This window comes from Aminobacter niigataensis, assembly GCF_014200015.1.
Taxonomy (GTDB): domain Bacteria; phylum Pseudomonadota; class Alphaproteobacteria; order Rhizobiales; family Rhizobiaceae; genus Aminobacter; species Aminobacter niigataensis.
In genome coordinates this window covers 51,911-103,058 of sequence record NZ_JACHOT010000009.1, presented here as the reverse complement: position 1 = coordinate 103,058, position 51,148 = coordinate 51,911, and the positions used below count along the sequence as shown (strand labels likewise).

At 62.7% G+C, this 51,148-nt stretch carries 76 protein-coding genes and 1 pseudogene (2 of these 77 cut by a window edge); 32 read left to right on the top strand and 45 right to left on the bottom strand.

Annotated features, from left to right (window positions below):
* The 4 genes in view from GGQ99_RS23655 to GGQ99_RS23640 are tightly spaced (at most 4 nt apart) and all read right to left on the bottom strand, a layout consistent with a single transcriptional unit that may run on beyond the window.
* Window positions 1-164, bottom strand: partial view of a C40 family peptidase gene (locus GGQ99_RS23655; protein ID WP_183264419.1) — the beginning only. The gene continues 244 nt to the left of window position 1, outside the view; only the first 164 of its 408 coding nucleotides appear in the window; its start codon is at window positions 162-164; its stop codon lies beyond the left edge, outside the window.
* A gap of 4 nt (window positions 165-168) precedes the next feature.
* A complete protein-coding gene (locus tag GGQ99_RS23650) occupies window positions 169-672 on the bottom strand; it encodes a DUF1833 family protein (protein WP_183264418.1) in 504 nt (167 codons plus the stop codon).
* The gene (locus tag GGQ99_RS23645; protein WP_183264417.1) at window positions 669-1,025 is read right to left on the bottom strand and encodes a hypothetical protein; all 357 of its coding nucleotides are present in this window, start codon (window positions 1,023-1,025) and stop codon (window positions 669-671) included. The genes GGQ99_RS23650 and GGQ99_RS23645 overlap by 4 nt, the downstream gene beginning before the upstream one ends.
* Window positions 1,025-4,315, bottom strand: coding sequence for a phage tail length tape measure family protein (locus GGQ99_RS23640; RefSeq protein ID WP_183264416.1), 3,291 nt, complete (start codon window positions 4,313-4,315; stop codon window positions 1,025-1,027). The genes GGQ99_RS23645 and GGQ99_RS23640 overlap by 1 nt, the downstream gene beginning before the upstream one ends.
* Before the next feature lie 55 nt (window positions 4,316-4,370).
* Here GGQ99_RS23640 and GGQ99_RS23635 point away from each other — a divergent pair, with 55 nt between their 5' ends.
* The gene (locus GGQ99_RS23635; RefSeq protein WP_183264415.1) at window positions 4,371-4,694 is read left to right on the top strand and encodes a hypothetical protein; all 324 of its coding nucleotides are present in this window, start codon (window positions 4,371-4,373) and stop codon (window positions 4,692-4,694) included.
* Here the strand turns inward: GGQ99_RS23635 and GGQ99_RS26455 are convergent.
* The 20 genes from GGQ99_RS26455 to GGQ99_RS23535 form a co-directional block, all read right to left on the bottom strand.
* The gene (locus GGQ99_RS26455; RefSeq protein WP_425486856.1) at window positions 4,691-4,909 is read right to left on the bottom strand and encodes a phage tail assembly chaperone; all 219 of its coding nucleotides are present in this window, start codon (window positions 4,907-4,909) and stop codon (window positions 4,691-4,693) included. The genes GGQ99_RS23635 and GGQ99_RS26455 overlap by 4 nt on opposite strands.
* A gap of 143 nt (window positions 4,910-5,052) precedes the next feature.
* Window positions 5,053-5,523 (bottom strand): hypothetical protein, encoded by a 471-nt coding sequence (locus tag GGQ99_RS23625; RefSeq protein ID WP_183264413.1) that lies wholly within the window; start codon window positions 5,521-5,523, stop codon window positions 5,053-5,055.
* 96 nt (window positions 5,524-5,619) lie between these two features.
* Window positions 5,620-5,814 carry a hypothetical protein gene (locus tag GGQ99_RS23620; RefSeq protein WP_183264412.1) on the bottom strand — a complete coding sequence of 65 codons (195 nt, stop codon included), beginning with the start codon at window positions 5,812-5,814 and terminating at the stop codon, window positions 5,620-5,622.
* A gap of 28 nt (window positions 5,815-5,842) precedes the next feature.
* Window positions 5,843-7,078 (bottom strand): phage tail tube protein, encoded by a 1,236-nt coding sequence (locus GGQ99_RS23615; RefSeq protein WP_183264411.1) that lies wholly within the window; start codon window positions 7,076-7,078, stop codon window positions 5,843-5,845.
* 24 nt (window positions 7,079-7,102) lie between these two features.
* Window positions 7,103-7,555 (bottom strand): phage tail terminator-like protein, encoded by a 453-nt coding sequence (locus GGQ99_RS23610; RefSeq protein WP_183264410.1) that lies wholly within the window; start codon window positions 7,553-7,555, stop codon window positions 7,103-7,105.
* A gap of 1 nt (window position 7,556) precedes the next feature.
* Window positions 7,557-8,150: a hypothetical protein gene (locus tag GGQ99_RS23605; protein WP_183264409.1), complete on the bottom strand. Its 594-nt coding sequence runs from the start codon at window positions 8,148-8,150 to the stop codon at window positions 7,557-7,559.
* Window positions 8,150-8,458, bottom strand: coding sequence for a hypothetical protein (locus GGQ99_RS23600; RefSeq protein WP_183264408.1), 309 nt, complete (start codon window positions 8,456-8,458; stop codon window positions 8,150-8,152). The genes GGQ99_RS23605 and GGQ99_RS23600 overlap by 1 nt, the downstream gene beginning before the upstream one ends.
* 11 nt (window positions 8,459-8,469) lie before the next feature.
* Window positions 8,470-8,751 (bottom strand): phage fiber-tail adaptor protein, encoded by a 282-nt coding sequence (locus GGQ99_RS23595; RefSeq protein WP_183264407.1) that lies wholly within the window; start codon window positions 8,749-8,751, stop codon window positions 8,470-8,472.
* Between the two features lie 12 nt (window positions 8,752-8,763).
* Complete coding sequence (locus GGQ99_RS23590; protein WP_183264483.1) at window positions 8,764-11,766, bottom strand: hypothetical protein; 3,003 nt, start codon at window positions 11,764-11,766, stop codon at window positions 8,764-8,766.
* A gap of 5 nt (window positions 11,767-11,771) precedes the next feature.
* A complete protein-coding gene (locus GGQ99_RS23585; RefSeq protein ID WP_183264406.1) occupies window positions 11,772-12,233 on the bottom strand; it encodes a hypothetical protein in 462 nt (153 codons plus the stop codon).
* 3 nt (window positions 12,234-12,236) lie between these two features.
* Window positions 12,237-12,665 (bottom strand): phage tail fiber protein, encoded by a 429-nt coding sequence (locus GGQ99_RS23580; protein WP_183264405.1) that lies wholly within the window; start codon window positions 12,663-12,665, stop codon window positions 12,237-12,239.
* Between the two features lie 16 nt (window positions 12,666-12,681).
* Window positions 12,682-13,332: a hypothetical protein gene (locus GGQ99_RS23575; RefSeq protein WP_183264404.1), complete on the bottom strand. Its 651-nt coding sequence runs from the start codon at window positions 13,330-13,332 to the stop codon at window positions 12,682-12,684.
* 55 nt (window positions 13,333-13,387) lie between these two features.
* Entirely contained in the window at window positions 13,388-14,059 is a 672-nt protein-coding gene (locus GGQ99_RS23570) for a hypothetical protein (protein WP_183264403.1), read from the bottom strand.
* A 70-nt stretch (window positions 14,060-14,129) separates the two neighbouring features.
* Entirely contained in the window at window positions 14,130-14,555 is a 426-nt protein-coding gene (locus tag GGQ99_RS23565) for a hypothetical protein (RefSeq protein ID WP_183264402.1), read from the bottom strand.
* A gap of 94 nt (window positions 14,556-14,649) precedes the next feature.
* A complete protein-coding gene (locus GGQ99_RS23560) occupies window positions 14,650-16,029 on the bottom strand; it encodes a phage major capsid protein (protein ID WP_183264401.1) in 1,380 nt (459 codons plus the stop codon).
* Window positions 16,030-16,056: 27 nt separating this feature from the next.
* The gene (locus tag GGQ99_RS23555; RefSeq protein ID WP_183264400.1) at window positions 16,057-16,755 is read right to left on the bottom strand and encodes an HK97 family phage prohead protease; all 699 of its coding nucleotides are present in this window, start codon (window positions 16,753-16,755) and stop codon (window positions 16,057-16,059) included.
* 5 nt (window positions 16,756-16,760) lie between these two features.
* Entirely contained in the window at window positions 16,761-17,966 is a 1,206-nt protein-coding gene (locus tag GGQ99_RS23550; protein ID WP_246389722.1) for a phage portal protein, read from the bottom strand.
* 77 nt (window positions 17,967-18,043) lie between these two features.
* A complete protein-coding gene (locus GGQ99_RS23545) occupies window positions 18,044-18,256 on the bottom strand; it encodes a hypothetical protein (protein ID WP_183264398.1) in 213 nt (70 codons plus the stop codon).
* Between the two features lie 19 nt (window positions 18,257-18,275).
* Complete coding sequence (locus GGQ99_RS23540; RefSeq protein ID WP_183264397.1) at window positions 18,276-20,012, bottom strand: terminase large subunit; 1,737 nt, start codon at window positions 20,010-20,012, stop codon at window positions 18,276-18,278.
* Window positions 20,012-20,377 carry a hypothetical protein gene (locus tag GGQ99_RS23535; RefSeq protein ID WP_183264396.1) on the bottom strand — a complete coding sequence of 122 codons (366 nt, stop codon included), beginning with the start codon at window positions 20,375-20,377 and terminating at the stop codon, window positions 20,012-20,014. The genes GGQ99_RS23540 and GGQ99_RS23535 overlap by 1 nt, the downstream gene beginning before the upstream one ends.
* Window positions 20,378-20,538: 161 nt before the next feature.
* Between GGQ99_RS23535 and GGQ99_RS23530 the strand changes: the two genes are divergently transcribed.
* Together GGQ99_RS23530 and GGQ99_RS23525 are read left to right on the top strand one after the other, a co-directional pair.
* Window positions 20,539-21,072, top strand: a complete 534-nt coding sequence (locus tag GGQ99_RS23530; RefSeq protein WP_183264395.1) for a hypothetical protein — start codon at window positions 20,539-20,541, stop codon at window positions 21,070-21,072.
* Window positions 21,069-21,296: a hypothetical protein gene (locus GGQ99_RS23525; RefSeq protein ID WP_183264394.1), complete on the top strand. Its 228-nt coding sequence runs from the start codon at window positions 21,069-21,071 to the stop codon at window positions 21,294-21,296. Before GGQ99_RS23530 ends, GGQ99_RS23525 begins: the two co-directional genes overlap by 4 nt.
* A gap of 11 nt (window positions 21,297-21,307) precedes the next feature.
* Here the strand turns inward: GGQ99_RS23525 and GGQ99_RS23520 are convergent, their stop codons facing one another.
* Window positions 21,308-22,183, bottom strand: coding sequence for a class I SAM-dependent methyltransferase (locus GGQ99_RS23520; protein ID WP_183264393.1), 876 nt, complete (start codon window positions 22,181-22,183; stop codon window positions 21,308-21,310).
* Window positions 22,180-22,824, bottom strand: coding sequence for a ParB N-terminal domain-containing protein (locus GGQ99_RS23515; protein WP_183264392.1), 645 nt, complete (start codon window positions 22,822-22,824; stop codon window positions 22,180-22,182). The genes GGQ99_RS23520 and GGQ99_RS23515 overlap by 4 nt, the downstream gene beginning before the upstream one ends.
* A gap of 619 nt (window positions 22,825-23,443) precedes the next feature.
* Between GGQ99_RS23515 and GGQ99_RS26335 the strand changes: the two genes are divergently transcribed.
* On the top strand, window positions 23,444-23,566 hold the full coding sequence (locus tag GGQ99_RS26335) for a hypothetical protein (RefSeq protein WP_281380086.1): 123 nt from the start codon (window positions 23,444-23,446) through the stop codon (window positions 23,564-23,566).
* A gap of 410 nt (window positions 23,567-23,976) precedes the next feature.
* A complete protein-coding gene (locus GGQ99_RS23510; protein WP_183264391.1) occupies window positions 23,977-24,399 on the top strand; it encodes a hypothetical protein in 423 nt (140 codons plus the stop codon).
* Here GGQ99_RS23510 and GGQ99_RS23505 read toward each other — a convergent pair.
* The 6 genes from GGQ99_RS23505 to GGQ99_RS23480 form a co-directional block, all read right to left on the bottom strand.
* Window positions 24,389-25,138 (bottom strand): hypothetical protein, encoded by a 750-nt coding sequence (locus GGQ99_RS23505; RefSeq protein WP_183264390.1) that lies wholly within the window; start codon window positions 25,136-25,138, stop codon window positions 24,389-24,391. The genes GGQ99_RS23510 and GGQ99_RS23505 overlap by 11 nt on opposite strands.
* Complete coding sequence (locus GGQ99_RS23500; protein ID WP_246389717.1) at window positions 25,135-25,566, bottom strand: hypothetical protein; 432 nt, start codon at window positions 25,564-25,566, stop codon at window positions 25,135-25,137. The genes GGQ99_RS23505 and GGQ99_RS23500 overlap by 4 nt, the downstream gene beginning before the upstream one ends.
* Before the next feature lie 175 nt (window positions 25,567-25,741).
* Entirely contained in the window at window positions 25,742-27,058 is a 1,317-nt protein-coding gene (locus GGQ99_RS23495) for an AAA family ATPase (protein WP_183264389.1), read from the bottom strand.
* A complete protein-coding gene (locus GGQ99_RS23490) occupies window positions 27,055-28,179 on the bottom strand; it encodes a DUF7146 domain-containing protein (RefSeq protein WP_183264388.1) in 1,125 nt (374 codons plus the stop codon). Before GGQ99_RS23490 ends, GGQ99_RS23495 begins: the two co-directional genes overlap by 4 nt.
* The gene (locus GGQ99_RS23485; protein ID WP_183264387.1) at window positions 28,179-28,979 is read right to left on the bottom strand and encodes a hypothetical protein; all 801 of its coding nucleotides are present in this window, start codon (window positions 28,977-28,979) and stop codon (window positions 28,179-28,181) included. Before GGQ99_RS23485 ends, GGQ99_RS23490 begins: the two co-directional genes overlap by 1 nt.
* On the bottom strand, window positions 28,976-29,260 hold the full coding sequence (locus GGQ99_RS23480) for a hypothetical protein (RefSeq protein ID WP_183264386.1): 285 nt from the start codon (window positions 29,258-29,260) through the stop codon (window positions 28,976-28,978). The genes GGQ99_RS23485 and GGQ99_RS23480 overlap by 4 nt, the downstream gene beginning before the upstream one ends.
* A 74-nt stretch (window positions 29,261-29,334) precedes the next feature.
* Between GGQ99_RS23480 and GGQ99_RS23475 the strand changes: the two genes are divergently transcribed.
* Window positions 29,335-30,054: a hypothetical protein gene (locus tag GGQ99_RS23475; protein ID WP_183264385.1), complete on the top strand. Its 720-nt coding sequence runs from the start codon at window positions 29,335-29,337 to the stop codon at window positions 30,052-30,054.
* Between the two features lie 12 nt (window positions 30,055-30,066).
* Here the strand turns inward: GGQ99_RS23475 and GGQ99_RS23470 are convergent, their stop codons facing one another.
* The 12 genes and pseudogenes from GGQ99_RS23470 to GGQ99_RS23420 form a co-directional block, all read right to left on the bottom strand.
* Complete coding sequence (locus tag GGQ99_RS23470; RefSeq protein WP_183264384.1) at window positions 30,067-31,890, bottom strand: ParB/RepB/Spo0J family partition protein; 1,824 nt, start codon at window positions 31,888-31,890, stop codon at window positions 30,067-30,069.
* A complete protein-coding gene (locus GGQ99_RS23465) occupies window positions 31,887-33,182 on the bottom strand; it encodes an ATP-binding protein (RefSeq protein ID WP_246389716.1) in 1,296 nt (431 codons plus the stop codon). Before GGQ99_RS23465 ends, GGQ99_RS23470 begins: the two co-directional genes overlap by 4 nt.
* A gap of 141 nt (window positions 33,183-33,323) precedes the next feature.
* Window positions 33,324-33,842, bottom strand: a pseudogene (locus GGQ99_RS26450) (helicase HerA domain-containing protein); the annotation flags it as partial.
* A 4-nt stretch (window positions 33,843-33,846) separates the two neighbouring features.
* Entirely contained in the window at window positions 33,847-34,029 is a 183-nt protein-coding gene (locus tag GGQ99_RS23460) for a hypothetical protein (protein WP_183264382.1), read from the bottom strand.
* The gene (locus tag GGQ99_RS23455; protein ID WP_183264381.1) at window positions 34,026-34,823 is read right to left on the bottom strand and encodes an N-6 DNA methylase; all 798 of its coding nucleotides are present in this window, start codon (window positions 34,821-34,823) and stop codon (window positions 34,026-34,028) included. The genes GGQ99_RS23460 and GGQ99_RS23455 overlap by 4 nt, the downstream gene beginning before the upstream one ends.
* Before the next feature lie 2 nt (window positions 34,824-34,825).
* Entirely contained in the window at window positions 34,826-35,287 is a 462-nt protein-coding gene (locus GGQ99_RS23450) for a hypothetical protein (protein ID WP_183264380.1), read from the bottom strand.
* A complete protein-coding gene (locus GGQ99_RS23445; RefSeq protein WP_183264379.1) occupies window positions 35,284-36,027 on the bottom strand; it encodes a winged helix-turn-helix domain-containing protein in 744 nt (247 codons plus the stop codon). Before GGQ99_RS23445 ends, GGQ99_RS23450 begins: the two co-directional genes overlap by 4 nt.
* 119 nt (window positions 36,028-36,146) lie before the next feature.
* Window positions 36,147-36,803 carry a hypothetical protein gene (locus GGQ99_RS23440; protein WP_183264378.1) on the bottom strand — a complete coding sequence of 219 codons (657 nt, stop codon included), beginning with the start codon at window positions 36,801-36,803 and terminating at the stop codon, window positions 36,147-36,149.
* Between the two features lie 177 nt (window positions 36,804-36,980).
* Complete coding sequence (locus GGQ99_RS23435) at window positions 36,981-37,508, bottom strand: hypothetical protein (RefSeq protein ID WP_183264377.1); 528 nt, start codon at window positions 37,506-37,508, stop codon at window positions 36,981-36,983.
* On the bottom strand, window positions 37,505-38,371 hold the full coding sequence (locus GGQ99_RS23430) for a GcrA family cell cycle regulator (RefSeq protein WP_183264376.1): 867 nt from the start codon (window positions 38,369-38,371) through the stop codon (window positions 37,505-37,507). Before GGQ99_RS23430 ends, GGQ99_RS23435 begins: the two co-directional genes overlap by 4 nt.
* Window positions 38,368-38,871, bottom strand: a complete 504-nt coding sequence (locus GGQ99_RS23425) for a hypothetical protein (RefSeq protein WP_183264375.1) — start codon at window positions 38,869-38,871, stop codon at window positions 38,368-38,370. The genes GGQ99_RS23430 and GGQ99_RS23425 overlap by 4 nt, the downstream gene beginning before the upstream one ends.
* A gap of 159 nt (window positions 38,872-39,030) precedes the next feature.
* Window positions 39,031-39,273 (bottom strand): hypothetical protein, encoded by a 243-nt coding sequence (locus GGQ99_RS23420; RefSeq protein ID WP_183264374.1) that lies wholly within the window; start codon window positions 39,271-39,273, stop codon window positions 39,031-39,033.
* 94 nt (window positions 39,274-39,367) lie between these two features.
* Here GGQ99_RS23420 and GGQ99_RS23415 point away from each other — a divergent pair, with 94 nt between their 5' ends.
* The 25 genes from GGQ99_RS23415 (at window position 39,368) to GGQ99_RS23295 (ending at window position 50,408) form a co-directional block, all read left to right on the top strand.
* Complete coding sequence (locus GGQ99_RS23415) at window positions 39,368-40,093, top strand: helix-turn-helix domain-containing protein (protein WP_183264373.1); 726 nt, start codon at window positions 39,368-39,370, stop codon at window positions 40,091-40,093.
* A gap of 350 nt (window positions 40,094-40,443) precedes the next feature.
* Window positions 40,444-40,599 carry a hypothetical protein gene (locus tag GGQ99_RS23410; RefSeq protein ID WP_183264372.1) on the top strand — a complete coding sequence of 52 codons (156 nt, stop codon included), beginning with the start codon at window positions 40,444-40,446 and terminating at the stop codon, window positions 40,597-40,599.
* Entirely contained in the window at window positions 40,599-40,949 is a 351-nt protein-coding gene (locus GGQ99_RS23405) for a hypothetical protein (RefSeq protein ID WP_183264371.1), read from the top strand. Before GGQ99_RS23410 ends, GGQ99_RS23405 begins: the two co-directional genes overlap by 1 nt.
* Before the next feature lies 1 nt (window position 40,950).
* Window positions 40,951-41,136, top strand: coding sequence for a hypothetical protein (locus tag GGQ99_RS23400; RefSeq protein ID WP_183264370.1), 186 nt, complete (start codon window positions 40,951-40,953; stop codon window positions 41,134-41,136).
* Entirely contained in the window at window positions 41,136-41,456 is a 321-nt protein-coding gene (locus GGQ99_RS23395; RefSeq protein ID WP_183264369.1) for a hypothetical protein, read from the top strand. Before GGQ99_RS23400 ends, GGQ99_RS23395 begins: the two co-directional genes overlap by 1 nt.
* Window positions 41,453-41,641, top strand: coding sequence for a hypothetical protein (locus tag GGQ99_RS23390; RefSeq protein WP_183264368.1), 189 nt, complete (start codon window positions 41,453-41,455; stop codon window positions 41,639-41,641). Before GGQ99_RS23395 ends, GGQ99_RS23390 begins: the two co-directional genes overlap by 4 nt.
* Window positions 41,638-41,784: a hypothetical protein gene (locus GGQ99_RS23385; RefSeq protein WP_183264367.1), complete on the top strand. Its 147-nt coding sequence runs from the start codon at window positions 41,638-41,640 to the stop codon at window positions 41,782-41,784. The genes GGQ99_RS23390 and GGQ99_RS23385 overlap by 4 nt, the downstream gene beginning before the upstream one ends.
* 187 nt (window positions 41,785-41,971) lie before the next feature.
* Window positions 41,972-42,244, top strand: a complete 273-nt coding sequence (locus tag GGQ99_RS23380; RefSeq protein WP_183264366.1) for a hypothetical protein — start codon at window positions 41,972-41,974, stop codon at window positions 42,242-42,244.
* The gene (locus tag GGQ99_RS23375; RefSeq protein WP_183264365.1) at window positions 42,244-42,540 is read left to right on the top strand and encodes a hypothetical protein; all 297 of its coding nucleotides are present in this window, start codon (window positions 42,244-42,246) and stop codon (window positions 42,538-42,540) included. Before GGQ99_RS23380 ends, GGQ99_RS23375 begins: the two co-directional genes overlap by 1 nt.
* Window positions 42,537-43,490, top strand: coding sequence for a YqaJ viral recombinase family nuclease (locus tag GGQ99_RS23370; RefSeq protein ID WP_183264364.1), 954 nt, complete (start codon window positions 42,537-42,539; stop codon window positions 43,488-43,490). Before GGQ99_RS23375 ends, GGQ99_RS23370 begins: the two co-directional genes overlap by 4 nt.
* On the top strand, window positions 43,423-44,274 hold the full coding sequence (locus tag GGQ99_RS23365; RefSeq protein WP_183264363.1) for a hypothetical protein: 852 nt from the start codon (window positions 43,423-43,425) through the stop codon (window positions 44,272-44,274). Before GGQ99_RS23370 ends, GGQ99_RS23365 begins: the two co-directional genes overlap by 68 nt.
* A 28-nt stretch (window positions 44,275-44,302) precedes the next feature.
* A complete protein-coding gene (locus GGQ99_RS23360; protein ID WP_183264362.1) occupies window positions 44,303-45,475 on the top strand; it encodes a hypothetical protein in 1,173 nt (390 codons plus the stop codon).
* 25 nt (window positions 45,476-45,500) lie between these two features.
* The gene (locus GGQ99_RS23355; protein WP_183264361.1) at window positions 45,501-45,875 is read left to right on the top strand and encodes a hypothetical protein; all 375 of its coding nucleotides are present in this window, start codon (window positions 45,501-45,503) and stop codon (window positions 45,873-45,875) included.
* Complete coding sequence (locus GGQ99_RS23350; RefSeq protein WP_183264360.1) at window positions 45,872-46,015, top strand: hypothetical protein; 144 nt, start codon at window positions 45,872-45,874, stop codon at window positions 46,013-46,015. The genes GGQ99_RS23355 and GGQ99_RS23350 overlap by 4 nt, the downstream gene beginning before the upstream one ends.
* On the top strand, window positions 46,012-46,374 hold the full coding sequence (locus tag GGQ99_RS23345) for a hypothetical protein (protein WP_183264359.1): 363 nt from the start codon (window positions 46,012-46,014) through the stop codon (window positions 46,372-46,374). The genes GGQ99_RS23350 and GGQ99_RS23345 overlap by 4 nt, the downstream gene beginning before the upstream one ends.
* Window positions 46,375-46,380: 6 nt before the next feature.
* Complete coding sequence (locus GGQ99_RS23340) at window positions 46,381-46,530, top strand: hypothetical protein (RefSeq protein WP_183264358.1); 150 nt, start codon at window positions 46,381-46,383, stop codon at window positions 46,528-46,530.
* A gap of 7 nt (window positions 46,531-46,537) precedes the next feature.
* Window positions 46,538-46,981, top strand: coding sequence for a hypothetical protein (locus GGQ99_RS23335; protein WP_183264357.1), 444 nt, complete (start codon window positions 46,538-46,540; stop codon window positions 46,979-46,981).
* Window positions 46,982-47,024: 43 nt separating this feature from the next.
* Window positions 47,025-47,783 carry a hypothetical protein gene (locus tag GGQ99_RS23330; RefSeq protein ID WP_183264356.1) on the top strand — a complete coding sequence of 253 codons (759 nt, stop codon included), beginning with the start codon at window positions 47,025-47,027 and terminating at the stop codon, window positions 47,781-47,783.
* On the top strand, window positions 47,783-48,028 hold the full coding sequence (locus GGQ99_RS23325) for a hypothetical protein (protein WP_183264355.1): 246 nt from the start codon (window positions 47,783-47,785) through the stop codon (window positions 48,026-48,028). Before GGQ99_RS23330 ends, GGQ99_RS23325 begins: the two co-directional genes overlap by 1 nt.
* Entirely contained in the window at window positions 48,025-48,441 is a 417-nt protein-coding gene (locus GGQ99_RS23320) for a hypothetical protein (protein ID WP_183264354.1), read from the top strand. Before GGQ99_RS23325 ends, GGQ99_RS23320 begins: the two co-directional genes overlap by 4 nt.
* Entirely contained in the window at window positions 48,434-48,838 is a 405-nt protein-coding gene (locus GGQ99_RS23315; RefSeq protein ID WP_183264353.1) for a DUF7736 domain-containing protein, read from the top strand. Before GGQ99_RS23320 ends, GGQ99_RS23315 begins: the two co-directional genes overlap by 8 nt.
* Before the next feature lie 40 nt (window positions 48,839-48,878).
* Window positions 48,879-49,136 carry a hypothetical protein gene (locus GGQ99_RS23310; RefSeq protein WP_183264352.1) on the top strand — a complete coding sequence of 86 codons (258 nt, stop codon included), beginning with the start codon at window positions 48,879-48,881 and terminating at the stop codon, window positions 49,134-49,136.
* On the top strand, window positions 49,133-49,762 hold the full coding sequence (locus GGQ99_RS23305; protein ID WP_183264351.1) for a J domain-containing protein: 630 nt from the start codon (window positions 49,133-49,135) through the stop codon (window positions 49,760-49,762). Before GGQ99_RS23310 ends, GGQ99_RS23305 begins: the two co-directional genes overlap by 4 nt.
* Entirely contained in the window at window positions 49,762-50,172 is a 411-nt protein-coding gene (locus GGQ99_RS23300) for a hypothetical protein (protein ID WP_183264350.1), read from the top strand. The genes GGQ99_RS23305 and GGQ99_RS23300 overlap by 1 nt, the downstream gene beginning before the upstream one ends.
* A complete protein-coding gene (locus tag GGQ99_RS23295; protein ID WP_183264349.1) occupies window positions 50,160-50,408 on the top strand; it encodes a hypothetical protein in 249 nt (82 codons plus the stop codon). Before GGQ99_RS23300 ends, GGQ99_RS23295 begins: the two co-directional genes overlap by 13 nt.
* A gap of 1 nt (window position 50,409) precedes the next feature.
* On the opposite strand, the gene GGQ99_RS23290 is transcribed toward GGQ99_RS23295, so the two are convergent.
* Window positions 50,410-51,048, bottom strand: coding sequence for a hypothetical protein (locus GGQ99_RS23290; RefSeq protein ID WP_183264348.1), 639 nt, complete (start codon window positions 51,046-51,048; stop codon window positions 50,410-50,412).
* A gap of 34 nt (window positions 51,049-51,082) precedes the next feature.
* On the opposite strand from GGQ99_RS23290, the gene GGQ99_RS23285 reads away from it, so the two are divergent.
* Window positions 51,083-51,148, top strand: the beginning of a protein-coding gene (locus GGQ99_RS23285; protein WP_246389714.1) for a hypothetical protein. 717 nt of this gene lie beyond the right edge of the window; the window shows 66 of its 783 coding nt (coding positions 1-66); the start codon lies at window positions 51,083-51,085; the stop codon falls past the right edge of the window.

The following is a 51,148-nucleotide window of genomic DNA, read 5'->3' as shown; positions in this document are numbered from 1 at the left end:
ACCGCATCTCCATCGGCTGCGGTCTGGTAATCGTCGCGAAAGCTCGGCAATTCGATGCCGAACCGCTCGGCGTAGACCAGGGCGAGAAGCCCCCAGCAGTCACAGCCATTGCGGTCGCGACCCCGGTCCAACCAGGGCAGCCCTACAAAATCATCAAGGTTCATGAGATCAGAACAGTCCTGGGAAACCACTGGGGTTGAAGGTCTCGGCCGGGTATGGCTCGTCGGTGAGGGCGTCGATCGAGACCTCGAGGGTGATCACGTTCGCGTTGTATTGGGCGCGGCTGACCTGGAAGTCCGGGTAGCCGATCTCGACGTTATCCGGCGAACTCCCCAGCACCAGCTCGAGCTTGGCGATGCCGGGACTGGAGATTCCGCGGATCTGCTCGACGATTTTCCGACTGACGTTCTCGACCATGAAGCGGGCCGCCGGCGCCCGTTCCCCGAGATCGTCGGGAAGCGAGACCACCATTGGACAAAACGTATAAGTGTCGCCCCGGCTGATGGTCCCATAGGTCAATGGCTCGTCGGAAAGACGCTCCGTGGGATCGCTGCTGAGAAGAAGCGGCGTCGGAAACGAGGGATGTGTCAGGGTCAGCAATCCAACCATGACCTCGCCGGTTTCCTGCGAGTTCATTGCCTGCCGAAGGGTAATCGAGACCGTTCGGCTCAAGGCAACACCTCGAGATCAAGCGCGGCAATAAAGGTGTCGCCGCCTGGGCTCGACCAGGCCGGCAGATTGGCGCTAAATCGCACAAGGATCGGGGCCCGGGTCAGCGGATCCGGGAACGTGAAAGGCAGCGTGCCGCCGGCCAGCGTCGTCTCTACGAAATCGTCGAGAATGGTACGTTGAGCCCCCGACATGGTCATGCGGCCCTGGAGGGGCCCCGGCATCGACGATGACCGGCGCCGCACCTTGGCGGGGCCAAGATCGGGCTGGGTCCGGAGGCGCCCGTCGCCCTGTGCCTCGGAATAGCCCTCGGTCAGAAGATACTGCGGCAGCGTCGCCGGCCAAGCAGCGACCATTACCGCCTCTTCAGAGCTTCGCGTGCCCCGAACTGGGTCCGCAGCGTGTTGTTGGCCGCGGTGCCGCGTCGCGACAGCTTTTCGGCGACGACACGGTCGACAATGATGTCGATCGCCGTGGTTCCATCTGCCTGTTCCCTGGATTCCGCTTGCACCGAGGCGCCCCCGAGGTTGTTGATGTTGATGCTCACCTTGTTGCCACCGACGACCTGGCGGGCGTGCTCAAACGACTTGAACACCGGCTCCCCACGCCGAAGGATGGCGGGCACTTCGTCATGGCCGAGCCCAGCACCCGGGGTTCCGTTATGGTAGCGAGGAGCCCCGATGAAGACTCGAGGATCGACGCCGGCACGAGACCTGGTCGCATAGCCAGCGACGCCCCCATCATGAAACAGCCCCCAGGACCCTGACAGGATGTCCATGGTGGCCAGTGGCGAGATCGAATTCATGAAGCTGAAGGCGCCGCCGACGCCCCCGAACATTCCGGACAGGCCCTTGAACCACGACGAACCGCCGCCCTGTGCCGATCCCATGAATGATTGGAGCTGCTGAGCGAACCCTGACAGGCCGCCTGTGGTCTGCTGGAGGCCCTGGGCGGCCTGATTGCCGGCGGTGCCGGTCCGCAGCATCGCCGACGCCGTTTTTTCAGCGGAGCCACCCAGCTTGTCGAGCTGGGCGTTGAACTTGTCGACATAGACGGAACCTGAGGTGCCGAGGACATCCTTGGCACCGGCCCCACCGCTTAGCGGCCGCCCCGTGAACCACACCGACGCGGCATCCTGAGGGTTCCCGTATTTCGCCAGCGATTTCCCGAAGAAATGATCGAACACAGAATCCTGGGCGCGCGGGTTCGCGAGGAACTGGCCCGGCGTCATCGAAGTGCCGAGAGCCTGTTTCGTCCATGAAGGAATGTTGGCGCCCATGACCTGATAGGCCCCATAGGCTCGGTCACCTTTCGTCCAAGGACCCAGCGCCGAATATCCACCGCTGCCAAGGCTCTCGATTGCCGAGATCGCCTGTCGGAAGATCGACATGTCAGTGTTCGAGTTCGCCGGCGCAAACATGCGGGTGACAGCCGATCCCGATGTGACGTCGCGCAGCGCGCTCCAGGGATCCGCACCACCACCGCCGGACTTCCCGCCAAGCCCTATGGCGCCGAGGATGGCACCGACGACGCCACCGCCGGCGCTGCCTCCAGTGGCGCCGCCGACGAGCGAGTCCACGATCGAGTTCAGTAGCTTGTCGAGAACGTTGTCCAAGGCCCTGTTGAGGGCGTTCAAGATCGCGTTGCCAAGGGCCTTCCCGAAGGAGTCACCCTGCATCAATCCTGCCTGGAAGTCGTCGAAGAAGCCGCGGATGCCCGCGCGAAGCTGCTCGATCCGTTGGTTCTCCCGGATCGCTCTGGCGATATCGGAATTGAGATCGATTGGAAGACCGGCACCGCGGAGGCGGGACGCGATCTCCTGATCGCCTGCACTCCGGAACATCTGTTCCCGCTCGAACTGAACCTCGCGGAGGAGATTGGTGCGGGCGATCTCTTCGGCGTAGCGACCATATTCGGCCGCCTTCTGCTTGATGAGGTCGATTTCCTTCTGGTCGGCCTCGATCCCGTTCCTTGCGGCCTCCTCACGCAGTTTCGCAGTGAGGTCGTATTCCATGCGGAGCCGGGCAACCTCGCCGACGGTCTGTCCGATGAGACCAAGTTCGAGCTGCTGCGACGCCAAAGTCTCTTCGAGGGAGCGAGCCCGGTCTCGACGTGCTTCGGCGAGTGCCTTTTCGGCCTCCGCCAGCGCCAGCTTACCAGCGATGTCGATGCGATCCGCACGCGCCGCCGCACTTTCGCTGTCATTGTACTGTGCCGCCGCCGCTGCACGAGCCGCAGCTGCCTTATCGGCCGGAGATCTCGCCAACAAAGCATCGAGCTGCGCCTGTGCAGCGGCACGTCGCCGCGCCGCAGCGACTGCCTCCTGAGCCTCGAACAGGGCGAAATTGCCCATGTCGTCACGATTGGTCTGGCCGCGCGACAACAGCATCCCGTTGGGGCCGCGGTCGTTGAAGAGACGTTTCAGCTCCCGGTCGGCGGCCTGGATCGCCTCGGCGAGATCCTTGAATGGGGCCAGCGCCGCGATGGCATCGGCTGCGATTGCCTTGATACCTGCGTTCGCAGATGTCTGACCGATCTCTTCGAGGTTCTTGATGAGCCCGAGCACATCGGGCCGGCCCTGAATGGTTGCGTTCTGCAGCGCCTCGAAATCGATCTGCAGCGTCTTGAACAGCGTGGTGCCACGGAATTCGCGGGCGCCGAAACCGGTGATATCCAGGTTCTTGTTGATCGCAGAGGTGACGGCCTCGCCGATAGCGCCGGCGCCGAACATGGTCGGCTTGTTGGCATCGCGGAGCCGTTTCACCAATTCGGTGAGGTTGCTCTCGAGCCCGAAGGTGACCGCTCCGGTGCTTTCGCGGCCGTACTTGCTCCGCTGGTCTGCGGCTTCGCCCCAGAGATCGCGAACCCGGCCAATTGCCTTCTCGTGCTCCTTGAGCACGTCATCCAGCGATTTCGTTTCGGCCTTTGACTTCGAAAAATACTGAATCGCTGCGGCCGCGGCGCCGACCAATCCGATGGTGATCAGTGACACCGGGCTGATGATCGAAAAAAGCGCGGAAGCGAGCGTTCGGGCAGCGCCAGCGGCGCCCTGCTGTCCGAGGACAGCGGATAGCTGGGTGCCCTGCTGCAAGGCGATCTGTAGCGGCGACATCCCCATCGCCGAGGTGACAGCTATGTCTTGGAACTGGGCCGCGACGTTCGCGGTATTGTATCGGTTGTCGTTTGCGAAGCCCCTGTTCTGGTTGGCGGCGATGACGGGGGTATCCGCCATCGTCGAGTTCAATCGCTGCTGAGCCTCCCGCACCGCGTTGAGTTCGACGATCTGCTTCTGGCGCAGTGCAGAGATCACGCGAGCAGCATCCTGCTGCGAGGTGACACCACGTTTCACCGCGGAATCGGCCGTCAACATGGCTCTGTCGAGCTCACGAGCCGCCGCTACCTCTGCCCGGGTGACGGGGTCGATAGATGCCCGCAGCCGATCCCACGATGCGGCGACACGCCCAATCGAGGCCGATTGGACCATGAGCATGTCGGTGGCCTTGCCAGCACCAGCAGCCAGCTTGTCCTCACGATCCCTCAACCGATCGACGGCAGCCTGGGCAACCGCCATGGCCCGAACGTATTCGGCGGAACCCTGCGTCGCGCCGCGCGCATCGATGGTGAGTTCGGTTACGACGGCATTCATTGTCTGCCTTCTGACTGTTGGGTATGCTGGCCTGGAGTTTGTGGGGCCAAGCAAAATGCGCACATTGGGCGTACTGGTGATCCTCGGGGCGATGGGCCTGCCTGCTCAGGCGCAGGTCGTCGTCGACGATTCCACAGCATCCGTGGGTGACGTGATGCTCAAGGAGGTCGTAGCAGCGATGTCGGATCGACTGTCTGACCCCGGATCAGGACAGCTGCGCCGGCTCCGAATGTTCACGCCGGTCGGAGCTGACTACGAAGCGGTCTGCGGCGAGTTCAACGCCAAGAACGGTTACGGCGGATATGTCGGATTCGCGCCGTTCCAGTATCTGCCGCCGTACAAGCGGCTGATCATGAGCGGTGCGGGATGCCCAGGCTAGCCACCTGAATCTTTCGCCTCGGCTCGCGCCGCGATATAGGCATGATCGAGCATCTCGATCATTTCGATCTCCCAGGGCGTGAACCTGAAGCCGGTCAGCCGCTGGAATGCATCGATCTCGGGATAGGTGAGGAGGGAGGGACCGAAGCCGTTGGTGCCTCGGCGATTGGACAGGCGGTTGAAGCGGCTCCAGAGGTAGACGAGGCACCAAGGCAGCGGAGGAAGGTCGAGCTCGGTCTCGAGCTGCTCTCGGCGCTCCGGGGTCCGGGCTCTATCGAGGAGACCCTCGATGTGATCCCGCGCCGAGATCCCGTCGGTGTCCGGCGCGGTAAGTGCGAAATATGCCTTGGCGTGAGCCTCTAGGGCTTCGGCAAGGCCTTCGTAAAAGCCTTTTCGTCACCGATGACATCGACGAGCTGCCCCAAAGCCCACCCCATCTTAGGGTGCATGAACACCTTGTAGGCGGCGTCTTCCGAATAGGTGATCGGATCCGGCGAGATAAATGCGAGCTTCACCGGCGTCCAACCGACGATGCGGCTGACAACCCAGCCGATGTTTTCCCGCTTTTGCTCCTCAGGATCCCGTTCCTCGGCCTTGATCTTCCTGCCATTGAGCTGCTGGGCTTCAAGGTTGGCCCGGCGCTTCAGGTTCTTGCGAGCGAGTTCGTTCGACCAAGCCATCGCGTTCGGATGGCTCTCGTCCGCGATTTCGATAAACCAGCCGGTACCTACAGTCGTACCGGGCTTCAAGACCTCGTAGCGGATCGTATCAACGGGCGCGAAGCCGGTGATGTCGACGAACCCGGCGTCGGTTTCAGGTGCTTTCGTCATGGGGGATTGTCCTTTGTGGGAAAGGTGGCGAGGCGGCGCCCACACACCGCCCCGCCTTTCGCATGCGACTCGTCCAGCTGTGGGGCCGGATCTGGCCTATTTCTTCGGCGGCGCTTTGGCGCTTTCGGCGGGTTCATCGGCTGCCTTGCCGGTGTCGCTGATCTCCAGCGCGGAGAGATCGGCGACGCGGCGCGGCGGCCAAGTCACGGCGATGCCTGTTGCCTGGCCGTCGACGATCGCGACGCGCAGCGCCTCGGCGGCGTCGCGGATAGCCTTTTCCTTCGCTTTCATGGGTGGTTACCTTTCCGTTTTAGGAGCTTCAGGTTGCGTTGCTGACCTGGATCTTGAGGGCGGTGGCGTCGTATGCGCCGCCCCTGCTGTCGATGCCGACGAGCGCCGGCGGGACCGAAATCGTCTGGGTGCGGGGGCCACCTGCCTTGGCAAGCGCCGACTTGTCGACGGAACCCAGAGTAAAGTTGGGTACGAAGATCGAGACAAAGCTCGCCGGGGCAGCCTCGTTCTCTTGTGCCAGAATATGCAGTGACAGTGGGTTTTCGTTGATGAAGTCGGCTACGGTGAGCAGATCCTTGCGCAGCATCGACAGGTTCATCGACACCAACTCGGTACCGGTGAAGACATCCGGGGCATATGGCGTCGCGCTGATGACATCGGGGGACACGCCCTGGATATCCACGGACAGATCGAACGAGGTGAGGTCGATCATGTCGACACCACCCATGCGAACCACGGCCTCGACGACCGCAAGCGGCTCCCCGGTTGACGTCGTCGGTGACGTGAAGTGGGGCGACGATCCCGAAGCCAAGGCGTCGAACTGACCGGTGCCGACCCAGGAAGTATCGAGCATAAGCAACCCGTTGGGTTGCATCGACAGCCGGAAGGAACTCCAGACCGCGTCAGTGAACAATTCGGACTGGTCTAGATCGTATTCGTGCTCCTCGATTGTGAAATATCGCTTCACCAGCGCGCCGGCGCCCGGGTTGACGAGGACACGCCCTGTACGGGTGATCGTGAACGCGGTATCGGCGACCGCATTGACGATGAGCGTTTCCGCGACTGTCATTGTGGTGGCGGTCAGCGCGGTGATCCTGAGGTTGCGGCCGTTGTTACCGGCCGTCGAATGGCCGGTAAGCACGACGACGTCGCCGACACGGAGACCAGCCGTGATCCATGATCCAGCGGCGGCCACGATGGTGTTGGCACCCGTGGTGATGCTGGTCAGACCGGCCGTGGCTTCGGTGATCGCCAGGTTGGCGGAACCCCAGGTGCCGCGCATCACGGCTTCGAAAATGTCGTCGAAGCCGGCGATGGAAAGCTCGCTGGAATATTGGCCGTTGGTCTTCTGGAGCCCATGGCGTCCACGGGTCGAGAGGCCGTCGCGCCTGACTTCCTGGCTTTCGATGGGGGCCTTCGAAAGCCTGCCACCCTGGCCGCCGGTCTGGCGGATGACCTTTGCAGATCCGCCGCTGGCCTGGCTGCCTTGCCCGGCCTGAACCTTGGCAGCGGCGTAGCCGTTCCAATTCTGAGAATATGCCATGATTGGGCTCCTTGGAGATGCGGATCAGCCGCGATGCCAGTACGTGAAATCGACGGACATCGTGACGCGGAACCAGTTCCCGTCATCGGACCCGCTGTCGCCGTCGTCGACCTGCGGTGAAAGAGAGCGGACGTAGGATCCCTGTCCGTCCTCATAGAATTTCGCGGCTCGGAAGATTTCGCCGATGGCAACCGCATACTGATTGGCGGTGGCCTCGCCGCTACCAACCGGGGCGAAGACATGGACGTAGATCGTGCCGGGATACCGCCAGCCACGATTGCCAGGGGTCCCGAAAGTCCAGATGCTGCTTCCGAGACCGACGACCTCAAGTTGGATCCACGGCTGCAGGACACCGTCGACATCGACTGGTGGCCACGGGGCAGCGGGCTGTTCGTTCTGGACGGTGATCCGTGTCGTCGTCCAACCGGCCTCGAGCCGCGCGCGGATCGCGGCTTTGGCGCCTGCATAGTCGGCCATATCAGCGTTCCGTGATGACGAGGACGGGATACCGGAGATCGCGCGCCTTGGAGCCGCGAATGGCGCCACCGACGACGGCCCGGAATGTGAAAACGACGCTGGCCAGATTGCCGAAGCGCCCCTGTACGATCTTCGCGGTTTCCTGATAGACGCGAGATGTACCGGGCACCCGCATCGTCATCGAGCCGACTTCGATCTTCCTGCTGTAGGGCAAGGGATTGCTGATCGAGACCTCATCGCCGGTACTCCAACCCTTGAGATTCGACACCGCGGCTCCATTCAGGAAGAGCTGGTGCGCCATCCGATATTCGCCGGAGAGGAGCGGGGACCGGTCGAACAGCGTCTCCATCGCGAATTGGGCGACGATGTCGAGGCGTGGATAGACGTAGTGGATGATCCCGTCCGCTTTCACAGCCTCTTCGACGGCACCAACACGGCCATCGACAAACCGCTGAAACGATGTCGGCCGCGGATCGGTCCCCATCACGCGGGCGTGCTCGCGCTTCGCGACCTTGACGAGCTGCTTCCGGGTTTCCTCGAGGGTGGCTTGCGTCGCGATGCGGAACTGCTGGCCGATCCCGGCGGTGCGCGCCATTAGCCTCTGACCTGCAACTCGATGCGGACAAGCGTGTCCACGATCTCGATCGGGTTGGCCGATACGATCCGGCGTGGCGCCCCATCGACGACGACGAACCCGTTCTGCGGCGGCACCCCGAATGCACCGAGCCCGGTCGGCGACAGCACGACCTTGCTGTCGCCTTGCTGGATGATCCCGACTATCTCGTCCGGTTTGTAGAAGCGGACGCGCGCCCGGACCGAAATCTGTCCAACCGCGGTGTTGGTCTTCCGGAGCTGGATCGTTGATCCCGCTTCGAGCAGGGCGGCGTCGAGATCGGCGATCATCTCCGCCGGCGTCATCGCGCCCTGACCTTCAGCTTCATGGTCTGGTCGTAGATTCGGCCGCCTGTGGTCTCGACACGATTGAGCAGCTCGTAGTTTACGCCGGCGGTCCCTGCGGACAGCCAGACCTTCGTCACGGTGTTCGTGTGCGAGGAGCTGTCGATGACCAGGCCGGTGCCGACCGCGATTGACCACGTCGACCCCGAGATCGTGTCGCCGGGAAGCCGTGCGGTCCAGTCGAGCTCGTAATCCTTGACGTCATCGGGATCCTTGGGGGCCTCCCAGACCTCAGCCATCGGTGAAACCTTTCATATCGCCCTGCGCCTGGCTTCCGCCGGCAGCTCGGTGCTTCGATCTTCGTTGCCCAACACGAGCCGTCGATCTTCGGCCCCCAGCACGCTTCGGCGGTTTTCGGCGTCGAGGACGCGCAACCTGGTCTCACCGGCAATCACCGCACGTCTATTCTCAGCGGCGAGCTCGACGATCCGTTCCGGTGGCGTCGGTGACCCCTGGAGCGCATGACCAGCCCCGGAAGCCGACGACTGGCCGGACGAGGTGCCGTCGGCTTCCGCAACCGCGGAACCGATCGACAGTGCGACGCCGAATCCGCTCGATATCGCGACGCCGGCGCCGATAGCCGACGACAAGCCATCGGCATCGCCAAAAGCAGTCGTGGCCCCGATAGCTGCGGATACCGAGCCACCGTTTGCGGCCACTACAGCGGTGCAAGTCGCCGATCCGGCTCGCGCCACGATCGCTGATCCTGCTGCAGAGGCCTGCGCGGCGCCCGACGATGTCGCGATGGCCGACGCGATTCCGGCGCCCTGGCTGACTGCGGAGCTGCTCCCGCTGGCAGATGCCGCCGAAGCAGCGGTCGCGCGACCGACGCCAGCTCCGATGCCAGAGGAAGTCGAAAGTCCGCCGGCACCTGCGACGGCGGCACCAACGGCTGAAACGCTGCTGTTTCCCGACGCCAGGCCGGTGCTGGCCGAGGACGACAGCCCTGATACGCTCGACGAGCCAGAGGCAGAACCGGCGCCAGCCGAGATCGTGACCGCGGCAGCTGCGGCAACACCGGCGCCCGAAACCGAGCCGGCAGATCCCGCGGTGGCCCGGCCAGTGGCCTGGACCGATGCGGTTGCGCTGCTCGACCCCGAACCCGTTCCTGTTGCGGCTCCACTAGCGCTAGCCTGGCCCGAGCTGCTTGCCGCACCTATGGCGGCAGCAATCGGTCGGCCTGTGGCCGCCGCCGACGCGAGCCCAGCTGCTGCGCCGGTGCCTGTTCCGGTCGATTGCCCGGTTGCCGAAACAACAGAGCCCCCGCCGGCTGTTCCGCCACCACTGGATATCGTGACAGAGGTTGCAGCGGCAGTTGCTGTCGCGGCCCCCGTAGATGCCCCTGCGGCCGATCCGATGCCGGAACCTAAGCCAGTGGCGACTCCCGCCGAGGATGCGGCCCCGACGCCCGCCGTTGTGGCGGCGCCTGAGCCCGCTGCGGCGCCGAGACCTGATGCCGCCGATGAACCGGCGGCCGTCGAGGCACCTTGCGCTGTGACGCCACCTGTAGCCGAAGCTGCGGCCGTTCCGGCGCCAGTGGACCGACCGGTGCCCGTTGCCGCCCCGGATCCCCCTCCAGCACCAACTGCGGCATCGATCTTGATCCCAACCGCCGTCGCATTTCCGGTACCGGAGGAAGCGCCGACGCCTTCACAAGTTGCCCGGCCAGTTGCTGTCGCTGTGCCAGTTCCGGTTGCCGAGGCGCTAGCGGTTCCAATTGCGGTACCAGCGCCCGACGCTGTTCCGGTGCCACCTGCTGCGCCAGCCGAGCCGGCCGAGACAGCATAGGTGATAACAATGAGGCCCTGGCCACCGATACCACCGTTGCCGGTATCGCCGCCGCCTCCACCCCCACCACCGTAGAGCGCACCAGCACCACCAGCGCCACCAGAGAAACCACCGCCGCCGCCGCCGCCGCCGGAACCATGGGTATTATCCCACTCGGCGCCGACGCCGCCGGCAGCACCTGTGGTGACACCGCCGCCGCCGCCACCGCCTACAGCACCGCCAGTGCCCGCACCTGACCCGCCAGCACCGCCACCATTTCCATATGGTCCAGCACCGCCAGGACTGCCGTTGGCCCCACCATTGGTGCCTGCGGTGGACATGTTGCCGCCGGCACCGCCGCCACCACCGCCACCATCGTTGGAGCCCGTCGCGCCGTTACCACCGTTCTTGCCGGCGCCCCCTATGCCGCCGGCGCCGCCGCCACCGGCACCCTGGCCGCCGGAATCACCGTTGCCGCCATTGCCGCCGGCAAATTTGACATCTCCGACGCCGGAGGTATCTCCGCCTAAACCGCCAGCTGTTCCGGTGGAACCTGCGCCAGCCTTGGCTGACACTATGGATCCTGCCAGCGTCGTGCCCCCGAAGCAGGTATCGGCGCCATTGGCAGAGCTTGTTGCACCACCTGTGCCGACCACAACCGTTTCGGTCGCGTTAAGCCCGGTGACATCGAACGAGGCGGAATAGGCTCCACCGCCGCCACCACCGCCCGTGACATCTTCACCGGCACCACCGCCGCCGATGACCTCGATGCAATTGACATCGGACCAGTCGCTCGGCTTCGTCCAGGTACCGCTGCCTGTTGCGGTAATGAACGAGGTAACGACATTAGGATCTGGCTTGATCGCAAGAACGATCGATGTCGTGACGTCGTTGGCCTGAGCCCAAGTAACGGCACCAGTCGCGGCCGCTGTCGTCTGGTTCGAAATGGCCAGACATGTGCCGCAGTTGTTGCCGCCGGTATTGATGTTGTCGAAGCGCTCAACCAGCGAAGTCGGGCTGGTTGCGGCCTGCGTCGTGATCGTGCGCGCGCCGACTGTATTGTAGACCACGAGACCCACGGCGCACCCGTTTACGCTAGGGGTTATCGAGGCGTGGGTCTCGTTACCGGAAGTATTGTCTTCGAGCGAATAGGTGTCGAAAGGATCGCCCGTCGGATAGGCAAACCGCAGGACGACAATGCCGCCAGAGCTCGCGGTCGTCATCCCGCTTACTGTGATCGTCTTGCCGGCTGTCGCAGATGTGGCGCGCTTCCACCACAAGGAAGCCTTGGACGTTTCCGAGTTCTTTCGCGTCCAGGTGTTGCCACCGGTGTCATTGTCAGTGACCGTCGGAGCGGCGGTTGCTCCACGATTGGTCGCCGCCAACACCATGATATCGCCGGTTCGAACCGTCGACGGGATCGTTATCGTAAAAGATGTCGTCGGATTGGTCGAACCAACCGCGGAGCCGACAACGACTATGGCCATCGTGGCTACTTCGCGATGCCGAGCAGCTTCTTCCGCGTCGCCGCGCGCGCCTCGAGCATCCGGGCCCGAACGAATTCGGGATACTTCCTGCCCTCCGCATAGGCATCGGCGATGGCATCTGACATCGCCCTTTCGACCTCCTTCGCCAAGGGTATCATGTCAGATGAGCTCGGACGTACGCAGACTCCGACAGCATCGACGACACGGGGATAGAGCCGCTCGGCGCGCGGTCGCAGTGTATCCGGCAGTCCGGACGGATACCCGTTGTCGACCAGCCAACGATGCGAATATGCGCGCAGCTTGAGGTCGATCGACGCGGCCTCGGTGCGAGCCCGATGCAGCATGAACAAGGTCTCAACATCGTTGGCGGGCTGACGAAGGTGCGGGGAGACCTCGCGCCAGAGCGCGCGGGCACCGGCGACGTCGAGCTCGACGAGGCATCGCCGGAACGCATCGCCGAGCTGCATCGCTCAGTCCAGCGTGATCGCCGTCGCGGTGGTGAGGCGCGGGGTCACACCATTGCCGGAGACGATGTTCGGAGTCACCGTTCCTGAAAACAGGATCGCAGTGGCGCCGCCTCCCGTCTTGCCCGTCGAGAAGTGGGAGATCGTGCCGGAGCCACCGGTACCGGCCGGGAAATCGATGTTGGCGAAAGGGCTCACGCTATTCGCGGTGACCGTCCAGCCACCCGAGGTCCTGGCCACGTTGACACGGGCATACGAGGTATAGGCGGATTCGCTGGTCGTCATATCGCCGGCCTCGCCGGGATCCGCGGTATGGGCGGCGACATGGATATTGGTCTGCGGTGACGACGCCGCGTTGTCGGCATAGTTTGCCCAGGCTGTGGCATTGAAGATCAGCAGCAGAAGGGCATTTTCAAGCGCATTGCTCATCGACATGGCTTCGGTTCCTTACTCAGCCGATTGCGATATTGCGGAAACGGCGAAGCTTGCCGGCGATTGATGCCGGGACGGCTCCATCGGAGGACTGACCGGGTACCGAGCCGATCCACCAGTTCTTTTCGGTGCGCAGGACGTCGGGCACATCGACGACTTCGCTCCGCAGCGCGAGATCGCGCTTTTGATTCTGCCATGCGAGCTTGAAGAACTCGGATGCAGCCATCTTGAGGTCGCCGGGGATGGCTTCGAAGCCGGCCTTATAGGTCACCACGATCCGGGTTGCCCGCCACTCCATCGGGCGGTCACCGCAAAGCCTGTGCATGATGCCGGATTCGGGATCAGCCTGATATTCGGTGTCGGCCAGGATGACACCGCCGGCGACGACGGACAACAATTCGATATCGTGCCGGCGTGACAGCAGCAGCTCGTCGCTCAGCACCCAATAGAAGGTTTCGACCAGCGTTTCCTGCCAAAGCGTGTGCTCCGCACCCTTGCCGACCGCGATGTTGCACTCCGACATGATGGCCTGAGCCACCTCGAGCCCCATTGCCTTCAATTGGGAGTCGCTGGCCGACCCCGAAATTTCAGCAGCGGCACGCATCTCCTCGATGCTCAGGAGCTGTAGGCTATCGGCGGCGACGTCGACGACGAGCTGAGACCGTATCATGTCGAGCATCCTCCGTTGGGCCGCTGCCGGCGCATTCGCGCGCCGGCCCGCGATTTCAAGCCTGGGCTGCCTTCAGCGCGGCGAGGATTTCCGGTTTGGTCTTCGCGGCCGATATGTCGACGCCACGTTCAGCGGCGAGCTTCTCGAGCTCATCCTTCTTCAACCCGTCGAGATCAACGGTCGGACGCGGCGCGGCTCCCGGCAACGGATCGCCGAACTGGTTGGTTGCCTTGTTCTCGCCGGTAGTCTTTCCGGCATCCTGCTGATCCAACTGCTCCTGTACCGCAGCGGCTGCCGAAGGCGGTGTTGCCTCGCCTGGCTTCGAGAGTGGTTGTTCGGTGACGCCTGAGGTGGGGTCGATGCCGAATACAGGTTCTACGCCCTGCATTTCGGCCAGCATCTGGCGTTTGGCCGCGAGAACCAGGTGGGCGTGCACCAGGTTGCCGCTGTAGGGCTGGCCCGAGCGCGCAATGATGTCCTTGAGATCCTGGTCGGATGCTGCCGACAATTGGCGGTCAAATGCGGCGATGATTTCGCGGTTGAGTGCCTCTTCGGCCGGCAGTTCGTCGGCGGCGCCGCGCTCGACAAACCCGGCGTCCACCATACCGTCGAATGTACGCTGGCTGACAGCATAACCGACCGGCGGAAAATCCGTGTTCACGGGGAGGTGCTGAATGCTGATCCCGTCAAATGCGAACGGGAATGCCTTGATGACCTTGCCTTTCATGGCGACCGATCCTTCTACTTGTGAGAGGGAGGACCGGCGCGCCGAGGCGCCGACCCATCAATTGCCGGCGTTATGCCGGCGGGTTCGCGGCGGGGCCGAGATTGAGCCTGCTGTTCAGCCAAGCCCCGGCGACGAAAATGTTGCCGGTGTTCGCGACGGGCGTCAGGGTGACGCGCTGGTATTGCTTGCCGCCGGTGTAGCCGATCTTGAAGACCTTATCGTCGCTGGAAAACAGCGGCGTTGCCAGAAGCTCGGTGCCGTTCAGCATGTCGTCCGGCACCGCGGTGGCGTCGGACATGTTTGCGGCGTCGCCGTGTTCCATCAGGAACGTGAAGGTGACGTCGGCATCCGCGATGGAGCCCATCAGCAGCAGGAAAGCCACGGCTTCGACGCCGAGGCGATTGTTGATCTGAGAAACGAAGGCGGTGTTGTCGGTCACCGCGGCGGCCGGCGAAATCCCGCGCTTTGGATCGATATGAGAGATGATGTCCCGCATCGGGACCTCCATTTGAAAGGTGCCGGCGGTCGCGCCGGACAGGATTGAGAGGGAGAGGCGCGGGGTCGCCGCGCCTCTAATGGCTCAAGGGAGATCAGGTCCCGACGACCTGCAGGGCATAGGCCTCGAAGTCGACGACATCGCCGCCGACACGCTGGCGCGTGTAGAACTCGACGAACGGCTTCGACGAGTATGGGTCGCGGAGGGTCCGGATGCCGAGACGGTCCACGACGGTGTAGCCGGCGCGGAAATCGCCAAAGGCCACCGGCAACGCGCCGGCGCCAACCGATGGCATGTCGTCGGCGCGGCGGACGTTGTAGCCGAGCAGGATCGACGGCTTGCCGGCCTCAAGGCCAGGCCGCCAGATATACTGGCCCTGCGAGTCCTTGAAGAGCATGACGGCGCCAACGGTGCCCCGCTTCATCATCCAGTTCGCGTTGGCGAGGTACCGGTCCTTGATGGAGAACGTCATGGTGACGAGACCATCGGCCGTCAACAGGGTGGCGTGGCCCGACGGGACCTGCATGATGGTGCCGCGAACGCCAGCGGAACCCGCCGGGTAGGTCAGGATGCCGCGAGGCTTCTTGATGCCGTTGCCCGAAATGAACGCAAGGGCGCGCATCCGGGCGAACTTGTCGGCGACCTTGCCGGCAAGCCAGGCCTCCACGTCGATGCCGGCATCCTCGAGCAGCTGCTGCGTTGCTTTCGGCTTCGCATAGATTTCGTGGACCGGAATACGCTGGACGCCGACCTGCGGCGTGCTGGTTTCGGGACGGGCCTCGGTTTCACCAACCCAGCCGGCGCCGGCCTCGTCGGTGTCGACCGCGATCTCGAGCGCATCGGTCGAGACGGACTCATGATAGGCGAGCTCGTCGAGCGGCGAGGTCTCGTAGACCTTGGTGATGATGCGGGCCGACACCGACGTCGGCACCAAATAGCCGCCGTCAGGATCGGAGCCGACCATCATGGCCTTCTGTTCGTCCTGCGAGAGGGTGTTGATCTCGCGGCGGATCGACATCTTGAAGGCGTCGACATAGGCCTTGTACTCGTCGACGTTGGTGTCTTCGGGCTTCAGGTTGGTTGTCGACTTGAGCTCGCCACGACGGGACATCGCGACGCGCTTGAAGTCGGTGGCGTGCTTCAGCACGGTGTCGACATCGCCGCTGCCGCCGAAACCGGGGCGCCCCATCTTCTTCTGGATTTCGAGAACCGCCTCGGCTTCCTTGGCGGCCTTATCCAGGATCTCCTGGACCTTCTTCTCGATCGCGGCGTGCTTCTCCTCGACGCCACGGGTCAAGGCTTCGAGATCGTTCTTGAGCTGGGTGCCTTCGCCGGCGGCCTTGCCGGCCTTTTCGGCGAGCTCGCGAACCTCCTTGAGGTCCTTTTCCATCGAGGTCTTCAGCGAGCCGACATCGTCGCCAAACTTCTTCACCTCGCGCTGGACATCGTCCAGCACGTCCTTGAGTTCGGGCATTTCGCCCTCCTAATTGTCAGGTTGAGGTCAGGCTGCCCGGAACTTTTTCAGTGAATCGAGCAGTTCCATCGCCATCGCTTCCTCACGAGCGTTGGGAGATGGGTGGCCCTCAGCCTCACGCTGAAGGTGCTTCTTCACGATGGCGACGGCCCTCACGGCGTCGGTCGCGGAGAGAATGGATTTGAGCTCGCGTTCGAGCTCACGGGGATTGAGAAGATCGGCGGCCTTGACCTGGCCGATCAGCGCCTTGTCGTTGGAGCCCCACGTCACGATGCTAACCTCACGGAGGTCGATCTCTTCGAGCCACCGTGTCGGGTCCTGGGGCTTCGATCCCATCCGGTACTTGATCGGCCGGTAGCCTATGGAGAGACCATCGAGTTCGCCGCTCTTCATGCCTTCATGGATCAGGGCACCGCGGTCGGTGTTGATGGCAAACAGCTCGCCTTCGACCTTGAGCCCCTTGGAGTTCTCTTCCATCGACGTCCATTTGCCGATCGGAAGCATGTCGTCGACGGGACCAAAGAAGCCGCCGTGCTGAAGCATCATCTTGGGCAGTTTGCCCTTGTCGCCCCAGTCGCGAAGGCTCTTCGCGAAGGCGCCCTTTTCGACGATATCGCCGTGGGAATCCACGTTGCCAAAAATCGACGCATAGCCAGAGAACGTGCCTTCCTTGACACCATTCGAGGCGAATTTGAGCTCGTCGAAATTGACGTTGAAGTGTTCCATTTGGCTCACTCTCCAGCCACAGGCGCTTTGGGCGCGGTGAGAAAGATGGGTTTTCCGTCGGCGCCGATCGCCACCATGTTGGCGGGGACGTAGAGGTAATCGCCGCCGGGAATCGGGGGCTCCTCATCATCGGCGCGGATCTGGTTCGGAGTCCGCCAGCCGGGGCTTGAGCCGCCCAGCGCGGATTTGTTGTACTCGGCTCGATCCTTGGCGTTGGCGCGCAAGAATTCCTGGTCGACAAACCCGGTGTAGAAGCCTTTGGCGCGCTCTTCCTTGGTGAGCAGGAAGAGATCAGCGGACGCCTCGAAACGGCGGTGAATCGGTCGAACCGTATGGACGAGATGGGCCAAAAACATCTCGGACGCCGACGCAAAGGTCGCGTTCTTGTCTCCGGAGAAGCCGATCATGATCGGCATCGTCCGCATGACCTCGCAGATCCGCTCGACCTGGAATTTCCGGGTTTCAAGATGCTGGCTGTCGACGCCATTCATCCGGACCGGCAGGAATTTAGCATTCCTGTCGACGGCCATCAGCTTGCCGACGTTGTCGGCGCCGCCGAAATGCCGACGCACCCATGCGGCGAGGCGGATCAGGCCGGCTTCATTAACGTTGCCCTCAACGGACAAAATTCCGCTCGGCATCACACCGTTGCGATGGAACGAGGCATGACTTTCCTCGGCGGCAAGCGCCAGGCCGATGGCCTCGGATGCGAAGCGGACGATATCGAGTCCCTCCACGGTGTCCCACGACGGGCCTTTGACGTGCCAGATCTTGTCGCCAGAAACCGTTTGGGTGGTACCGTCGAGCCCTTGCAGCGTGTAGGTCCGCGAGTAATCGGGATGCTGCTTGAAGGCGACCCGGGCAGGATCGAGCAGGATCATTTCGAGGATCCGGCCATTCGGAAGCTTGTTCAGGAAGGCGTATGATCTGCCAGCGAGATCGACGTGGAAACTTTGGGTTTCCCTGAATTCCAGGCTCGTCATCCATTCGTTCGGCGCCGTCGCCATCAGGTCGTAGAGCGGATGTGTCCTGGCTTCGGTCGGAACGTTGCTGCCTTCCGGCTTGTGGTAGAGCTTCCAAGGCACAGTGGCGTGGCCGTCGGCGCGGACTCGCGCGCAGGCCAGAACGGTTGTCACCGACAAGGCGGAGCGCCAGTTCACGGCGACCCCGGATTTCGACGTCCGGTAACCGCCGAAGAAGTTGGCCCACATCTCGTCGACGAGGCCATATCGCGACGAGCCGTCAGCCTTGACCTCGGGCTGTGCGAGCGTTCCGAACAGGCCGCGCATCAGTTCGCCCGCCCGGCCAGGGCGAATGCCGCCCACATCAACATCAAGCCGCCGACGATGTATGCGGCGGGGACATGGATTTGAGCGATCCCGTATACGATCGATGCGGCGCCGACGAGCCCGATGCAATCGCGAGCCAGGACCGGTACGGCCCGCGCAACTGACGTCGCACCACGGCGGATACCGCGCGCAGCGGCAGTGACATAGCGCATACAGTTGCTCCAGATGTGGTCAGGCGACGTGGCGGGCCTCGGCCTCAAGGACCGCAGCCGCGATTTTTTCCTCGAGCGCATCGAGGTCGTCGGTGTCCCAACCCGAGACGCCGGCAGGTACCGGGTTCAGGCCCATGAGGACCTGGGCATGCAGAGCAGCCATGAGGGGATCGATCTTCGCCGAACCCGAGACCTGCTTGTCGATGGCTACGGCATTGCCGCGAGGTACCACCTTCGCGTTGCCGACCGCGAAATCCATGAGTTCGAGCCCGGCATGGACGAGCTGGCCGCCGGCGAGGTCGCGTTCGGCATCCTTGATGGCGCCGTTCAGCTTCCAGCCTTGCGGGATACCGACGATGCGTTCCTTGGCGATTCCGCCATCTTCCTTCGTAAGCGCCTTGCGGATCGCAGCGACGCCGAATGAGTCAACGCCGATCGAATTCTCGGCGGCGAGCAAGCCGCTCGCCTCGATATCAAATACGATGCCGGCGAGCTCGTAGACGTCTTCGCCGGGCAACTTCACAAACGTCAGCTGCTTCAGCTTACTAAGATCGTCGAGCTTCGATGCGATTTCGGGCCGGCGCTTCTTCACGATCTCATGCGCCCAGGCATGACTCCAAAGCAGGTTCTTGCCGGTGAACTTGCATCGGCCCATGACGGCGATACCCAGCAAGTCGTCCAGGCCGCCGCCATCGATGCCGATGACGATCACTGAGGATCGGCGTTTCACCTCCTGGAGCGTCAGACGCTTGTTGGCGGCGAGCGGCCAGAATTCGGCACCGGCCCAATTGTCGTCCTGCAGGGCGAGGCCGATCTCGATATTGAGATGCTGTGACGCCCAGATCTTGAGGGCAGCATCGCCCTCAAGCAGTGCCTCGGTATGCCCCTCGATCAGGCGTTCGATGGTGATCGATCGATCCCGGTTCGGGGTGACCATCCACCAGTTAGCAGGATCCTTCCAGGATCCATCTTTCATCATCGAGACCGGGAACTCGTAGAGAACCGGAAGCATGACGCTCTGCGCCTTGCCGTCACGGATCATCCTGGCCTTGATAAGCTCGGAGCGGAACACACCGACCGGCGGCTCGTCGGACTGCGTCGTGATGAAGACGACGAACCCTTCGGGGAAGGGCAGGATGCCACCGCGGATCTGACGGAGGACGCGCGCAGCGCTGGCGATCTTGCCGAGCTCGTGGATCTCGTCGATGAGGACGCCGACGGGCTTCGATCCGACCAGAACCTTGGTGTCAAAGGTCTTGATCTTGAGCTTGGCGCCGTTGGTGCGGTCCCGGATCTCCTTGACGTGTTCCTTGATGTGGAACCGTTTCGTCAGATACGGGTCGGCCTGGATCATGCCGACTGCCTGGCTGAAGGCGGTATCCGACACCGCCTGGGTCGGGCCGATCAGCAGGAATTCGGCACGCGGCCGCTCATTCATGATGAGCGCGGTCATCATGATGCCGGCGCCGCCGGTCGTCTTGCTGTTCTTCTTCGGGACGAGAGTGAAAATCTCTCGGATGAACCGATCGTCGCTGTCCGGCATGAAGCCGCCGAAAAGGGCGGCGACGATCTCGCGGAACCAATCGCCGGCGGCCTCAGCCATTGAGGGCTGGCCGCCGACATCGGGAAGCCTGAGCTTATTGAAGATCGCGACGGCCCTGTCGGCGCGACTGCGATCAAGCGGCAGGTCAGGAATAAGGGACCTGCCCGACTTGAGCCTATCGACCCAGTCCGGGCAGGCGAGGGTGGCGTACATCAGTTCGGACGCCGGCCTGTCCCAACGAGGTCACCCCATTCGGGGTCTCCAGGCCGCTCGTTGGCTTCGCGCTCCGCGAGTTCCTTCTTGCCTGGAGCGGGTTCCTTGGGCGGCGCCGGCGGCTTCGGAGGCGGGCTGTATTCGGACCAGCCCGCTCGAGTCTTCATCCAGAATATGGCGGCGGTGACGGCCTCACGACCCTTTCCGGTCGCGATCTTGAACAGGTTGAGCCCGACTTTCGAATTCGCGATGACGAGGGCTCGATCGAGCTCGACCCGGTAGTGGCGACGGAGCGTCTTGGTGTCGATCTCCATCACGATAGCGATCTCTTCCTGCGTCACAACCGCCGCCATTGCCTCGACCATTTTGCGATCCTTCGCGGTCGGGACATGCTGCTTTCCTTTCATGCGAACTTTCTTCCAAGTGGTTGAAAAATCTCGATGATCTTGAGTTGAAGCGTCCCACAGTACTGCTAACTCCAGAGCACGGCAGGCAATCAAGCCGCCGCGAACCGGAGAAAACCACCATGACGACGACCAATCTTTCCAGCATTGAGATCGCGAAGCTTTCCGCGGTGATCACCGGCGGCGGATATCGCCGGTCCAACACCAAGGACGCGGCTGTCGGTCGCTTCCTCAACATCGCCAACGGCGCCAAGATCGGCATCGACGACGCTACCGCGGTTCTGGCCGCCGCCGATTTCGAGGCCGCATCAGAGGCGCTGAAGGCGCTGGTTGCACCAGCCACGAAGCCGGCGAAGGGCAAGAAGGCAGCTGAGCCCAAGGCCGCCAAGGCGCCGAAGGCACCGAAGGAACGCGGCAAGCGGGCACAGGCCGACGCCGATGCCAAGGCCGGGAAAATCCCTACAGCGCCGGATTTCAGCGCTGAAACCCACAAGGCGCACCGCAAGCGGCTCGCCGAGGTCGTCGCCCTGGTCGAAGCCAGGAATCTGAAGGCGCTGCGCGCGCTCAAGCTCGAGCGGCACACCAGCAGCCGGAAGGCCATCGCTCGCTATCACGAGCTCGCGGTCTGGGCCCTCTCGGCGCCGGCAGCGAAATGAAGAAGCTGCTCACCGAGATGACGATCGACGAATACAACGCCGACATCATCGCAAATGCCGCCTACTTCACCGCATGCCGCAAGACCGGTGTCGGCCGATACGACAAGCGAGAGGCCCCGACACAAGATGCGATCAGGACCATCGCCGCCGAAATGGGGCGCGGAACCATCATCTACGCGATTGGACCAACCGGCAGACAGGCCTTCGTCGACACCATCAGATAGCCGAAGGGGCGCTATTCCGGCGCCCCTTCCTCGATTTCCCCGAATTCGACATCCCCGCAGGCCTCCGTTGCCTTGCGGGGATCGCCTTTGACGAAAACCAGACAGTTCTGATGCGTTTTCCCAAGCTTGCGGCTCGTCACGAACTGTTTCCCGGCGCGGATCGGTAACGATCCAGCCTGGGTCACCAGAATGGCCTCGTTGTAGAGCGGCAGCCCGGCGTCCTCGAAGGCCTCGACGGTGTGGCCGATAAAATTCCGGTACAAACCCTGTCGATCCCGGACATCGCCGACGACGAAGCAGGCGAAGCGATCCGGTTCGAGCAAATCGCAGCTCGCCGCGACGATTTTCCGGTATGTGGCCCGGAAGTCCTCGTATTCCATGGTCGACAGATCACGCGGATCGTCGCTGTAGCGCTCCAAGTCGGCATAGGGCGGGCACGAAAACAGGAAATCTCCGCGCCGGCCCCCGATCAGATCCCGAACATTGGTGCTGTCGCCCTCGACCCACTCCGGAAAAGGATCCGAACAGATTCTTTCGGCCTGTTTTCGATTGGCCTCGATCTGTTCGGGACGTAGGTCGACGCCGAAATATGCCCGACCGAGCCGCGAGGCCACGATTCCGCGAACCGAGCCGCCAGCGAATGGGTCAATAACTAGCCCGCCGACGGGACAGAACCAGCGATAGGCGAGCTCGCATAGCACTGGATCGAAAATCGAAGTCCCGTTCAGCGTCCGCGCCGATCCGTCATCGAACTTCATCTCGCCGAACACGAGCCCGGCCGCAACCTTCGACTTCCGCCTCCGCTCTGCCGCCTTGGCATTGAATTCTGCCCAGGCGCCACCACCGCCGCCGGAAATCTGCGCATCGGCCTTCTTTGAGCGGCTCATCGGCGTGCTCCACGCTTCGGAGCAGTCGCCGCGATCACAGTCGCACTGAAATTCAGCGCGTTTTCGCCTCGGCCGAGCTCGGATTCGATGCCGATCGCCAGCCAGGCGCGCTTTCTGTCCTGCCACCACCCATCGCGGGCGTTGAGAACCGAGAATGGGGCGACCCCGAAACGCTCCATCAGCGAGGCTTTGGCCTCGACGGCGTCGGCGCCGGCAGTCAATTCGCCGTCGAAATCGGTGAAAGACCCGAGGTCGAGCCCTATCGATGACAGATCGATGTCGAGATCAGAGGCCCCAAGCGCCTCGATCTCGAGGCCGAGGGTCTCGAAATCCCAAGATGTCTCTTCGCCGACGCGATTATCGGCGAGGCGATAAGCCCGCGCCTGTGCCGGCGTCAAGCCGACAGCGACGTGGACCGGTACCTCTGCCAAGCCGAGATGGATGGCGGCGAGTCGCCGCGTATGGCCGACGAGTATGATGCCGGCCTCGTCGACAACGATGGGCTGGCGCCATCCGAATTCGCGGATCGAAGCCGCAACTTTGAGTACTGCGCTCTCCGGGATCACTCTCGGATTGCGTTCATAGGGGATAACGTCGGCAATCGGCCGCATCTCGGCCGAGTATGAATTGTGCGATTGCATGAACACATGGCCCAATGAACCCGCCGCAGCTGCGGTGGCGGGGTGGCCAGGAAAACCGGCCGGGTCTGGTCATGCGAGTCTCAAGCTCGCGGCTCGGGCGTTGGCGCGCCCTTGCCCCCGTCGATGACGGTGGCGATCCCCATCCTTTGATAGACGGGAAAGTGCGTTTCAGCGGTTAGGCCGAAAAAAAATCTGCGAATGAGCCCCAGGCGGTCGGGGGCCCCGGAGGCCCTAGAGATTCGATGGCCCCCCGGTCGGCCTGCATTGCGGCAGGATGGGGGTTGGGGGCCCCCGGACCGCCCAGAGATCGACACCCCCCTCCCCATGAGGTAGAAGGGGGGCACTGACAGCAGCCCGGAGATCCGAAGACGGGTAAGGCGTTGATCCAGCCCGCCGAGCTGGGGAGTTGGCAAGGCGGTCAGCAGGAGTTGGACGACCTGCCTGTCAGTTTTTCTTCCCTCGTTCAGTACCGTTCCTTCATCCGATCGGCTCGGGCTGCCACCGTCTTCAAGGTGTGGTGGTGGCCACATAGACACTGCCCGTTGGCGACGTCGTACAGGGCACCGCCGTCCTTTCGCTCCTTGATGTGGTCGGCGAAGAGACGGGCAGGGGCACGGACATGACAGCGATGCCCATGAGTGGTGCCCTCGCACTGGTATCCGGCACGCTCCAGGACGGCACGACGCCATGCCTGATGTTCAGCGGTACGCAGTTCGGGGTCGACCTTCTTGGCTGGAGGTAGCGCGATGCGGACGTCGATCGTTCGGATCGACGGCCCTATGAGCTTTGCCATGGTGCCAGCGTATACCTTTGATCGTAGAGCACTTCAGCCGGGGTCGGCCTGATGGCCGCCCGCCGGAGGGCGTCGGGTCATCACAACTTGGCGTCTACGCGAGGGAAGGGAGCCGCGATAAGGTGCTGAATTCTAACGGTTTCTGGAAATCACGAATTGTGACAATTCGGGATTGTCCCTTTTGTCCCCCCATGTACCCACGGCGTGTACCCCCTTGGCTCCAACGACTCCAAGGGGATCGCCGGAAAGGGGACATCCGGCGGTATAGGTGATGTACCCCGGCACGGCAGTGTTTTTTGCTTGACGCGCCGGGATGATTTGGGCCGATTTAGTCCCAAGGGCAAAGGGGACATCACGAAATGCCGGAATGGCTCACGTTGGCACTTGTTGGTCAGGTGCTCACACATCTCGCCAATATCGCAGCGATCCTGACCGCGGTGTTCGCAGGCTGGATTTGGCTGTTGGTCGTCTGGAAATCGACGCAGCGACGGCGCGAAGTCGAGGCTTACCTGAAGCTGGAAAGAGACTTCGGAGCCATAGGCACCAAGGGCAGTCGTACCATTCACCACCTCGTGGCCAACCTGGCGATGTCGGAGGAACAGATCACTTCGGCCGCTTTCGAAAGCAAGGTCATCAGGGTCTGGTCCGTCGTCGATGATAAGAAGCGCACTACTGACCTGCTATACCAGTACGAGCCCGATGCGGTGAATATCCGGGCGAAAGAGCGTTCCCAGAAGCAAGCGTGGGTAGATCGGGAACGCGCCTCGAACTCTACGACTTAGCCTTGGCCTTTTTCGCCGCCTTCTTGGCGCGCTGCCTCCGCCGGCGTTCGTTGCGCCTCGCCGCCCAGGAGAACTCAGATTGCGGGATCTCGATGCCGCGGTTTCCGGTGCGGTCGCTCTTGTAGGAGAACTCGATCTGGTCGGGGAGCGCATCGGCGGCAGCCCAGTTGTTGAGCCCCTCGGTGGCGTCACCCGCACCTTCTGCGATCGTAGCCGAAACATCGCTGATTTCGGGCTCCAGATGCAACACCCCGAAATCGAGCAATCGGTAATCTTGGACAGGCCTGCGAGCCAATTCGGCAAGAATTTTGTCAAGGGCTCGGTTTTTGCGCTTTGTCCCCGTCGTCGTCGAGATCCCTTCCGAGGCGCACCACCGCTTGAACGCTCTGCCTCCAACCTTCGATTTCAGCCATCCCAGAAGGGCGCGCCGCTCCGCATCAACATCGATGTATGAGACCCACCCATGAACGGTGTCGGCGCGCGAGATCTCGGCCGGGGATGGATCGCGGTCGTACTGGTCCCAGAAATCATGCCGTATCGTGGCCAGGGGATCGCCGTCTTCGGTGCGCAGCTGGCATCTGAAGTCATTGGGCACCTTGCCCCAACCCGCCATGTCCGAGAAGCCATGGGCGTAAGGCAGCTGCTGGCCCCGCAACGGGGCCGGGCCGATATGATCATGGGTTTCTCGATCGAGCCTGACCGCATCGATGAGCAGATCCCGGACCAGCCTGATGTTCATGCGGGCTCCTTGCCGTCGAAGAGCTCGATCTGTGCGGGACCGAACCGGCGATAGAGGCGCTCGAAGACCATGCCGCCCAACGCGTTGCGCTGTGGGACCACACCGCGGAGGTCTTGGCAGATGAACTGCAGCTCGCCGACGGGCATCTCGTCCCAGGCATGTAGCCAGTCCGCGGCGCGGGCCTCGACGATGCCGGCACAGGCCCGGATCATATCTGAAGCCATCCACAAGCCGACCTCATCGAGCAGCACCTTGTTGTTCGCTGTTTCGGCCAGTGTCGTCAGGACGAGGCGCAGGTGACCTTCACCATGTCGCCGCATGATGCGTTCCAGGGTGGCGACGGCCCGTGTCTGCCCGATCTCGGGATAGCGGTGGCCGTCAACTATGGTGATCCCGAACTCGCTGCAGATCGCCTGAACTGTCGTCATCGCGACCTCCCTGGAAGGGGGGACAAAAAGGGGGACATCGCGGGGACAAAAGGGGACAAAACGACGAAATGGCGTGTACCCCTCGATGCCGCCGGCCACAGCGCAACCCCATGTGATACAAGGGTTCCCACTGTTTCGGAGCGGCGGTACAAAGGGGACATCACCGGGGACATTTTCACAGCAGATCGCTCCCGCCGTTTTCCATCGCCTCGGCGAGCCCAGGCGAGTCCTGATCACGCTGATCGTAATCGGCGGGTCCGCTGTCCCTGGCCTTGATGATGCCGCGCACCGGCCGGCCCGTGATCCAGATATGCGGGCTCGAGACCCCGATGATGCGATGGTCGATGAGGCGTTCTCGGGCGCGGCGAAGCCCCGTTTTCAGACGCTCCCGCCATTTCACGGCGTCGTTGCCGTCGTCGGGGTTCAGCGCTTTGTAGGCCTCCTTGACATGGGCGTAATCGACGACGCGCACGATCGATGGTGGTAGCGCGAGCAGCGGCGACGGCGCCTCCCCGCGTTCGCCGAGCGCCTTGATCAGCGCCTTCAGGAAGATGGAGTCGTTGGCTGAAGCCTTGAAGCCCGAAGAGATGAGGTCATCGCCTTCCTTGTCCGCTGGTGGGGTCACCACACATGATGTCACCGACTCCCCGTACTCGTTGCGGGCGACCTCGATGGCCGGAAGCACGAACTTCCAGGTCTGCCCGGCTTCACCCTCGGACTGCTTCATCACCTTGGCCTGGCGGATCACCCGCTGGTTGGCGTCGCGGAATTCGCCGAGGGCTTTGTCGCGAAGCACCGATATCGAGATCACGGTCTCGATGGCATTGTAGAGGACGAGGGAGCCGCGGGCGGATCCGAACGAATTCGAGTGGCCGATGACCCATATCCCGGCACTGCTACGATCGCGCAGACGCTCGTACCGATTCAGCACCGTGGAGACGTCTTTCTTGTCGATCTCGGAGGCGCCCGGTGTCGCCTTGTCGTGGGTATCGATGACGATGACGTCCAGGGGGACGTCCCAGCCCTTGGCGATCTCGGCGCATTCGGCGGCAAGCAGGTCGACGGTTTCTTCCGAGGAGAAGATGTCGATCCGCTTCGTCAGAACGGCGAATGGGAAACCCTCGAGGGGGAGGTCGAAGTGCTGCCGGAACGCCTGCATGCGGTTTTTAGCACCGTGACCCTTCTCGATGAAGCAGTAGATGACGCCGCCGCGACGGGTGCGGCGGCCCTGATATTCCATGCCCGAGGCCACATGGATCCCGCAGTCGAAGGCGGAGAACGACTTCCCGGACTGGCTTTCCCCGAACCACAGCACGGTTTCGCGCCGCGGTATCAGTCCGGCGACCTGGAATTCGTAGGTGCGATCCGATGGCTTGTCCTGATCCTCCCAACGGATCAGCCCGAACTTCGACCGGAACGGTGGGGTCAGGAATGTCGTCGTGGCGGCCTCGAAGGCCTCGAATGGTTCGATAAAGACAGGGACATCGTTCATTGGCCGGCCCCAAGCTCGAGGTTGAGGTCAGCGAAGTCTTTGCCCTGAGGCGCCATCGATACGAACACCCTGCGGCCGAGGTTTCGGTATCGGCGGCCCGCCACCATGAGGCGGGCCCTCGTCATCGCGGGGTCACTGTCGCCGTCGCCGATGAGGACGAGCTCGCGGACCTCGTCGGGGAGAACGACGCCGGGGCGCTCCATATCGGGGATCCCGTTGGGGACGCGCTTCGAGTGATCGCTGGGATGCTCCGCGGACCCCATGGCGGAGCCCGCAAGATTGCCCAGCGAGACCGCAGCGGCAACAGCGACGTCATCGATGCCGCCGAAGCCTCCGGAGAACCAGGCCTGCGAGGTCTCGATGCCTTCGCCCATCGCCAGACGTGGACCCAGCGGGGAGAGGCGGATCATGCCGCCGCGCTGCTCCCCGAGCACCTTCTTCGCCTTGTTGCGCCGCTGATCGCCAGGAGGTGTGAGCTTCGCCGGCCGGTCGGGATCGAGATAGGTGCGGTGGAGCCCGATGATGTCGCCACCCGGGTTGCGGATCGCGGCTATCATGGTCGGGAACGTGCCGAGTTCGACGGTGTCGTCGGCATCGGGGTTTGGCCAACCCCGATAGGTCAACGCGGCGACGAACCTGATATCGAACGTCCAGTGTTTGACGACCCTGAGGCCACGTGCCGCCAGATAGGCCTCGGCATGGGTGCCATGGATCGTTTTCCCGTTGTCGAAGATCCGTTGCACCGACGTCATCGTTCGCTGTTTCTCGGCGAGCTCCTGGGCCTCCCATTCGGCGTTGCGCTGCTCGATGGCTCGGCGTTCCTCCGTGGTGACAAACCCGACACTCCCACCGAGATATTCGACGGCCTCATGAAAGCTCTTTCCCACGAACTCATTCAGGAAGGTGAAGTGGTCGCCGCTGACCCCGCAGCCGAAGCATTTGTATCGGCCACGTTGATCGTCGATTTTCAGGCTGCCTGACTTCTCATGATGGAAACAGCAGACCGCCCATCGGGCGCGCGCACTGCCCTTGGACCTGATGCCATAGGTCTCGAACACCTTGGACAGCGAGGTCCGCGACTTCAAAACGTCGAGTTCGGCGGGGTCATATCGCTGCGACATCAGAGCATGCGCTCCTGCTTTTCCGGAGCGGGGACGTGGTCGGCCCTGATGGCTTGCGGCGACCATTTTTCGAAGTCGGCCGCGATCTGATCGAAATTCACGGGATGCTGGGCCCGGAAATCAGGGGTGTATTCGCATCTCACGAACTGGCCCTTGACGGCCCCATGGGCAAGCCAGCGCCCGCTGTAGATCCAGCGGCCGGGATCGACCTCGAGATGCTTGAAGTCGGCTCGGGTGACGTAGCCACGTCGGTCCAGGAGGATAATGAGCTTGATGGCCTTGACCTTCCAACCCGAGAGCTGGACGGGTGCCGAGGCGCCCGCGGTCACATCAGGGATATAATCGGGGAGCGCGCAGCGCTTCGCCGGGCACCAGTCCCGCCATTTCCTGTCCTGGTACCAATGGTCGCCGACCTTAGGGAGATCGGGCGACATCTTTCGGCGTACCATGGGGTGCCAGGACTGATAGAGGGCTTTCGACGCCATTTCGATGATGGTGATGTCGAGGAATTTGCAGACCGCGGCGAGGCCGCCGGAGCATCCCCATGGCACCAGCACGGCGCGATATTCGGGGTGCTCGCCATCGGCGTGCCACCAACTATCATGTGGCATCACTTGCTCGATGACTTTGGCGTTCAGGGCAAGCTTGGCCTCGATGCCGATCTGCACGCCATCCACATCGCGCGCAAGCAGGATGTCGAAACCGGCGGTCTCCGGGTATGCGGTCCATCCCTCGGGCAGCTGCGAGATGAAAGTGGCGCAGAGTTCGGCCTCTGAACTGAAACGTGCTTTCTCGCTCACCGACGCTCGACCTCGATCTTGCGGCCGCGCCTGAAGATCGCGCCGAACTGTTCTTCTGCCTTCGAGCGCATCGGGGATGCCTTGTCACCACTGCCGACGATGTCGCCCTGCAGATGTGATCGGAGCGCCCGCCAGGCCATGGCTTCGGCCTCGAAGGCGGTTGGGTAGATCTGGGCGATGCCTTTGATGCAGACCGATTCCCAGGCTGCCTTGTGGACTTTGCGGAACTGACCTTCGAAGCCGCCCATGACAGCAACAGCGCGTGCGTTGACCTCGTTCATTGCAACCACCCGCTTGCCGGGGTGGCGCTATGAGATAAGAATGAGTGCCGACAATTATGGTGCGGGCGGTTCTTATGAAACTTGGGGGATGGCTGCTCGGAGCGGCCGTTGTAGCAGGGTTGGCTGCACTTTCGTCTGTGCTCCCCCTTACATATGCTTGCGCTCACTGGTGGAGTAAGTCTGACTTCACGTGCGTCTCGCTCGAAATCCTCAACATCTGGCAGACGTATGTTTCCGGTCTTCTGGCGCTGGGGGCGGCGTTTGCTACCATCGCTTACGTTCGTTTCCAGATGGATCAATCCGAGAAACATCGACAGGATGACTACAGGCGGCAAGATGAAGCCGTGGCCGCCACTTTGACTGCCGATCTGCTGGATACCGCCATGCGTATCAAATACGTTACTCTGGCGAGCGAACTCGATCCGCCAATGTCGGCGACGGCTCGCACGATGGTCGTGGAGGCTGCCAAGATTTCTCCCTCCCTCGCAATTGCACTGCATCAGCATTGCAGCGAGGTTGGTAAGTTCGAATCTGAGCTGAAGACTAGATCTCCTGAGGCGGCAGGAAGGTATATGACGCTCATGGAGAGTCGAAAGCCTCTTGCATACCGAGCCCAAGTCCTTGCGCACATGTTCTCTGTCGCCGCAGCCCAGATACAATTGAAGCAAGGTGTCCTGGGACCTTTCATCACAAATTCGGATTTCGCTTCCATCATTGAGGCGTACGACGTCCAGGAGGCCGACCGCGGTTATATTGCCCACGTCATCACCACTACCGGTATTGATCATGCTTGACGTCATGATGGATCAAGCAGCCTCTTCCTCGTCGATCTCCGCAAAATCGGGATCTTCTTCGAGGGCTGGGGCAGCGATGGCCGGCCGCTCGCCTGGGCCGGAATAGGTTGGGGCACGAAGCTCGGGTGGCAACCAGCCGGTGCCGGCCACGTTCTCAACGGCGAAGTCAACGAGCTCCTTCTTCTTCAGCTTGTCGGCTCGCCTCGCCTCATCGTCGTTGATGGCTTCGCGGATCGCATCGATAACGAATGACTTCGAGACCCCGCCGAAGTAATCAGCGGCATCAAAGGTCTCATGGAGAGCCGCCGTCATGTTGTCGGCGTCAATGGCAGCGGCGAGCGCGGCCGGCGCACCGTCGAAAGCCTTATACTCGGATGACGAGACATGGAGGTCGACGGCGTTGCCAGCGATGCCGGCGGCAACAACGAACAGCTCGGAATCCGTCATTGCCTGCAGACGTTCGAGGGCATCCTGGAAGAGCTCGGTACCACGGAGCTGCTGGTAGCCCATGCCTTCGTGGCTGACATGAATCGGGCAAAGTCTCGCCCCGCTGTACATGTCACGCTTCGTCAGGAAGCCGGCGAGCAGGGCGATGAGCCCGAGACGCGGTTCGGCCTGCAATGCCTTGCGGGTGGCGAGGCCGGCCTGCGCCGACAGCCGCATCGCCAAGGCATTCGAGATCGTTGGGGCCGCCTTCTCTTTGGTGCCATCGGCGTCCGCGCTTGCCGCCTTCTTCGCGGCATGGGGTTTGACGACACCACGCTTGATGTTGAGATCGCCGTAGTGGCTGATGGTGAGGACGGCGCCGGCGCGCGCGAGCTGCTCCGGGGTCCACTGCCGCTCCGCAATCGCTTTCTGCAGTGCCGCCAGATCGTCGGCGGCACCATCGGTGCCCTTGGCCGCAGCCTTTTCGAGCTTCTTGATCGCTTTCTTTTCGCCGGCTGTGGCCTTGCCCTCGGCCGGTTTCTCGGTGCCCCAGGAATAGGTCCAGGAATAGGGGAGGTCATCGGCCGTCGAAACCCACGACCAGCCCTCGGCACGGAGACCTGTGAGGGTGGCCTCGATCTTGGCCTCGGCGACCTGAACCGCTATCTCGGGATCTTCGATGACATGGTTGTCCCCGAAGAGGTCCGTCGTCATCCGGCCGCCGGCGTCCGTGTAGGCCTCGACACCCGCGATCTTGATTGCCTTCGCGGCTTCATGATTGTTGGCCCCGAAGGCTTGCCGGATCGCGTGGGCATGCAGATTGTTGTTCTTGTGCAGCTTCGCGAACACGGCCTCCTGGGCCTCGATCGACGGCGCGAGCGTGAAAGCACGAACGCAGCCAGCGGGTTCACGATCAAAGGCACCCTGACGCCAGGCATCGAGGATGACAGGGGAGAGGCGACCAAGCGCCAGGATCTTCTTGACCCGCTGAGGTTCGATACCGAAGCGGCTCGCGATGGAGGCCTCGGAAAGCCCGGCGTCGACGAGGATTGTGAACTCCTCGAGCTGGTCGGCCTCATGCAGTGGCGCCCGCATGATCTGCTCCGCCAAAGCGATTTCGCGGGGATCGGCGATGTCGCCATCGAACTCGTCGCATGTGACCAGCCAGTCCGGGGCAAGTTGCCCCTGTTCGACGAGCAGCCTCATTGCGGCGAGACGGCGATTGCCGATGCCGACATAGAACGTTCTCGCGATCTCCTTCACCTTGGGCGGCGTGATCAGCCCGTGGGCGTGAATTGAAGCCGCAAGTTCGGCGATCTCGTCTTCCCGGCCGACACGCCTGGCATTGATCGGTGGCGTGGCTTCGTGCCCGAACCGGAGTTCGTTGAGCGGAATCATGCGAGAGGTCATGTGGGTGTCCTTTCGTGGGTACCTGGGGTGGATCTGCCTTGCCGGAAGTTGAGGCCGAGACGTTTGGCAACGGCCGCGACATTGGGGTACGGGCGCCCTATGCGGGCAGCGATGTCGATGAGCTTGTCGCCCCGCTCCGCTGCCTCAGTGAGCATCTGGTATTCCTGGTCGGTCCAGGCGATGCGCTGCTTCAGGCCGAGGTTGCTGGCCCGGGTTCGAACCGACGCGATCGGTTTTCCGAGCTCTTCGGCGATCTGTTTGACCGGCGTCTTCTTCTCGTAGAGGACACGAAGACGCTCGATCATCTCATGCGTCCAAGGATCAGCCGCCCGATTGAAATTGTTCTTCTGGGCGAACTTTAGGATCCCGGTGAGACCGCGGTGGAAGCCCGCTGCGGCCAGATCCGCGATGATCTCGCGGTAGGGTTTGCCCCCTTCGAGACCGGCGCGGGCGATGTCCTTTTCGGGCTCGGTCCAATAGTTGACGCGGTCGCGGGTGATGCCAAGGGCAATGGCGCGCATCTGAACGGCGACGCGGCCTCGATCATAACCGGCGTCCGACAGCAGCTGGACGATGTCCATGATCTTGACCTCGCGGGCATAGCCGTCAGCGATGATCTGATCCTCGTCATCCGACCACATCACCGAGGCCCGCACGCTCACGAACCCAAGGTCGCGGGCACGGGTCGAAACCCCACTGTTCGAACGACGCTTGAAGCCGGCAGCTTCAAGCCTGTTCACAATGTCGCGAACCGGCAGTTTCTCCGTGTATCCCTGCTTGATGATGTGGTCTTCGCGCTGGTCCCATCCTCGACCACGCGTGCCAGGCGCTCGATTCTCGGCCTGAACGGACGGGGCGGCATCGGGCACCTGCAACAGAAGGGCAGCAGCATCAGCCGCCGAGATCGTCGGCGGCGCGAGGACCTCGGGCGCCGCACCCTTGTGCCTGGACTGGACCGAACCTGCCTTGAACCTGATGCGACGCGGTCCAGCTATAGCGGGACCAATTGCCAGGAACTCGCCGTCGGAAAGCGTACGGAGCGCCCGGCTATGCCCGAGCGTAAACCCCAGCAGCGAGCCCGCCCGCTCGAGATCGCGGTCGAAGATCGTGCGGCCGACGACGACGTTGGTGGCCTTGGATACCACGGCCTTGGCTGTTTCGGCGATGCGCTGCGTCGCGATGATGCCGGCGATGCCACGTTTGCGGCCTCGGCCCATGAGGTCTGAAAGCATTGCGGTGGAGCGCTTGCGAGTATCGGCGGTGACGTCGCCGGTGTCGTAGTGCGGCGCCACGGTCTGGGCTTCATCGATGAGGACGAGAAGCGGGTGCCAATGCTGCTCCGCTACCGCGAGCAATCCTTCGGCGATGTCGGCGACGAGCTCGAGGCGATCCTCTGGGGTCGCATCGGACAGATCGAGGACGGCGCTGTAGCGGTGCTGGCGAAGATGCTCGGCGAAGGCATGGCCGCCGATCCGGCGGACATCAGCGGCCGAAAGGACCGCGACGTCGAAGTGTTCCTTCAGCGTCGAGAACTCGCCATCGGGATCCAGGAGAAGCTGCTGGACGCGGCCGAACGATTGCTCGAAGAGGCGGCGCAGCAGCATGGATTTGCCGGCGCCGCTGTTGCCTTGGATCAACAGTCGGCCGTCGATCAGCTTGGCGAGGTCGATGCCAACGGGTTCACCCTTCGAGGTATCGCCGATGCGGATATCGCCGGCACCAAGAGGACGAGCTGGTGCCGAGGTGTCGATGGTTACGACGTCGGCAGCGCCTTGCCTGGGTTCGTCACGAATGATCTTGACCGGCGATGGGACCCCGGATTCCTCGGCAAGAAGCTGGGCGACGAGCTGATCCGCTGGCGAGAGCTTCGCGATCTGATCGGGCTTGGGGAACACGACGCCAAATGCACGGCTGATCGGTCGTTCTGTGGATTCACGGACTTCGGCATTCATCATCTCAGGTCCCTTTCTGATCCCGAGTGGTGGTGAGGTTCCGGTTGTCTCGGCCGCTCTCGATCGAGGCTCTGGCGACCTGGTCGATGGAGTGCGGAACGTCTGCTGGTGCGACGCCGGCCCGCAGCCGGCGGGCAGCGACCCGCAGCATGGCGACACAGAGATCGGTGACGGAGAGCTCGCTCATGCGGCATCCCCGAAGAGGTCGAGTTGTGGTGCGGGTGGTGTTGGTGCCGGTACCGCGGGTTGCAGGTAGTTCGCGGGATCGTTTAGATAAGCGATGAGCCGGTCGCCGTGGTGTTGACGAAATACCAATTTGGAGGGGGTCGGGTATCGTCCCCATTGTTCCAAGGTGAGCGTATTGGCATGGCAAACATCGGCGCAGACTCCGCGCAAGCTGAGCTGCAGGTAGGCCATCTTGATACAGGGCATCGAGACGTCCCGTGCCGTGATCCATGCCTGTGTTTCGGGGTCGAAGCCGAGTTCGCGGATGCGCTCCGCTGCGGCTAGCGCAAGGGCGCCGGAACCCACCGCAGGCTCCTCGACTGTGATGAAGCCATTCTTCTCGATGGCTCGCTTGACGCTGTCTTCGTCAAGGATCATTTCGGCCGTGACCCGACACACTGCCCAGGGTGTGAAGAACTGGCCTTGTGCTGCGTTCAGGGATGCGACCTGGCCGGCTATGGGGCCGAGGAAGTCGTATTCGTCATCGATGCCGGCGGCGGTGATCGCGAGCAGCTCGGGAAACTGGGTCGGATACTTCTTGTCGGAGTTGATGACCTTGAGGTACCGGGCCTCGATGTCGTCGCGCTTCTTGCCGGGAGGTGTCAGCGGTGAGATGAAGGCGCAGAACGCAGCCTCAAGGAAATCGTGGAAGACGTCACGATGGGATCTGCTGCGGGCGAGATCATCTATCAGCTTCAGGAAGTCGGCGGCCGGCCCCTTCATTCCGGCCCATGGGTGCTTCTTGACGTGGGCCATCGCTACTGCGCCCCCACGATGTTGACGCGATACGCCTCGAGCGCCGCTGAGAGCTTGGTGACGAGACCGGGTTCCTTCATGAGATCCCGATCCCCGATGAGGCCGCGCCCCGCCAAGGCGTAAGCCTCGTCAACAGCGAAGACGAGCTGGACGGTCTCTTTGCCGCCCTCTGTCATGATGACCTCGATGCCATTGGCACCGACGCGCAGGATGCGTTCCGCGTTGCGACCGATAATTTTGCACCGCCAGTATTCCGGGCTATCGGGTCTGGCTTGAGGTGCGGGCTCGCCTGTCCGGACGAGCCCGACGCCACGATCGCCGAGAAGTCGCAGGATGTGGTCGGCCCGTTTCCGGACGGGTTCTCGACCCTCTTCGAACCAGCTTCCCCAAAGCGGGAATGTCGGACCGAGGCGCTCGAGGCGGATGCATTCGGCGAGGATGTCGCGGATCGGACGGTCGCTCATCCCACCGCCCTCCGACCCCAATGGTCGAATTTCGGCCGGTAGCCTTCGCGAACGAACCTGTAGCCGCGGCCCCATACCGTTTCGAGGAAATCGAGACCGCCGGTGAGGACGAAGATCTGCTTGCGGAGACGGTGGACGAATACCTTGACGAGACTGGGGGAGATGTCCTGATGGTCCCAACCATAGACCTCGATCGAAATCGCCTTGTTGGTGACAACCCGGTCGTCATGCCGGGTCAAAGCGAGCATGTAGGCTGTCTCGAGGGGCGTTAGAGCGATGACACCTGCCGGCGACCGGATCATCTTGAGCTCGGGCAGGAAATCGCAGCCCGCGAACCTGACAATGTTCTCGTCGGCATAGAGCCCACGGTCGCGGCGGATCAGGGCTCGGCAACGTTCAATGAACTCGTCTTCGGCCAGCGGCCAGGTCTGGGCGTCATCGGCTCCGGCACGCAAGGCGACGGCACGGTGCTTCGCATCGGCGGCGAGGTCCTCGCACTGCGCCGGCATCATCACCATGATCAGATTGCCGATGGCGGCATCGCGGAGGCGACGAATCGCGGACACCGCGCGGTATCCATCTTCGGACCAGATCACGGCGAGACGGAGAGGATCGGCGCGGGTCGCCGCTGCGAGCTCTTCGGGACTGCTGGCGACGCCGACACTGGCTTGACGATGCGACAGCCAGGACGTCACGACTGCATTGAATGGCGGTCTATCTCCGGCAACCACGGCACGCATCTACCGTGGCTCCACTGGTTCGATGATGCCGGCAACGACACCAATGATCAGTACGAGGGCGGCGATAAACACCACGACGGGCAGGGCGTGGCTCACAATATGCGGGGTTCGGAACTGCATCAGAAACGCTCCGGAACTGTTGGTTGGGATGGATGCGACCGCGCCTCGGCCTCGCGCTTGCGGCGTTCCGCGGCCAGGAACAGCGGGTCTACAGGCGGCGCCTTCCTGGGGTCGATGAGCAGGCAAGCGCAGTACCAGTTCGCAAGGGCGTCGGTTCTGTCGAAGCCCTTGTCGGCAAGGGCTTCGGCCTGGCTGATCCAGCCGAGGTCGATGCACTTCTGCCGGATAATCGGCTTCGCGGCGTCTTCCTTGGGTTTCTTCGGAAGGAATTTTGCGCGGACCGTCGATAGCCAGAGTCGGTGTTCGCCGCGCTGGTCGCCGATGATCAGATCCGGATTGCGGACCTTGAGAAGACGAGCCGTCGCCACGATGACGCCGATCAGGCCGTTCTTCATTTCCGAGGTTTCGTAATTGGTGCTGTTCTTGATGCCGCCGGTGTCCGGCACCGCCCGTTCGACGACGACATAGTCGGCCGGATAGGCGGTCAGGAATTCCGTGGTCCAGCGCATGGCGCCAAGCATGATGTTGGCGTAGCTGGCGCCGGCGCCGGATTTCGCGAAGTACTGTGCGCCGGACCGCGGTATCTGGCCTATGGGACCATAAGCCCAGCCGAAATGGGCTGCGGCATCGATTGCAAGAATGCGCGGTGTGGTCATCACGGAACTCCGCCCTTTCGGGCCTTGGATTGGTGGACGTCTCTCCGTCCTGTCACGCCTGATAGGAGGTGGCGTTCCCCCTGCGCGGTCCGCCCCGCGCGGCCTACTCACCTCTCCCGTCACAGGGCCGGCCTCGCCGGTGATCCTGCCGTTGTCATCGGAGGCTTTCGCTCGGGATCAGTGCGGGGCAGTCGCCTCGCTGTTTACGTCTGGTGCGGCCTTGTCCCAGTCGTCCTCGCTCATGTCGGCCCTGACGGCTGCAATCACGGCCTGCGTGGTGGCATCAGGCTTCGCCTCTTCGGCGACGGTGTCCTCGCGCGCCACAGCCGCGGCGCCGAGCCCGAAGCCGGCGAAGTCGTCGCCAAGAGCGGTGCGGATATCGACGGCGAAGTCGCGATCGTCCTCATCGAGGCCGTCGACCTTGCCTTCGGCGCGTTCCATCAAAGCCTCGGCCTTGCGCTTGATCTTCTGGGCATCGGTCAGCGCCCGGATGACGCCCTTGTTGACGCCCTGCCTCTTCGCATCGGCGAGAAGCGTGCCCTGGGAGCTGTCGATTTCCTTCTGGATCGCCCGCTTCTTCGTCTTGAAGTCGGCATCGAGGAGGCGAAGCTTTTCCTCGCGGACTTGCTCGAGACGGTCGTACTCTTCGACAAAGGAAGCTGCTTCATTCGCCGAAGCGCGGTTCGGACGCTCATGAACGGTCATGCGAATTTCCTTTCCGCCGACCTGATGTCGGCGCGGTGGCGGATAGTGGGAGGCACGTAGGCGATACGGGCGTGGTAGGCGCAGTACGGCGCGCTGGAGACCTGGTGGCCGCAGAACCCGAAGTCTTCGGCCTGCGGGTCCCCATTCGGCCATTTGCAGGTCCGCTCGGTGAGCTGCGTCAACGCGAGACGTCGGGAAACGGGTGCCGCGAGATCCTCGATGGCACGGATGGGCTCGCCGGCAACGAGAGCAGGGGATAGCCCTGGGGATGAGGCACGCTGCTCGGCGCGCGCCTTGAAGTCATAGGGATGCGGATTGTTGGGGCCGCGCATCGGTACCGCTTCGACGGCACCGGCGGCGCTTCTGCGTAAAACCTTGTCGCGCTTCGGCGCCGGGGCTTTTGCAGGTTTTGGAGTCGCCTGCTTCTTGCTTGGTGATGGTGGCGTCGGCACCCTGCTGGTGCGCGGCCGCATCGGCTTCTTGAGGCCTGGCACCTCGACGCCGGCGTCGGTCAACCGCTTCATGTACCCGATGACAGCATTGCGGGTCGTGGCGAGCTGGGCTGCTATCGCTGATGCCGCCAGACCGTCGGCGCGCAGCGCGAGAACCACGGCATCCCGTTCCTCGCTGGTCAGGATTGCCCAGGCTCGCTGGGTGAGGTCGGCCGCGACAGGGGGGGATTCGTCTTGCGGGGCCCCGTCGGCTTTTCGGATCGCCTTGACGACCGTGGCGATAGCGGCGGGGCGGGCCTGGAATTTCCAGGCGATGGCGCTAGGGGCGTGCCCCTGCTCAAGTAGCTGGCGGACCGCCTCGAGGCGCTGGGCTGGCGTCATCGCCAGCCATGGTTTTGCTGGCGCGCTCACCTGGCGTCTCCGCCAGTTCCGGATAGATCCAGTGCGCCAGCGAGTCGCCCCAGAGCACGCATCTGGTGGCCATCGAGCGGCGCACCCTCAGCGGCAAGATGAGCTGCCAGAATGTGCGCCGTGGTGGCGAGTTTAAGCTTGGCACGTCTGGCCTCCTCGGTCGCTTCGATATCAAGAAGCGCTTGCACTTCGTACCATTCAACGCGGCGAGCGTCGCCGTTGTAGATGCCACGAACCCGCCGTTCCGTGACTCGCTTATGGTATTCTTGGGGAACAAATTTGATCAGCGCCCGCAGGATCGGAGCAAACTGGCTCTTTGCCGGCACGTTAGGCGCCAACAGGTCGCCAACTGCCTGGATTATCTGGCGTGGTGATCGCTTTTCGGCTGTGAAGGCGGCGGTAACGCTAGACATGATGCCGCCGCCCCGCCTCGGGCTTCTGCCCTTGGCTAAACTTTCCAAGCTCTTGGTTGAGCTTTCCACGATCTCGGCCTCGATCATTGCTATCCCTCAATCCAGCAACGGAGTTGGAGAGACGCGATGAACGGACAGACGAAACGAAGCGGGCAACACCCAGCCGGGAAGGCAAGGGGGCCACCATGCCGGCGACACGCCGGCAGTCGCGCAAGGCACCTGAAACGATGTGCGCGACGCCAACCATCACGCCACCTCGGCGCGAGCGTTCTGCATCCAGTCGCGACGCGTATCGTTGAGATCCTGGAGAGTGACCGCGCCATTCGTGATCTGGACGATCACATCGGCAAGCAGGGCATCGACCGGCGCTTCACCGGTTTCGATACGCTGCATACGGCGAGAGGGGTTCTTTCCAGCACCGATACCGAAATCTTCGGCGGCCTGTCGAAGAGACTTGGAGTTGGCGATACGCCATTCGCGGACTTTCATGACGATAATCATAGCGCGCAACGCTATGCATTTGTCAAGCGGCATCGCGTTTGCCGCTTTTCCCGTATGATGCAAATGGCGCTATGCTATTGAAATGAAAAACAACATCGCCGCTATCAGGGCTGCCAAAGGGATGTCGCAAGCCGACCTCGCCGAGCAGCTCGACATGCACTGGACCAATCTCAGCAAGATCGAGCGGGACAAATCGAATCCCGGCATGGACCGCTATCAGCAGATCGCGCAGGTCCTGGGAGTCGATCTCAACGAGCTCTTCGGCGAGGAATTCGAGGGCACCTCAGACCGGGGCTCCGACGCTGAAGCAGCGCCGTTCCTCCCCTATGCAGGGATCGCCCAGGCCGGTGTCTTCGTCGACATCAACCTGCATTCCAATCATGAGCCGCAGGCCGTCGCGATATCTCCGGATCCGCGGTATCGGCGTGCCCGCCAGTACGTCTGGCAGGTCCTTGGCGATTCCATGAACAAGGCTGGGATCCTCGATGGCATGTTCGCTGTCGGCGTCGATTACCTGGATTTCGTCGAGCACTATCGGCCGATTGCGACAGGCGACATCGTTGTCGTCGAACGGATGCGGTTCGATGGCCAGGAGCGGGAGCGGACCATCAAGCGGTACTGGGAGGAGCCCAACGGGATCGCCTTGATGCCGGAGTCCACGAACCTCCATCACAAGCCGATCCTGATCCCCAAAAATGGCATCGTCGAGGGCGAGGAGATCAGAATCATCGCCTATGTGACGGGATCCTATAACCTGTTCGGGAAGGCGATCTTCGATCTCGACGAGGGTCAAAAAATCCATCTCTGACATCGTTGACATCGCCGCGGCGCGCGGGCTAACCGCGCGCGCCTTCGCACACGCCCGGTGAGTATAAACTTCTAACATAGAGCTCTACGTTTAGACCTCTCAGGTCTTGCTCAACGATACTCGTAGAGCTCAACCTTTCAACGAATCCGTGTCCCGCATCGTTCTCAGTGTGGGGTGCTGTCGCACCCCACTGCGCAGCGCGCTACGAATCAGGTCTGGCGCTTCCGCGCGCGAACGCGTGGGCCGCTATCGGTGAATGGCCGAACGGACAGCATAGCGTGAAAAGCTATATTTCTGGCTTGACAAGACTATAGCGTTGCGCGCTATGCTTTGGGCAAAGGAGAAATCCGATGCCAAACACGACCCCACGACGTGACCCCGAAACCGATGACGCCCTCGGCCTGGCCGCCGATCTGGTCAAGCTGCTGTTCGCTGTCCTGATCCTTCCGGGATCGTGGCTGGTGCTGACCATGGGGGGCGCCGAAGCGCTCAAGGGGTGGTTCTGATGATCGCCGCTGTTGCTGCCATGCCAGTCGCGCCAAGCGCTGACGACGCCAACGATACCGTGGATGCACTGATGCAGGCCGAAGCTTTCGTCGCCGGCTTTGAAGGTGATCCAACCCAAGATGGCGTCGCCGATATTCTCGCCGGCTTGCGAGCAGCCATCGAGCGCGAGCAGGCAGCGCCGGCCATGCTGGCTGCGCTGAGATTGGCAGAGGCTTGCCTTTCTGGAACCCTCCTTGCTCGCGGTTATGCGCCCGGCTCATGCACCGACGACTGGACCGCTGAAGTTCAGATGGAGGTGCGCACACTCGCCGACGTCCGCGCTGCTCTCGCGCAAGCGGAGGGGCGCTGACGTGGATACGCCCTCCATCGTCCCGAGCCTCGACGACCTCCGCAACAGCCTCGAGCGCGCCGAACGCGACGAGGTTTGCGCCGAGATGATCGACGATTTCCGCCGTCGTGCGGTCGAACTCCCGGCCGCGAAACGCCGCGTCGCCGAGCTGCGCGCCCAGATCACCCACATCGAGGAAACGCTGTGATGAGCGAGCTTGCTGATCTCTCCCATGTCTCCGAAGGCCAGCTTCGTGCCTGGGCCGATCTCCGGGTGATCTCGTCGGCGCGGTACGTCGACGAGATCACCCGGCGCGGGAAAGTCTACACGCAGGTCGACGCGCCGCCGCTCGATTACGAACTCGACGCCGAACTCGACCTCGGTCTCGACTTCACCGAGATAGCGATCGCCGATGCCGACGACTGCCCACCATTCGAGGCCCAGCCGATGTTTTCCGTCATTGGCTGGATCAGCCTGGGCGCCGGCGCCATCGTTGTCGCCGCCCTGTTGTGGGTCGCGTTGTCATGACCGCCCAACCATCCCCGACCAACCAGCTTTCGCCCAAGCAGCTCCACGAGCTCGCCGTCGACGCATTCGATGTCCTGAACTGGGCGCGTCGCATCGGCATGAAGCGCGAGCAGCAGATCGAGCAGGTCGCCCGAACTTTCGAGGTCACCCTCGGGTACCGGCCAGCCGCGGTGAGGCCAGAATGATCACGATCTCCATCTTCGCGCTAACGATGCCGCCGTCGCCGATGTTCGAGCAGAAGTTTGCCGATCCGGTCGACGCCGATCGGTATGAGGCGTTCTGGCGACGTCTCGGCCAGTGCCATATCCGCCGGCAGGTGCGGCCATGAACGGCGTGAGACCATGCTTCATTTCCCACGGGCAAGAACGCGAGTTCGAGCAGCTCGTCGACTATGCCCGTCGCGGCATTCACGCCTGTGGTGAGGACCATGCCCGAGCTGCACTCGAGGCGCTGGTCCCACTGTCTCACGATGTCAGCGCGATCATGCGCTGCGCTAGGGCGGAGGCTTCACGGCTATGATCGACATCGCCCCAACCACAGAAGCCGAGAGCAGGAATCGCGATCTCGCCATTGCAGCGGCTTCGCAGGCTGCCGACGCCATGGCCGAGTTGATGCGTTACGCCCGTGAAGGCGACGGCAGCATGTCGGGCGCATTCGGTATCGATGTCGTCGAGCAGCTGCTCGACGCGGCTAAGATGGCCGCTGAAATCGAAGGCTGGCCCAATAGCCAAGAAGAACGCGGCCAGTTCTACGCGTCGATAGCTGACTTTCTTGAGGGCTGGGCCTGATGGACAGCAGCCCCTTCACCCGCTTCACCGATGCCGAGGTCCGCGACATGCTGCGCGGCGCCGGGCTGGCATCTGATCTCGACGCCGCCAATGTCGCCAAGCTTGGCCTTACCCGCATCATGACGCAGCGCCAGCGCGTGCTGGCTGCTTTCGCTGACAATCCTGACGTCGATGCGATCTTTGCTGCGCTGGGCCAGCAGGTGCCTAAATCCAGCATCAGGTCCTACCTCTGCCGCGCGGTTCCGAACGGCGAATGGCGGCAGCGCAATAAGCGCGGATCGGGCAGGGCATCATGACGATCCAGATCATCAGGCCCGCCGACCGCGCCGCCTGGCTTGCCGCCCGCACCCAGGACGTCACCGCAAGTGTCGCCGGCGCGCTCTTCGGCGTCGACCCGTATTCGTCACCCTACGAACTCTGGGCCGAGAAGACCGGTCGGCGCTCTCCAGACGGCGAGCCTTCCGATGCGATGGAGCGCGGGATCCTGATGGAGCCAGTCGTCGTCAAGATGGTGCAGAAGCGCCATCCGGCGTGGGCCATCAGCTACGACGGCGACAACCCGGTCTACTACCGGGACCCCGAGACCCGCATCGGTGCGACACCGGATGCCTTCGTCGTCCGCCCGGACCGTCGCGGGACCGGCATCATGCAGATCAAGAGCGTCTCCGAGGATGCCTTCGAGAAGTTCTGGGAGACCGACCCCGATACCGGCGCTGTCATCCCGCCGACATGGATCGCGATTCAGGCAATAGTTGAGGCCACCTTGACGAAGTGCCCATGGGCTTGTGTCGCTGTTGTGGTGCTGACCCGGCGCGGCACGTTCCGCTTGGAACCCATCATAGATATCCCGCTCGACAACTTCGAGTTCTGGGAACGGCTGGTCGAGAAGGTCAAAGCCTTCTGGGAAATGATCGCCGCCGGCAGGACACCAGATCCCGATTGGGATCGGGATAGCGAAGCGGTCCTCGACGTACTTCGCCAAAGCCTGCCGGAGCGCCTGGACCTCACCCGCGATTACCACGTCAACGATCTCGCGGGCCTCTACGTCGAGGCCAAGGCGACGGAGACCGAGCAGGCCGCAAGGGCAGGGCGGCTCCGCGCAATGATCATCCATGCCCTCGGTACGGCCGAGATCGGGGAAACCGAACGCTGGTTCATCAGCGCCCGGACATCGGTGCGTGGCGACGGCACCACAACGCGCGTGCTGCGCATCAAGCCAAGGGAGAACCTCAATGCAGGTTTCTGATGCCCCATCCATCGCGGGACCAGGGCACAATCTCGCGACCACTGCCGACGTATTTCGGGATCGGTTCAAGGATCTGATCGACGAAGTCGAGGCACTGGCGATCAAGGCAAATGGAGCCCGCGGTGCGCTCACCGCTGACACCATCGCCTCTGACAACGATCGCAACACCTTTGTCGAGATCGGCGTCAACGCTGCCAAGCTGGCGAAGTCGATTGACGAGAAACGCGCGAAGGTCATCGAGCCACTGCGCACCGAGGTCGACGAGTGGAACAGTCTCTTCGGCACCGACAAGCCGGCAGAGGGCTCGCTGAAGTACCGCTGCAACGCGATGAAGAAATTCGCAGAGATGGTGGTCGGTCGGTACGACGACGAGAAGCGCGAAGAAGAAAGGCGGAAGGCCGCTGCCGAGGCCGACGCGGCTAGGGCTCTTGCCAATCGAAAGCTCGACGAGGCCGCCACATCTGGCCATTCCGTCCTTTCCGACATCGCCCTGCAGGAGGCCACCAGCGCCGAGCAAAAGGCCGCGGTGCTCGAGAACGCTGCATTGACCGCCGGCAACGGGCCGACTCGTACCGAAGCCGGCACGATCAGCCAGGTCAAGAACTGGACCTACGCCGTCAAAGACTACAGCAAGATCGACCTCAACAAGCTGCGTGGCTACGGGCCATTTAGCGTCGACGGCATCGAAAAGGCTTTGGCCGCGTACGCCAAAAAGAACAAGAACACTGCCCCGCTCGCGGGCGTCGACTTCATCCCCGATCAGAAAACTCGGTTCCGCGCCTGACCAGCTCGGACAACAGGAGACCATTGCGATGAACACTCCAGCGCGCGTTCCTGCGCACGATCCGCAGACCGGAGAGCTGACCGAAATCGGTCTGCCCGACAACTATCTCGCCGGCAATCAGAGCCTAGCCATCAGCCTCGCCATGGCTGAGGTTGACCAGCAGATCACGACTGCCAGGGCGTTCCCTCGCAGCATCGACCGTGCCGTCAGGAACATCACGGCGCTGGCCACCTTGGACGAGGAAACCGCCAAGGAGTGCATCTATGCGCTACCACGCGCCGGCAAGGCGATACGCGGACCCTCGATCAGGCTGGCCGAGATCATTCAGAGCCAGTGGGGCAACAACAGGTCGGGCACCCGAGTCGTCCATGTCGACCGCGTCGAAAAATATGTCGAGGCCGAGGGCGTCTTCCATGATCTCGAGACCAACTCGGCGGCGACGGCGCGGGTTCGTCGGCGTCTCGTCGCCGACAAGAAGACCGGTTTGATCACCGAGGACATGATCACTTTGACTGGCAACGCGGCGGCTTCCATCGCGAAGCGTAACGCGATCCTGGGTGGTGTCCCCAAGGCTGCCTGGCGCAAGGCGTACGCGGCCGTCGAGGCAGTGCTCATCGGCGACGCGATGACCATGGCCGAAAAGCGTGACGATGCCATGAAGGCGTTCGCCGCTTTCGGAGTGAAGCCGGAGCAGATCTTCGAGATACTGGAGATCGGCGGCCTCGATGACATCGGCCCCGACCAGTACATGACGCTCATCGGCATGCATCAGGCGTTGCGTAGCGGCGAGGCCACCGTCGAGGAGATGTTCCCGGTGAAGCGTCAGGCCGGCGACAAGCCGGCGGGCCTCAAAGGACGGCTCGACCAGCTCGCCGGCGGTGCCGACAAGAGCAAGGAAGGCACTGCAGCAGCGCCAAAGAATTCGGAGGCCGGCCCGTCCCCCGAGGCCTCCGAGAAGCCCGGCGAGTCATCCCCCGCCGACAACGCCGGGCAACAGCCGTCGTCCGACTCTACCTCCAAGTCGGATGACGGCGATCCCATTGCAGTGGCTACCCGCAAGGGCAGGGCGGCGTACCGCCGCGGCCTCGGCCGAAAGGCGATCCCCGCTGAGCTCAAGGCCGATGGTCGCGGAGCCGAGCTCGACGCGTATCTCGCTGGCTTCGACGACGAGGCCGCAGCCGACGTGGTCGAGGAGGAATGACATGGAACCGAGGGGAGAGGGGACTGTGTCACCGGCCGGCGATCCCATCGCGAAGCAGGCGCAGATCCACCATGACGCGATCCGGCGAAACGAACAGCGGATCCTCGACATGGAACGCGACCGCGATATCGCGCTGCGGTCCCTTGAAGGCGAGCTGGCGGAGGCCGCGCGTGCCTTCGAAGCCGAGCAGGAGCGGATACTGCAGCAGATCGCGGATACCCGACGCGGCGCCGATGCCCGCATCGCGACCCGCCAGATCCTGGTGAGGTCGAGCAGGGACGCCTTGGTTGCCCTGGAGCCGAACCAGGCAAGCCTGGAGGCTCCGATGTCGGCTAGGCAGGTTCCAAGGTCGGAGCCAGCAACGGTGCCGATCCAGGTTCACAGGGGGATCAAGGCATGAGTGCAGCCACGTTCCGGGTGCATTTCGCCGACGGAACCACCGTCGATGTGACCGCAACCGACCCCAAGGGCGCGCGGACCGAAGCCGAGAAGGTGCACTCCGCGCACATCAGGAAAATCAAGGTCGTGAGGGCAAAATGACCAAAGAAATCCAGGCCTTCGGCATCGACAGCTACCGCAGAGGGATGCGCAATCTGATGTACGCGGCGGCTCCGGGGATCACCAAGGTGATCACCAAGGACGGCACCGTCGATGTCCCCTTCGCCGCCGGCGACCTTCTTCTGTCCGACGAACACGGTCGGGTCATCGTAGGGCCCGTCAGTCTCGTCGGAGCCGTCGACCTCGCCGAGAGGATCCTTGAAGGCGACCAGCGTGCATTCACGGATCCGCTGGCCTTGCTCACGCTCGCCACCGCCATTGCCGGGTTCCGGATCGAGAACGATCCCGCTGAACCCGAGCCCGTCGAACCGGCCGCTGCCGTGTCTGTTCCCGGAGCTTGATCCCAAATGAGTGAAAAGATCGAGGACCAGGCAATCACACCGTCCATGGACGACAAGCACATTCCGTCGCCGCCCGTTCGGACGACCGAAAAGTACGACGCCGACAAGAAAACCGGCATCGAGCGGGTCGGAAAACCCCGCGACAACAAGGGCTGACACGCTCATGAGGCTTTCAGCAATCATTACGCGGCTCGCCGAACTTGGCGTTCGGCTGCCTGTCCAGCAGCACGCCGAGGACGCATGCAGCATCGCCGACGCCGAGGGTGTCGAGGTTTGCGTCATCGACCACAACGGCGAACGCGAAGACAGTGAGGCCGCCGAGATCGCCGCACTGCTCATCGAGATCATCAATATTGCGGCGACCCCGGTGGCCAGGAAAAGCCTTGATGTGTCCGATGTCGGCGGCCAGGCCGTCGATATTGCCAACGAGCTGGGCGCAGTACTCCAGGGCCGCAATACGGTTGCCTGCTACATAGCGTTGTCCATGGTTCTCGGCGCCGCCGCAGCCAACGCGGGGCGGCCTGACTTCGACGGCATGATGAGGCTCGTCGAGTCCGGCGCCCGCGACAGCTTCCTTCGCGCTTTGCAGGAGCAAGGCCGTGGCTGAGCCCTTCACCCTGATCCGCGTCGTCGACACCGAAACCAGCGCTATGAACGATCCCGCCGAGATGGTGGAGATCGGCTGGACAGACATCCGCCTGTTTCTGGCTGGCTGGCAGATCGAAAGCGGACCGCATTCTGTTCTCGTCAATCCCGGCATGCCGATCACGTTCCCGGCGATGGCGGTGCATCACATCACCGAAACCGATGTCGAACACGCTGAAAATCCGGACGAGGTCAGAGCCAAGATCGTCAAGGGTGCCGACATTCTCTGCGCCCACAACGTCGGCTTCGACAGGCGTTTTATCCGAGGCCACAACCTGCCCTGGATCTGCACGTTCAAGGCGGCACGGACGGCTTGGCCGGAGCTACAGAGCCACGGCAATGGCTCGATCCGGTACGAACGCGGGCTCTGTCTCGGTGACGCGCGGGCAGACCCGCCGCATCGCGCGGGCCCGGACACCTGGATCACTGCGCATATCCTGCTCGATCTCCTGAAGATCTATCAGCCCGAAACGCTGGTCGAGATGACGGGGAAGCCGGTCACCCTGATCAAGATCGATTTCGGCGAGCATAGCGGCAAGCGCTTCTCTGAGATCCCTGACAGCTACCTCGACTGGATATTGAATAAGTCGAAGATGCCATCGGACCCGGATCGCGAGGACGTCGTTCACACCGCCCGCCTCGAGGTCAGCAAGCGCGCTGTCGCTGCACCAGCGCCGACACCACGTCCCAAGACCACAGACGCCTATGCCTCTGAGCGGCATGACCCCGATGCCTGGCGCAAAGAAATGGAGAGGGGATTCTGATGAACCGCTTCCTCGAAATCGTGCTGAGCTCGGTCTGGTCGTTCCTCGGCACCCTGATCATCCTCCTGATCCTCTTCATCGTGATGATGGGGCTGCTGAGCGTCATCCTCCAGATGCGCCGTCATCGCCGGTCGCTCAACGAAAGCGATGTCATAAAGATCGTCCGCGAAGGCATGGACCTCGGCAAACTCGACGCCCCGATCTCGCGCTTGATCAAGCGCAACGAACAGCGTGGGGGGCGATGATGCCGGTCATCTCCACTGACATGATCCGCGACGACGAGGCGTTCCAAGCCGCGTTGCAGCGATACGCTCACGCCAATGGTTCGTCCGATGGGGTCGCCGCCGCAGTGCTGGCCGCCCTGCAGCCGGTGTTCACTGCCCACAATAAGCGCGTCATCGATCTGATCGAGGCCAACAACCGGTATCTGCAGGAAGCCCGCAACTGGCGGATCGTCGAGCAGCTTAGAGCCGCCGAGGGCCACAGCGTCCAGATCCTCTGCGACAACCCGGATTTCAACGGTCAGCCCAACTGCAAGGTCCTGTGCTGCGGCGACTGGACGGACTGGCACGACGAGCTATTCACCGGCGCCTCGATCGATGAGGCGCTTGGCAACGCGATCGTTGCCTTCAACAAATGGAGCAAAACCAATGTCTGAGACTGTTCAAAATCGGACAAAGGACTTCCCCACAGGCGCCGTGCTTTCGGTCGTCGCAGATGTTCTCGTCTCCGAGAACCACATCGCTGGCGTCTACGAAGTCCTGAACTGGATGACGGGTGAAAGCTTGTACACCCACCAGCTGCCGCGCGTCAGTCTGGAAGCTACCCCCGTCATCGTTGCGATGCATCCCGAGCTGGCGGTGGCCATCGCCGAGGCCGAACAGGTCAATGGCGAGAACTGGCGGGAATGGCTGGCGATATGGAAGGCTCGATACGGGGAGACCATCGCGGTCCCGCGGCTCAACATCGCCGAGCATGAGCGCATCGATCCTCTCTCGGAGCTCGCCGAAAAGGTTCCCCCTGACCGCATCGTCGTTATCGACGGCGGGCACTGAGCCCCGCCGCTGTCCCCCAGTCATGTGAATGGAGAAAGTCATGATCACCGATCAGACCTATGCCGATTCAGTACTGCCCCGCATCGCGGATACGATGCGCCTCACCCGTCGCCTCGAAGAGGTCAAAGCCGCGATTGCCGGCATCGACGCCGGCGAGCCGATGAGGCTCGTCGTCGGTTCGAACCCGATTCGTCTTAGCGATCAGGGGCAGGTCGACATCATGTTCGCGGTGCGCGCCGATCTCGATCGACACAAGCGAGAGATCGAGGAAGAACTGGCGTGGAGGGCGGGAAAGTGACCGCAGCCTATCCGCTCCAGTGGCCGCAGCGACGTCCCCGCAAGTCGGCCGGAGGTCGCAAGCGCGCCAGCTTCGGCAAGAAGGTCAACAACGGTCGGTACCAGGAGACCAAGGATCTCACGGTCGCCGACGCACTCGGCCGGCTTCAGGACGAGCTCGATCGTATCGGCGCTCGATATCCGGTTGTCTCGACCAATCTCGAACCGCGCCTCGATGGCCGCCCGCGCTCGGGACAGGCCGAACCCCGAGATCCGGGCGTTGCACTGTACTTCGACCTCGCTGGCAAGCCGCATTGCATGCCCTGCGATACCTATGACCGAGTTGCCGACAACATCGCAGCTATCGCGAAGCACATCGAAGCGACACGCGCCATCGAGCGCTACGGCGTCGCCAACATGTCGGAGATGTTCGCTGGTTTCACGGCGCTGCCGGCGCCGAGCGCCAGGCGGTCGTGGCGCGAGGTCTTTGGCTTCGGACCAACGGAGCAGATTTCAGCCAGCTACCTCAACGAGCGATTCCGCGCGAAGTCGAAAGCAGCGCATCCCGACGTACCAGGCGGTTCCACCGTTGAGATGGCCGAACTGAACCAAGCCCGGACCGAGGCGCTGAAAGAGATAGGTGCGTGATGCTACACTCACCTTCATTCCTGCAGGCCCAACGTCGCAACGCCGCGATCCGGCAATGGGCTGATGCCGAAATCGAGCGTCTCCGCGCCGCCGCCGCCGCGAAGCTTCGGGCCGATGCTAGGCGCGATTGGCAGATCTATTGCCGCCTCGCCAACATTCCGAGGCCAGTGCCGCGCACCCCGGCGCGCGAGATCATCGACCGAGTCGCGGCCTGGCATCAGGTCCCCGTGAGCCTTGTCCTGTCCGACGACCGCCATCGAGTCGTCGTCGAGGCGCGTTTCGACGCCATCGCGGCCGTGAAGCTGGCTTATCCCGGCATGACCTCGACGCGCCTCGCTCAGACCTTTGGCCGCCACCACACCACCATTTTGGACGCCCTGAAAAGGAGGGGGCTGTCATGCCTGAGGTGACGAACCGGGATGTCAACGACGCGTCGGTACGCGCCGCCGGCGATATCCTCATGCGCCATATCAACGCGCCAGAGCAGGCCGTCTATGCGGCCGCCCGCGAAATACTCGAGGCGGTGCCGCACCCCAGGGTGCCGGCGCTGAAGCCGGTCGATCGGTTCGATGCCTCCTGGCGCAAGCACTGGAACGACGGCTGGAACGCGTGCATCGCCGCGATGGTAGGCGGCGACCATGGATAGATCACTTTGGCTTATCTTGGTTTTCGAAGCTCGCTCGCGCATTTTGAGCAGCTCCGATGATGGCATCAATAGTATTTATCATTTCGGTCTCTCGGCTTCGAAGCGAGCCAGGATGTATGGATGCGATCTTGATCATATCCATATAGCCCGCATGCAACCGCTGGTATTGTGCGTACCTGAGGCGGACGATCCCGATCGAGCTGACCGCGTCTTTTGGCAGTTGTTCGAGCTGATCCCAGAGTTCCTTCATTTCAGATGGCTCAGAGAGTTGAAAATCTGCCGGGGTGACAGCGCGTGCTGGTGCATAGGTGCCCTTAGCTGCGACAAGAGAGGTCTTGATTTCACGACTTTCCAGGATGATCCGCGAGGTCAAGAATTTGAACTTCGCAGTCAAATTGTTGCGCGCCGCCGACTTCTTTCCGAGATCCCCTTTGTAATCATAGCGGACCTTCGCCATTGCGCCACTGTAAGCGATCAGCGCGGCACCGACGACCGCGATCGCGGCAGTTGCCGCACCAAGTTTCGAAACGATTTCCCGCAACTCTGCCACGAAGAACGCAGCCGCGATAACCGAAATGGCTGCGGTAACAAGTGCCGCGCCAAGCCAAAATTCCCAGCCCCTAGAGATTTTATCACCCACGACCCGACGCTAGCCAAACGGCAGAGCGCTTTCAATGATCTGGTCGGGGGAGAACTGGCTTATCAACATGGCTGACCGCCCCATCCTTTTCTCCGGCCCG

Coding starts and splice junctions, on each gene's coding strand:
- GGQ99_RS23645 (WP_183264417.1), bottom strand. CDS start 1,025: ATGGTCGCTGCTTGGCCGGCGACGCTGCCGCAGTATCTTCTGACCGAG.
- GGQ99_RS23640 (WP_183264416.1), bottom strand. CDS start 4,315: ATGAATGCCGTCGTAACCGAACTCACCATCGATGCGCGCGGCGCGACG.
- GGQ99_RS23635 (WP_183264415.1), top strand. CDS start 4,371: ATGCGCACATTGGGCGTACTGGTGATCCTCGGGGCGATGGGCCTGCCT.
- GGQ99_RS23625 (WP_183264413.1), bottom strand. CDS start 5,523: ATGACGAAAGCACCTGAAACCGACGCCGGGTTCGTCGACATCACCGGC.
- GGQ99_RS23620 (WP_183264412.1), bottom strand. CDS start 5,814: ATGAAAGCGAAGGAAAAGGCTATCCGCGACGCCGCCGAGGCGCTGCGC.
- GGQ99_RS23615 (WP_183264411.1), bottom strand. CDS start 7,078: ATGGCATATTCTCAGAATTGGAACGGCTACGCCGCTGCCAAGGTTCAG.
- GGQ99_RS23610 (WP_183264410.1), bottom strand. CDS start 7,555: ATGGCCGACTATGCAGGCGCCAAAGCCGCGATCCGCGCGCGGCTCGAG.
- GGQ99_RS23605 (WP_183264409.1), bottom strand. CDS start 8,150: ATGGCGCGCACCGCCGGGATCGGCCAGCAGTTCCGCATCGCGACGCAA.
- GGQ99_RS23600 (WP_183264408.1), bottom strand. CDS start 8,458: ATGATCGCCGATCTCGACGCCGCCCTGCTCGAAGCGGGATCAACGATC.
- GGQ99_RS23595 (WP_183264407.1), bottom strand. CDS start 8,751: ATGGCTGAGGTCTGGGAGGCCCCCAAGGATCCCGATGACGTCAAGGAT.
- GGQ99_RS23590 (WP_183264483.1), bottom strand. CDS start 11,766: ATGGCCATAGTCGTTGTCGGCTCCGCGGTTGGTTCGACCAATCCGACG.
- GGQ99_RS23585 (WP_183264406.1), bottom strand. CDS start 12,233: ATGCAGCTCGGCGATGCGTTCCGGCGATGCCTCGTCGAGCTCGACGTC.
- GGQ99_RS23580 (WP_183264405.1), bottom strand. CDS start 12,665: ATGTCGATGAGCAATGCGCTTGAAAATGCCCTTCTGCTGCTGATCTTC.
- GGQ99_RS23575 (WP_183264404.1), bottom strand. CDS start 13,332: ATGATACGGTCTCAGCTCGTCGTCGACGTCGCCGCCGATAGCCTACAG.
- GGQ99_RS23570 (WP_183264403.1), bottom strand. CDS start 14,059: ATGAAAGGCAAGGTCATCAAGGCATTCCCGTTCGCATTTGACGGGATC.
- GGQ99_RS23565 (WP_183264402.1), bottom strand. CDS start 14,555: ATGCGGGACATCATCTCTCATATCGATCCAAAGCGCGGGATTTCGCCG.
- GGQ99_RS23560 (WP_183264401.1), bottom strand. CDS start 16,029: ATGCCCGAACTCAAGGACGTGCTGGACGATGTCCAGCGCGAGGTGAAG.
- GGQ99_RS23555 (WP_183264400.1), bottom strand. CDS start 16,755: ATGGAACACTTCAACGTCAATTTCGACGAGCTCAAATTCGCCTCGAAT.
- GGQ99_RS23550 (WP_246389722.1), bottom strand. CDS start 17,966: ATGTGGGCCAACTTCTTCGGCGGTTACCGGACGTCGAAATCCGGGGTC.
- GGQ99_RS23545 (WP_183264398.1), bottom strand. CDS start 18,256: ATGCGCTATGTCACTGCCGCTGCGCGCGGTATCCGCCGTGGTGCGACG.
- GGQ99_RS23540 (WP_183264397.1), bottom strand. CDS start 20,012: ATGTACGCCACCCTCGCCTGCCCGGACTGGGTCGATAGGCTCAAGTCG.
- GGQ99_RS23535 (WP_183264396.1), bottom strand. CDS start 20,377: ATGGTCGAGGCAATGGCGGCGGTTGTGACGCAGGAAGAGATCGCTATC.
- GGQ99_RS23530 (WP_183264395.1), top strand. CDS start 20,539: ATGACGACGACCAATCTTTCCAGCATTGAGATCGCGAAGCTTTCCGCG.
- GGQ99_RS23525 (WP_183264394.1), top strand. CDS start 21,069: ATGAAGAAGCTGCTCACCGAGATGACGATCGACGAATACAACGCCGAC.
- GGQ99_RS23520 (WP_183264393.1), bottom strand. CDS start 22,183: ATGAGCCGCTCAAAGAAGGCCGATGCGCAGATTTCCGGCGGCGGTGGT.
- GGQ99_RS23515 (WP_183264392.1), bottom strand. CDS start 22,824: ATGCAATCGCACAATTCATACTCGGCCGAGATGCGGCCGATTGCCGAC.
- GGQ99_RS26335 (WP_281380086.1), top strand. CDS start 23,444: ATGACAGCGATGCCCATGAGTGGTGCCCTCGCACTGGTATCCGGCACG.
- GGQ99_RS23510 (WP_183264391.1), top strand. CDS start 23,977: ATGCCGGAATGGCTCACGTTGGCACTTGTTGGTCAGGTGCTCACACAT.
- GGQ99_RS23505 (WP_183264390.1), bottom strand. CDS start 25,138: ATGAACATCAGGCTGGTCCGGGATCTGCTCATCGATGCGGTCAGGCTC.
- GGQ99_RS23500 (WP_246389717.1), bottom strand. CDS start 25,566: ATGACGACAGTTCAGGCGATCTGCAGCGAGTTCGGGATCACCATAGTT.
- GGQ99_RS23495 (WP_183264389.1), bottom strand. CDS start 27,058: ATGAACGATGTCCCTGTCTTTATCGAACCATTCGAGGCCTTCGAGGCC.
- GGQ99_RS23490 (WP_183264388.1), bottom strand. CDS start 28,179: ATGTCGCAGCGATATGACCCCGCCGAACTCGACGTTTTGAAGTCGCGG.
- GGQ99_RS23480 (WP_183264386.1), bottom strand. CDS start 29,260: ATGAACGAGGTCAACGCACGCGCTGTTGCTGTCATGGGCGGCTTCGAA.
- GGQ99_RS23475 (WP_183264385.1), top strand. CDS start 29,335: ATGAAACTTGGGGGATGGCTGCTCGGAGCGGCCGTTGTAGCAGGGTTG.
- GGQ99_RS23470 (WP_183264384.1), bottom strand. CDS start 31,890: ATGACCTCTCGCATGATTCCGCTCAACGAACTCCGGTTCGGGCACGAA.
- GGQ99_RS23460 (WP_183264382.1), bottom strand. CDS start 34,029: ATGAGCGAGCTCTCCGTCACCGATCTCTGTGTCGCCATGCTGCGGGTC.
- GGQ99_RS23455 (WP_183264381.1), bottom strand. CDS start 34,823: ATGGCCCACGTCAAGAAGCACCCATGGGCCGGAATGAAGGGGCCGGCC.
- GGQ99_RS23450 (WP_183264380.1), bottom strand. CDS start 35,287: ATGAGCGACCGTCCGATCCGCGACATCCTCGCCGAATGCATCCGCCTC.
- GGQ99_RS23445 (WP_183264379.1), bottom strand. CDS start 36,027: ATGCGTGCCGTGGTTGCCGGAGATAGACCGCCATTCAATGCAGTCGTG.
- GGQ99_RS23440 (WP_183264378.1), bottom strand. CDS start 36,803: ATGACCACACCGCGCATTCTTGCAATCGATGCCGCAGCCCATTTCGGC.
- GGQ99_RS23435 (WP_183264377.1), bottom strand. CDS start 37,508: ATGACCGTTCATGAGCGTCCGAACCGCGCTTCGGCGAATGAAGCAGCT.
- GGQ99_RS23425 (WP_183264375.1), bottom strand. CDS start 38,871: ATGATCGAGGCCGAGATCGTGGAAAGCTCAACCAAGAGCTTGGAAAGT.
- GGQ99_RS23420 (WP_183264374.1), bottom strand. CDS start 39,273: ATGAAAGTCCGCGAATGGCGTATCGCCAACTCCAAGTCTCTTCGACAG.
- GGQ99_RS23415 (WP_183264373.1), top strand. CDS start 39,368: ATGAAAAACAACATCGCCGCTATCAGGGCTGCCAAAGGGATGTCGCAA.
- GGQ99_RS23410 (WP_183264372.1), top strand. CDS start 40,444: ATGCCAAACACGACCCCACGACGTGACCCCGAAACCGATGACGCCCTC.
- GGQ99_RS23405 (WP_183264371.1), top strand. CDS start 40,599: ATGATCGCCGCTGTTGCTGCCATGCCAGTCGCGCCAAGCGCTGACGAC.
- GGQ99_RS23395 (WP_183264369.1), top strand. CDS start 41,136: ATGAGCGAGCTTGCTGATCTCTCCCATGTCTCCGAAGGCCAGCTTCGT.
- GGQ99_RS23390 (WP_183264368.1), top strand. CDS start 41,453: ATGACCGCCCAACCATCCCCGACCAACCAGCTTTCGCCCAAGCAGCTC.
- GGQ99_RS23385 (WP_183264367.1), top strand. CDS start 41,638: ATGATCACGATCTCCATCTTCGCGCTAACGATGCCGCCGTCGCCGATG.
- GGQ99_RS23380 (WP_183264366.1), top strand. CDS start 41,972: ATGATCGACATCGCCCCAACCACAGAAGCCGAGAGCAGGAATCGCGAT.
- GGQ99_RS23375 (WP_183264365.1), top strand. CDS start 42,244: ATGGACAGCAGCCCCTTCACCCGCTTCACCGATGCCGAGGTCCGCGAC.
- GGQ99_RS23370 (WP_183264364.1), top strand. CDS start 42,537: ATGACGATCCAGATCATCAGGCCCGCCGACCGCGCCGCCTGGCTTGCC.
- GGQ99_RS23360 (WP_183264362.1), top strand. CDS start 44,303: ATGAACACTCCAGCGCGCGTTCCTGCGCACGATCCGCAGACCGGAGAG.
- GGQ99_RS23350 (WP_183264360.1), top strand. CDS start 45,872: ATGAGTGCAGCCACGTTCCGGGTGCATTTCGCCGACGGAACCACCGTC.
- GGQ99_RS23345 (WP_183264359.1), top strand. CDS start 46,012: ATGACCAAAGAAATCCAGGCCTTCGGCATCGACAGCTACCGCAGAGGG.
- GGQ99_RS23340 (WP_183264358.1), top strand. CDS start 46,381: ATGAGTGAAAAGATCGAGGACCAGGCAATCACACCGTCCATGGACGAC.
- GGQ99_RS23335 (WP_183264357.1), top strand. CDS start 46,538: ATGAGGCTTTCAGCAATCATTACGCGGCTCGCCGAACTTGGCGTTCGG.
- GGQ99_RS23330 (WP_183264356.1), top strand. CDS start 47,025: ATGAACGATCCCGCCGAGATGGTGGAGATCGGCTGGACAGACATCCGC.
- GGQ99_RS23325 (WP_183264355.1), top strand. CDS start 47,783: ATGAACCGCTTCCTCGAAATCGTGCTGAGCTCGGTCTGGTCGTTCCTC.
- GGQ99_RS23320 (WP_183264354.1), top strand. CDS start 48,025: ATGATGCCGGTCATCTCCACTGACATGATCCGCGACGACGAGGCGTTC.
- GGQ99_RS23315 (WP_183264353.1), top strand. CDS start 48,434: ATGTCTGAGACTGTTCAAAATCGGACAAAGGACTTCCCCACAGGCGCC.
- GGQ99_RS23310 (WP_183264352.1), top strand. CDS start 48,879: ATGATCACCGATCAGACCTATGCCGATTCAGTACTGCCCCGCATCGCG.
- GGQ99_RS23300 (WP_183264350.1), top strand. CDS start 49,762: ATGCTACACTCACCTTCATTCCTGCAGGCCCAACGTCGCAACGCCGCG.
- GGQ99_RS23295 (WP_183264349.1), top strand. CDS start 50,160: ATGCCTGAGGTGACGAACCGGGATGTCAACGACGCGTCGGTACGCGCC.